The sequence below is a fragment of the Desulfobotulus sapovorans DSM 2055 genome (assembly GCF_059569355.1).
This window is the reverse complement of record NZ_JCANVJ010000002.1, coordinates 239,745-296,584: the sequence shown is the minus strand read 5'-3', so window position 1 is coordinate 296,584 and position 56,840 is coordinate 239,745. Positions and strand designations below refer to the sequence as shown.

Sequence of the window (56,840 nt, the reverse complement as noted above, 5' to 3'; positions counted from 1 at the left end):
GCTTCGGAAATTCATTCCCTTTCCCGCAGATCCCAGGGGCCCTTTATCCGGGTCAACTGCGGAGCCATTCCCGAATCCCTCATTGATTCCGAGCTGTTCGGCCATGAAAAGGGGGCCTTCACCGGTGCGCTGGAAACCATGGCCGGACGCTTTGAGCGGGCCGACGGCGGCACCCTTTTTCTTGATGAAATCGGGGAGCTGCCCCCCAACGCTCAGGTGAAAATGCTGCGGGTTTTGCAGAGTGGCGAGTTTGAACGGGTGGGCGGGGCATGTACCCGCAAGGCCAGTGTACGCATTCTGGCCGCCACCCACAGAAACCTGGAATCCCTCATGGCTTCCGGGGGGTTCCGGCGGGATCTCTGGTACCGGCTCAATGTTTTTCCCCTGCATATTCCTCCCCTGCGGGAAAGGCGGCAGGATATCCCCGCCATGGTGCATCACTTTATCCGGGTGAAGTGCGAGGAAATGAACCTTCCCTACAGGCCGGATATTGCCCCTGGGGGGCTGGAGGCCCTCATGGCCTATGGCTGGCCGGGGAATGTGCGGGAATTGCAGAATGTGGTGGAACGGGCACTGATTCTCTGTCAGGGGAGACCTCTGGCCTTTCCGGCCCTGCCGGAAAAAAACCGCGAAGGGGAGATGTCCGGAAGGTTTGAAGGACGTTCAGAAGGGCTGTCTCTCGATGCGGCCATGGCAAAACATATTGCCCTGGTTCTGGAAGAGACGGGAGGACGGATTGCGGGAAAAAATGGGGCGGCGGCCCTTCTGGGGCTGCATCCCAATACCCTGCGCAGCCGCATGAAAAAGCTGGGATTTTGCATGGGACGAAAGGGAAGCTGCGGAGGAGACCGACCCGGATATGGCCGGACACACTCCTGCACCTGAACGGATTTCGGAAGTTCTGGCCTGCGTGAAGCCTAGGCCGGATTTCTGTTCTCTGTCTGACGAATAGTGCGATTTTTGACGATATGCCTTGTTTGTTCGGTTTTGGGAGTTTTTTCCTTTTTTCATGCATTGTGGTGGGGTATGCTCTGTGCTATACAGTGTTTACTGTGCTTTTCCCTGTTCCACCTTTTTTCCGTTTTTCTGAATGGAGGTGTTTATGGAAAACCCGTCCCCCCCCCACGTTCGTCCTCCGGCTGTAGCATCCATGTTCTATCCCGGAGATCCCCGCAGACTGAAAGAGGAAGTGCTTTCCCTTCTCGACAGGGCAGCCCTTTTTGAAGGCCCCCCTCCAAAGGCGCTCATCGTTCCCCACGCGGGTTATCCCTATTCCGGCCTTCTGGCGGCCATGGCATATAAAACCCTCTTTCCGCTGCGGGAGCGTATCCGCAGGGTGCTGCTGCTTGGCCCTGCCCACAGGGTCTATGTGAAGGGACTCATCGTGCCGACAGCCACATGTTTTGCCACCCCTCTGGGAGACATCGCCCTGGAGACCCATACCCTCAGATCCCTGGTCAATGACTTTGCCTGGGTGCAGGCTCTGGATGCCGCCCATACTCTGGAGCACAGCCTGGAGGTGCATCTGCCCTTTCTGCAGGAAGTGCTGCATGAGGATTTCATTCTGCTTCCCATGGTGGTGGGGGAAACCCCGGCTCCTGAGGTGGCACGGGTTGTGGAACATCTCTGGGGAGGGGAGGAAACCCTCATCGTGGTGAGTTCGGACTTGAGCCATTACCATGATTACGAAACGGCACAGAGAATTGATGCGGAGACGGCAAGGGCCATTGAGGCAATGGATATCACAGCCATCATGCCCCGAACCGCCTGTGGTGTCTATCCTTTGCGCGGGCTTCTCTGTGCAGCGAAAAACCGGGGGCTTTCCGTCCACCGTCTGGGACTCTGCAATTCCGGAGATACGGCGGGGGACAGGGAGCGTGTGGTGGGCTATGGGGCCTGGGCACTTACGGAGAATTCGCCATGACACCCTCCTTTCTGACGTCCGAAGAAAAACAGATCCTTGTCCGCCTTGCCCATGAAACCCTCCAAAGGGGGGTGGCCGGGGAAAAGCCGGATCAGAAACATGCAGAAGCTGTGAGCGCCACACTTTCCCGAAAAGGGGCATCCTTTGTTACCCTGCTTCAGAGAACGCGGCTTCGGGGCTGCATCGGCTCTCTTCTTGCCCACCGGCCCCTGGCCCTTGATGTCATGGAAAACGCCTACAACGCAGCTTTTCTTGATTATCGTTTTCAGCCCGTACAGGCTTCGGATCTGCCCGGTCTCACGGTGAAGATTTCTGTCCTGACGCCTTCAGAACCCATGGACTTTGTATCCGAGGCGGATCTTCTGGCCCAGCTCCGGCCGGGAGTGGATGGTCTGATTCTCAGGGACGGGAGGCATCAGGCCACCTTCCTTCCCAGCGTATGGGAACAGCTTCCGGATCCGGTGCAGTTTCTGGCCCATCTGAAGGCCAAGGCGGGACTTTCCCCCACCGCTGTTTCTCAGAATCTGCATGTGGAACGCTATACCACAGAGGAGTTTTCCTGAAAGCCTTTCCCGGCAGACTTGCATCGCTTTAGATCAAGGAGGCAGCCTATGCAGGAGTTGATGGCTTATGCCCGCAGACTGGACGATGGCAGGATACAGTGCAGGGTGTGTCCCCATGGCTGTTGCCTCGGGGAAGGGCAGCGGGGGAGGTGTTTTGTGCGAAAGGCGGAAAAGGAGGGCATTGTCCTCACCACCCATGGACGCTCCAGTGGATTCTGCATTGATCCCATTGAAAAAAAGCCCCTGCACCATTTTTATCCGGGAAGCAGCGTGCTGTCCTTTGGAACGGCGGGGTGCAATTTAAGCTGCTCTTTCTGTCAGAACTGGGATATCTCCCGCTGCCGGAGCATGGACAGACTCATGGCGAAGGCCAGCCCCGAAGCCATCGCCAAGGCTGCCCGGATTCACGGCTGTCGCAGTGTGGCCTATACCTACAATGATCCGGTGATTTTTCTGGAATATGCCATGGATACGGCAAAGGCCTGTCGTGAGGCGGGGATTTTTTCCGTGGCCGTCACCGCAGGCTATATCCATGAAAGGGCCAGGGAAGATTTTTTCAGCCACATGGACGCGGCCAATGTGGATCTCAAGGCTTTTTCCGAAGAATTTTACCGGAAATACTGCGGTGCCTCCCTGGCTCCTGTGCTGGAGACCCTGATGTATCTCCGGCAGGAAACTTCCCTGTGGCTGGAACTGACCACCCTGCTGATTCCTGGTTGCAATGACGGGGACGCGGAAATCGAGGCCATGTGTGCCTGGATTGTGGAACATCTGGGGCCGGATGTCCCCCTTCATTTTTCCGCTTTTCATCCGGATTTTAAACTGACCCAGCTTGAACGAACCCCCCATGCCACCCTGATCCGGGCGAGGAAAAGGGCCTTGGATCAGGGCCTGCACCATGTGTTTCTGGGCAATGTCCATGATCCGGAGCGAAGTGCCACATTCTGTCCCCATTGCAAAACCCGGCTGATTGGCCGGGAAGGGTACCGCATCACGGACTGGGGGCTTGGGCCGCAGGGATGGTGCAGGCATTGTGGCAAGCCCTGTGCCGGGGTGTTTGATGAACAGCCAGGGAACTGGGGAGCGCGGTGTCAGCCCATTTCCATCTGAGCCGGGGGACAGACAGGTTTACAGGGAGGGAGGAAGCTGGCTTTGAAGGCGGGGAGGAATACAGCGTTCCGGATCACAGGAGAGTCCTGGTTCTCAGGGTTTCCTGTGATCCGGAAATCATTTTGGAGCTTATGGGTTTTTAAGGATTTTTTCCAGAAGCTGTCGTCGGGCCTTGTTGTCTTCCCCATTCCGGAAAGCCACAACCAGCTCTTTTTTCATGAGTACCTGAACGGGCTCCACATTGTGGATACCGTTTTTTTCCGCAAGAAACATCATGACGTTGGGATCCGTGATGGCAACGGGATGGCGTTTCTGGGAGAGCTTTTGCAGCAGGGAAACTTCATGGGGAGCCCTGTCCGCATTGGCGGGATATTTTTGGGCGGCATCCTCAATTTCCTTGGGATAGGTATAGGTTCCCACCAGCCCGACCTTGTAGTTCCTGAAAAGCTCATCCATGTTCTGGAAGGTGACAGTCTCTCCGGAGCGCTTCAGAAGACCGATCTCTGACCAGTCCACAGGGGAAGATCCCACAAAGCCTTCCCCAACTTCTTCGGGCCAGGCCGGAAAAAATCCCACATATTCCTTTGTTGCAGCAAGGTGCTGGGCCCTGGCCCAGGGGTAGAATTCCACCACAAGACGGATACCTTCCTTTTTCAGGACTTCCCGCAGTTTTTGAATGGAGTTCCCCTGGGAGGCCATCTCCGCTCCCGAATAGGGTTCCCAGTTGAGGGAGGTGATTTTCCAGACCTCCTCGGCATGGACGGGGGAGAAGGTGAACAGGACAAAGAGGCTGAGTGTGAAAAAAAGAGGGGGAATGCGCATGGGGGACTCCTTGGGATAGGGGGGGAAGGGAAAATCCGGGGGCGACTTGCCCCCGGAAAGTAAACCCAAATGATTCTGAGATGCTGAAATCCTCAAGGTGCAGGTGAAAAACGGGATTCCCTGTAAGGGAAACATGGCAGAGCGCAGGAGACAAAAAATCAGAAGCCCTGATCGCTCATGATCTTCTGGAGCCGACCGGATTCCTTAAGCTGTTTTAAGCCCTGGTTGAAGGCTTTGAGCCTTTTTTCCGCGTCTTTGGTTTTTTTGGGAAAACAGACATAAAGATCGTTGAGTCCAAGGGGCGGCTCCAGCACTTCCACTTCCTGGGCCCTGTCGGAGATCTGGCTGCGGAGGAGGTGCAGTCCCACATATTTATCCGCCACCACAAGGTCGATGCGGCCCGCCAGGAGTTTGAGAAAATTGTGCAGATCTTCCGTGACTTCTTCTTTGTTGAGGTAGTCTGCGCTATCAAATTCCGGCGTGTTTACATAGCCCCGTACCACGCCGATTTTATAGGATTTGAGATCCTGGAGTTTGGTGTAGGTAATATTGCTGCCCTTTTTCTGGAAAAAGACCAGGGGGCCTCCGGGAAAGGGATCGGAGACCAGAAAATCTTCCTTCAGCTCTTCCGCATAGTATTCGGGAAAATAAAAATCGAACTGTCCTGCCTTGGACATGGCCACCACCCTGGCCCAGGGCATGTACTGGAAGCTTGTGCTGTAGTTTCCTGCGGTAAAGGCCTCCTTGACCACCTCGGCCACATAGCCTTCTCTGGGCATCTCGGTTCCGATATAGGGTTCCCAGTTCAGGGTAGCCCCCTTGAGGCTTTCTCCGGATGCGGGGAGGGCAAGGCAGGCTATGGCCAGCAGGGCCACGAAAAGAAGGGACGTGTTCTTCATGGGATCTGTTCCTTTCTGACTTTTATTTTTCAGGTGATTACAGGACAAAACGGCCAATAAGCTCCTGGAGGTTTCCGGCCATGGCGGAAACTTCCTTTGCCTTGTCGTTCACTTCGCTGCTTGTGCGGTTCATTTCCTTGCTGATGGCATCCACACCTTCGATATCCTGCCGGATACTCCGGACAAAGCCGTTCATGGCGGCCATGTTTTCGTTTACTTCCTGAATGCCCTGGGCTGCCTGGAGAACGTTGCCGGAAATTTCCCGTGTGGCGGACGACTGCTGCTCCACCGCAGTGGCGATGACGCTGACAATGTCACTGGTGGCCTGTATGGCTTCACTGACTTCCCGAACCTCTCCTGTGGCTTCATGGATGATACTCTGGGCGGAACCGATGATGTTGCGGATGTTTTCCGTGGCGGTGGTGGTCTGGGTGGCAAGGGTTTTGATTTCAGCGGCCACAACGGCAAAGCCCTTGCCGGCTTCTCCGGCACGGGCGGCTTCGATGGTGGCGTTCAGGGCCAGAAGGTTGGTCTGGGCCGAAATTTCCGAAATGGATTCCGTCACCTTGCCGATCTCAACGGCAATTTTACCGAGTTCACTCATTTTCCCGGAAGCCCCGTCGGAGCGGTTGACGGCATTTTGTGTGGTACTGCGGGCTTTTTCCGTATTGTTGGAAATTTCATCGATGGTGGCTGTCATTTCTTCAGCAGCGGCAGCGACCATGGAGGTGTTGGTGGCCGCTTCTTCCATGGCAGAAGCCACGTTGTCCATGCTTCTGCTCATTTCACCCGTTGCATGGGCAACGGCTGTGGCCCGTTCGGCGGAATGCTGTGCATCCTTTGCCATTTTTTCTGAGATGCCGAGAAGGCTCGATGCCGAAGCGGTGAGGCTGTTGCCGTTTTGCCGTATACGTCCCATGATACCGTGGATCTGGGAGATGAAGAGGTTGATCCAGCGGGCGGCAAGGCTGAGTTCATCTCCTTTTTTCTCGGAAATACGGCGGGTGAGATCCCCTTCCCCTTCGGCCAGATCCCGGATGGCGTGGATCATCTGATCCAGGGGCTGAAAGACCATGAGCCTGAGGCTGAAGGCCATGAGAATGAGAAGAAGGACGTTGAGGGAGAGAATGGTCACAATGGTATTGATCAGAATCTGACGGAGACTTTCATGGAAGAATGCCGGATCCATGAGGATGGTGAGATTCCCCAGGGTGTCCTCTCCCCGTATAACGGGGGCCTGTCTCTGGAAACGGCGGGTTTCCGGGAGTTTGTCAATTTTTTCCACCTTCTGCGCACTGCCACGTCCCAGGAGGAGAATCTGTTTCTGGTTGGTGCCGTCGGAAAGGGCCAGAGCCAGCAGGCGAAGATCCTGCATTTCAGAGCGGAGGATGGACTCGGCCTGGGCCATGTCGAAGTTGTACAACGGTTCCTGAAGTGTCAGGGCCATGCGCTGTATGGCCAGATCCGCATCCACATTCAGGCCTTTTTCCAGATGTTTTTTTGCATCCCCATACTGCCAGACTCCCATGACCATGAGGATCAGAGTGGTCAGCACCAGAACCGTACTGACGATACGCACAAAAATACGTTTCTGGAGAGGGATGCGGATTTCTTTTGTTTTCATGGCAGACTCCCTGGTAACGGGTGTGGAAAAGGGTGGCAAGAACGGAATCCGTACATTTTTATCACCTTATGCAGACGGCAGCAGTCCTGTAGATAGATTCTGCACAAAGAATTCTGCCGGCGTGTGGTGGTAGTGCCAATACTTTTTTTGTTTGTTTCTGAGCGGTTATACGGGTTTTACATTTTTTGCTGCAAAGCGGGATCACAAAACTGGGGAGGAAAATACAGGGTTCTGGATGCATTGTTTTTCTGGGTGTCGGCAGCAGCCCCATCAGAAGGGGCTGCTGCCGATGATCCGGTATCATTCATAGCATCAGGCAATTATTCAGGCAATTATGATGATTCCTGATCCGATGTTTCCTGTTAATTGCCTTCAAGTATTTTTATAAAGGTGCCATCTTCCTTGATCCTGGTCAGGCCCTGGTTGAACACCGCAAGAATTTCCTGCGCTCTGGGATGTTTTTGGGACAGGATGAGATGGTAGTTTTTGCTTTTGATGGGTTTGGGATGAAAAGAGATACGATGCCTCAGGTTTTTCTCTCTGAGGATAGTCAGGCCCACCAGTACCTCATCCAGAGTCCCGTCCAGACGTCCCTCCCCAAGCTTTTCGTGGTTTGCCCCCGAGGACTGGCTGCGGATGAGGTGGTAGCCATCCTCTTCCCGGATGAAGCCGTAGTCGTATTTTTCCACACCGCCCAGACTCAGCCCTTTGAGGTCTTCAGGCTTTTCCCAGCGCACGGGCTTGTTGTGGTTATAAAAGACAACGGTATCCAGTTGCAGGACAGGATCACTGTAGAAGAATTTCTGCCCCCGTTCCTCGTTGTAGCTGTAAAGCATGGTGCCATCGGTTTTGACATTTTCCGTCATGGAAAGCCCTTTGGCCCAGGGGAGATAAACAAACTCCACCTGCCAGCCCTGGGTTTCAAATGCCGCCCGGACAATACGGCTCATGGAGCCACCACCGGGGAGGGCTTCTCCCTGATAGGGAACCCATTCTCCGTTGGCCAGCACCACCGTTTTGGCGTTCTTGTCCAAAGCCTTTGCCAGGTTGGGTTCGTGAGAACTGTAAAACCAGAAACCCGCAGCACCCGCGACAAGGGCAATACAGGAAAAGGTGATGAAAAGTAGCTTTAGAGACCGTTTTTGCATAAAAATTTTCCTTTGAACGTTTCCGGTAACCCTCATGAAGGGCTTTTGAGTTTTGCCAGTTCGATTCAGTCATCCTTCCCATGGTTCAGGGTGGAAACGATGGGAAGACCTGTTATCTCAAAAAAAGCCGTATCCCGTGATCAGTCCGCCTGTATACCATAGCTTTCCATGATTCTGGCATAGACGCCATTTTTTTTGATTTCTGCCAGCCCCTTATTAAAAGCAGCCACAATTTCTTTGTGCCGTGGATTTTTAAGGCCCACGGTAATGTGAAGGGTATTACGGGAAAGGGCGTTACGGGTAAAGGAAATTTCATTCAATAAGTCCGGATTTTCCTGGGCCAGCCGTACCCGTGCCACAATTTCATCTTCCAGGGTGAGATCAATGCGTTTGGCAATGAGTTTGCGGGTGTTGCTGATCAGATCACTGGTTTCTTCCCTTTTGAAATGGGGTGCTGTGAGAAAGGCATCTCCGTACCCATATCCCCGTATAGTGCCCACGGTTTTTCCATTTAAACTTTCCATTCCCGTAAACTCAAAGGGATCGTTTTTTCTTTTTATAAATTTGATTTCATTGACCGCATAGGGTTCACCGTAAAAGAGGTATTTCTGCCGTTCGGCTGTCAGCCATGTGGGAACAAGGATGTCATACGTGCCTTCCTTGACACCATGCTCGGCCCTGGCTCAGGGAACATATTCCATTTTGATGGTATAGCCCTGGGTCTGGAAGGCAGCCCGGATGATTTCAAGGCTGAGTCCCTCCTTGGGATGCTGGGGATCCACAAAGGGAGGCCAGGGATCTGAAGCTGCTGTCAGGGTTTTGTCCGCAAAGGCTGAGAAAGAAAACATAAGCATGAGGCCGGTGAGAAAAAGGGTGAAGAGGGGGAGGCGGGTTCTGGTTTTCATTTTTCGTCTCCTTGTGTAGGGGGGAGGGGGCAGGAAGCCTCTCCTATCCAGGCCCTGCCGGGAACTGCTGTTTTGGATATCTGAGTATAGTTAAGACGGTGTGTGGATGCAAGGCGTAAAATATGGCAGGAGGTGAACCACTTGCAGGAGGACAAGACAAGGGCAGAAGCTGTCCTGCAAGCCCCGGTTCCGGGGGGAAGCATGGGGATTGACACCCGGAAATCTGCTGCGTATGAATAGAAAAAATCCTGCTTTTTTCAGCTTCATCAGAAAATAGGGCGTGATGGATGGTCTGTTTCGGACACGGACAGGATGCAAGCTCCCGGAAAGCCTGTTTTTTCCTCCACTGCACTGATGGTTGAGACAGCGTGGCATCAGGCGGATGCAGCTTAACCCTTCACCTTATCTGGAGACTTTTTATGTTCAAGGAATATGCGGACTATGATGGCCTGGGGCTGGCGGCCCTGATGCAGAAGGGGGAGGTCTCCCCGGCTGAAGTACTGGAGGCAGCGCTGAAAAGGGCTGAGGGACTGAATCCTGAGCTCAACGCCCTTGTGCATACCTTTTCGGAACGGGCCAGAAAAATGGCGGCCTATCCCCTGGGCACCGGTCCCTTTGCCGGTGTGCCCTTTCTCCTGAAGGATCTGATGGATAATTTTGCGGGAGAACCCTTACGCATGGGAAGCCGGGCCGTGCATCTGGTGCCGGATGCCCACAGTGAGCTGGTACACCGCTACCTGAAAACCGGACTGATCCCCTTCGGAAAAACCAGTACGCCTGAATTCGGACTCACCATCACCACGGAACCCAAAGCCTTCGGGCCTGTGCACAACCCCTGGAAAAAAGGGCACAGCAGCGGCGGGTCTTCCGGAGGTTCTGCGGCGGCGGTGGCGGCCCGTATTGTGCCTCTGGCCTCGGCCAATGACGGGGGCGGCTCCATCCGTCTGCCTGCGGCCTCCTGCGGAGTTTTCGGGTTCAAGCCTTCCCGTGGCCTGACCCCCGTGGGGCCGGAGTTCGGTGAACCCTGGGAGGGGGCGGTGACGGGGCATGTCATCACCCGTTCCGTGCGTGACAGTGCCGCCATGCTGGATGCCGTGTCCGGGCCGGAAGTGGGAGCGGCCTACCGGGTTTCCCGCCTTGAAAACTCCTGCCTCAGGGCCAGCATGGAGGATCCTCAACCCCTGCGCATCGCCTTTTCCAGCCGTCCTCTGGTACCGGCCCCTGTGGATGCCGAAGCCCTGGAAGGCCTGGAAGCCACGGTACGTCTTTTGCAATCCCTGGGGCATCATGTGGAGGAGGCCTCCCCCGCCATTGACCGGAAAACCTTCTGGAAAGATTTTCTGGTTGTGGTCTGCGCCCATACGGCGGCTCTCTGTGAGAAGGTAAGGCAGAAGGGGGGGATGGCAGCAGTACGCAGACTGGAACCCGCCACCCGGAACATGGCCACCCTGGGCAGGAGTCTTTCCGCCCTGGATCTGGTGCTGGCCAAGGAAGGCTGGCACAGGGTACAGCTGGAAATGGGACGTTTTCTGGAAAAATGGGACGTATTGCTGACCCCGGCCCTCATCGGCCCGCCTGCGGCCCATGGGGTGATTCCGCCCTCGGCTCTGGAAGAAAAACTGCTGGTGGCAGGCTCCTTTCTTCCCGGAAGCCGGGTACTGCTGAAAAGCGGTCTGGCCCGTTTTTTTGCGGCTCCTACCCTGAACCGCATGGCCTTTACCATCTGCGGCAACATGACGGGCCTTCCCGGCATGTCCCTGCCCCTGCACTGGACAAAAGAAGGGCTTCCTTTAGGGATGCTTTTCACGGGAAGAATGTGCGAGGATGCCACCCTTTTTGCCCTGGCGGGTCAGGTGGAAAGGGCCAGACCCTGGGAGGGAAAAGTTCCGGATCTTGCCCGGATCTCATAGAAAAGGATTTTCATGCAGGGAATTCGTAGCCTCGTATATGCGCATTGTTACGGATCTCTTGTCTTTTTAAAATCTTAAAGCAAAGGAGTTTTCCATGGAATGGCTCATTGGAATCGGTGTGGCCCTGGCCCTTGTGGTTATCTATGTCATTGCCACCTACAACAGACTGGTCACCCTGAAAAATCGTTTTCAGAATGCCTTTGCCCAGATTGATGTCCAGCTTACCCGGCGCTATGACCTCATTCCCAACCTCGTTGAAACGGCCAAAGCCTATATGGCCCATGAGCGGGAAACCCTGGAAGCCGTGATTGCCGCCAGAAACCAGGCTTCCACCGGTCTGCGCAGGGCTGCGGCAGATCCCGGTAATCCAGCGGCTATGCAGGCCCTCGCTGTGGCGGAGCAGGGCCTTGGGGGTATGCTGGGACGTTTCATGGCCCTCTCCGAATCCTATCCCCAGCTTCAGGCCAGTGAGAACATGAAACAGCTTTCCGAGGAACTTAGCAGCACGGAAAACCGTGTGGCCTTTGCCCGTCAGGCCTACAATGACAGTGTCATGACCTATAATGTCAGCCGGGAACAATTTCCGGCCAATGTGGTGGCCTCCCGATTCGGATTTCTGGCGGCAGCCCTGCTTGAGATTGAAGAAAAAAGCATGCGCAAAGCTCCCAAAGTCTCTTTTTCCTGATTTTTTTCCTGGAGGCGCAGGATGAATTTTTTTGAAAACCAGGATCGTGCCCGCCGCAATACCCGAAAGCTCATTTTTCTTTTTCTGCTTGCGGTTGTGCTCATTGTGCTGGCCGTGAACCTTGCGGTGGCTTTCTGTGTTTTTACCTTTGTTGAAGCAGGGTTTAAGGAAGGGGCGGGATTGTCTTCTTCCCTGAAGGCCCACGGTATTGTCAGCCTCATCACCCTTCTGGTGATTGGCGGAGCCAGCTGGTACCGCATGTCCAAACTGCGCAGCGGTGGAGATATGGTGACCGTGGGCCTGGGCGGCACCTGGGTGGATCCGGACAGCAGTGATCCGACTCTGCGGCGCCTCTGCAATGTGGTGGAGGAAATGTCCATTGCCTCCGGTCTGCCCACGCCCCATGTCTATGTTCTGGAAGCGGAAAAGGGTATCAATGCCTTTGCCGCAGGCTATACGCCGGAGGATGCGGCGGTGGCGGTCAGCCGGGGAGCTCTCGAGCATCTGAACCGGGATGAACTTCAGGGCGTTATTGCCCATGAATTTACCCATATCCTGAACGGGGATATGCGGATGAATATCCGTATGATGGGGATTCTCTACGGCATTCTGGCCATCAGTGTCATCGGTCGGGGGCTTCTGCACGGTACGAGCAGCAGGCGCAGCCTTCTGAGCAACAAGAAGGAGGGAGGAGGGGGGCATCTCCTTGGGCTGGCCCTTATTCTTGTGGGGTATATCGGTGTCTTTTTTGGCCGTCTCATCAAAGCCGGTGTGTCACGCCAGCGGGAATTTCTTGCCGATGCCTCCGCCGTGCAGTTTACCCGGAATCCGGATGGTATTGCAGGTGCCCTGAAAAAAATTGGCGGTCTGGGTACGGGGTCCCATCTCCGTTCTGCGGAAAGGGAGGAGATCAGCCACATGCTCTTTGCCAGCGGCCAGAAATTCTGGATGTCCATGCTGGCCACCCATCCCCCTCTGGAAGAGCGGATCAGAGCCATTGATCCCCGGTTCACCCCGGAAGATCTGAAGGCGGGGCAGGGAGGGGGGCTTGCGGAGCAGCGGGATGCCAAAGGGGTAAGTGCCTTTGCCGATTCAGAGAATCCCTGGACTTTTTTGACGGGAAAACAGGAAAATTTGGCGGTATCCGCCTTTACCACCACCCTGATGCAGGATGTGGATGCACCGGCTCCGGAGCGTCTGAAGGAGGCGGAAAAGACCCTGTCCGTCATACCGGAGGCCCTGCTCCGTGTGGCCCGGAGTGCTTCCATGGTTCCTGCCCTTTTGCCTGCCCTTTTTCTGGCAAGGGAGAAGGATGCACGGGAAGCCCAGCTGGACAGAATTGCTGAGGATTTTGGGGAGAATTTTCGCAAAGGCGTGGAAAGGGTGCTGATGGAAGCGGACAAGCTGCATCCCCTCCTGACCCTGCCTCTGACGGATCTCGCTTTTCCGGCCCTGCGTCAGGTGGATCACAATATTTTAAAAAAGCTTTTTCATCTTCTGGAGAAGATGGTGGAAGCGGATGGCCGGGTGACGGTTTTTGAATACTGTCTGCTTCGTTTGGTCAAACGTCGGCTGGAGGAAGCCCGGGCACCCCGGATCCGGCCAGGGACAGGACAATGCAGGGGAGGGCAGTGCCGGGAGGCTCTGATCAAGGTGTTTTCCGTTCTGGCCTGGCAGGGACACGCTTCCGAAGCCCGTGCCCGCAGGGCGTTTCTTTCGGGGATCAGCCGTATGCTTCCCATGGATGTTCCCGACTATGAGGTGCCCCTTAACTGGGAGCGGGATATGGATACCGCCCTTGACGTGCTGGATGCCCTGGATTTTGCCATCAAGGGGGAGCTGGTTCAGGCACTGCTGGCAACGGCAGCATCCGACGGTATTCTTTCCCTGGAAGAGGCGGAGCTGCTCCGGATCATCTGTTCCTGGCTGCATATCCCTGTGCCCCCTGTCCTGCCGGGGATTGCCGCATGAACGATCTGGATCTTTACAGACGCCTTGCACGCCATCTGGACCGTCAGCCCGGTGGCTTTCCCGAAACCCCAACGGGGGTGGAAATCCGTATCCTGAAGCTGCTGTTCACCCCTGAGGAAGCGGCCATGGCCCTGCACCTCAACCTTGTGGAGGAAAGGTCGGAGGTACTGGGCCTTCGTGCGGGACTGGATCCTGGAGAGGCGGTTCGGCTTCTGGAAGGCATGGCGGAAAAAGGCCTGATTTTCAGGAGCAAAAAAGAGGGAAAAGCCCCCCGATACATGGCAGCCCAGTTTATTGTCGGGATCTGGGAACTCCAGGTGAACCGCCTGACCCCGGAACTGGTGGCAGCCATGGAGGCCTATGTCCCCTGGCTTGTGGATGCGGATACCTGGCGTAAAACACCCCAGATGCGGGTCATTCCCGTGCAGGAAAGTGTGGAATCGGATCTTCGGATCCTGACCTATGAGAAGGCCTTTTCCCTCATTGAGCACAAGACCTCCTTTGTGGTGGCTCCCTGTATCTGTCGGCTGGAAAGGGGAATGCAGGGAGAGGCCTGTGACAGGCCCCTTGAAACCTGCATCAATTTTGGTGAAGAAGAAGATTTTTACCGCTGGACAGGGGCGGGCCGCAAAGCCAGCCGTGAGGAGGTGCGGGAGATTCTGGCATCTGCCAGCAAAGCGGGTCTTGTGCTGCAACCGAGCAATGACAGGGATGTCAAATGGATCTGCTGCTGTTGCGGGTGCTGCTGTGGTCTTCTGCGTACGTTTCGTCAGCTGCCCAATCCCGGTGAAGTGGTTGCTTCACCCTTTTATGCCTTTCTGGACAAGGATCTCTGCACGGCCTGCGGCATCTGCATGAAGCGGTGTCCCATGGGGGCCTTTTCCAGAGAAGGGAAAAAGATGCTTTTCGATAAAAAACGCTGCATCGGCTGCGGTCTCTGTGTGGACACCTGCCCTGCTGCTGCCCTCCGTCTTCTCCGCAAGGACACCCCGCCCCCCGTACCGCAGAATATTGCCCTTACCCTGCTGCGTCTTGCCTGGAAACGCAGAAAGCTGGATGCAGGGGGTGTTGTGAAAATGCTGTTTTTTTCGTTCAGAGACCGGTTTTATGCCTGGATGCGTTCCTGAGGGCAGAAAAGGGTCTTACACTTTTTTCTCCAGCAGTGCGGGCAGAAGGTCAAGACTCCGGATATGGCAGGAGGCTCCCAGATCTGCGGGGCCGTAACCCACAAAATGGCAGCCCGCAGCGGCCGCAGCCTGGGCATCCAGGGGAGAGTCTCCGATGTAAAGCAGGTTTTCAGGCCGGATGGCGAAATGCCGTACAAGGGTATCCAGCATGTCGGGCCAGGGTTTGGGCCTCGCCACATCCAGTGAGGTGACGAGAAGATCGAAAAGAGGGGTGAGGCTGAAATAATCCAGGAGGGGTCTGAGAGTATTGGAACGGTTGGTGGCCACGGCGGTCTTGAATTCTGGTCTCAGATTTTGCAGCAGAAGCCGGAGGGAGGGTTCCTCCAGCATGAGGGGAAAAAGATCCGGATAGTGGAAGGCTTTCACCCGTTCCTTTACCGTTTCAAGAGGGATGTCCCGGCCCTGAAAAAGGTAACGGATAGCACCGTCCACGGTATGCATGTGCACATAGGCAAAGTCTTTTTCATCCATGGGCGGAAGGTTGAAGGCAGCCAGCAGACGGTTGTAGTAGCTTTTGTTGACTTCGGTGGAATCGAACATCACGCCGTCGCAGTCAAAGGCAATAACGGCAATATTCTGAAAGGGTCTGAAATTTTTCGGATTCACGGCTGATTGTCTCCTTCAGCACGGATATCTCCCAGAACATGGATGCGGATATGTTTCCGGACAGGACTGTCCGTTTCCACAACCAGGGTATCCAGATACCGTCCCGGTTCTCTGCGGGTATTTTCCGCAAAAATTCTGTAAGAGGCCCCATCCTCCGCCGCAGAGAAGGAAAAGCGGAAATTTTCGCCCTTATCCGCCCGTATGGCCTGGATGCTGAAGGGAAAGGCCGGATCCGGGGTGAGGGTCAGGCTTTGGGAGATGGCAGCGCCTGCCTGCCCCTGAAGGCTGAGTGTCGGTGGTACCATTCGGGCAAAGGCATTGACAAAACCCCGGATTTCAAGGCGAACCTCTCCCTGTTCCGGAGCATTGGTCTGAACGGGAATCACCTGCACCAGGGTACGGCCTGCATAGCCCTGGGTTTTTACCTGTACTTCGATATGTCCCTCGCCACCGGCGGGGATACGGCCTGTAAAGGAGGCCACGGAGCAGCCTCAGCCAGGGGTAACACGCAGAATACGCAATTCTTCGTCCCCGGTATTGTACACGGTGAACCTGTGGGCAATCCCCATGCCCTCGGGTACGGGATCAAAGGTATACAGTTTTTCCGGAATGTGCAGGACGGGGGCGGCAGACAGGGGCATTGCCAGAGAAAAGCTGAGGAGTAAAAAAAAGAAGTAGATGTGGCCTTGCAAATATCTTTTCATGGGGGAGGCATCCTTAGGGTTCACAGCAGGCCGTTTTCTGCGAAAAATCACGAAAGGGTCGCATCTGTCAGAGCGGATCTTAAAAATCATCATGGTCAAGCCGGGGGCATTTTAGTAAAAGGCTTTCCGGAATGTCAAGGCGTGAGACAAGTGCCCGGCGATGCCGGTCTTCCCGAGGAGACTTCCTGAGGATGGCGCCCGGCACTGGGTGCTGGCGCATGGGAGCGACAGCTGAAGCAGCATGGCAATCAGATCATATTTTGGAAGATATGAAAAACAGGATAGCGGATATGGGGACAGACAGAATTTTTACATCGGAAGAGGCTTGTGCCTCTCCTTTTTCTTTTAATGCCAGTGTGGCGGCGGTTTTTGACGATATGCTGCACCGCTCCGTGCCCCTGTATCAGGAGGCCCTGTCCCGTCAGATCCAGCTGACCCGTCGTTTTTATCAGCCCGGCACCCTGATTTATGATCTGGGTTCCTCCCATGGCAACTTTGGTGTGGGATTTCTTGAAGCCGCAGGGGATCTGGATTTTTCCATGGTGGCTGTGGACAGTTCCTCGCCCATGCTGGAAATCTATGAAAAACGGCTTTCCGTACGCAGGGGAAGGGAGCGTATCCGCCTCTGCTGTGAGGACATTGGCGTTTTTCCCCTGGAAAGGGCTTCTGTCGTGGTGATGAACCTTACCCTGCAATTCCTTCCCCTGCACCTGCGTGATGATCTGATCCGGAACATCTTCAAGGCCCTTGTACCGGGCGGAATTCTTCTGCTCACGGAAAAGGTGATTCACAGGGAAGCCTTTCTTTCTGCCCTACAGCAGGAAATCTACTATGGTTTCAAGGCGGCCAACGGGTATTCGGCTCTGGAAATCAGCCGGAAAAGGGAGGCTCTCGAGAATGTTCTGGTTCCGGAAACCCTGGAAGCCCATCTGAAACGTCTGGAAGCAGCAGGATTTTCCATGGTGGAGATGTACCTGAAGTGGTTTCACTTCACCAGTTTTCTGGCGGTAAAGGAGGGGGCTGTATGCGCAGGCTGATGCTGGAAGCAGAACGGGTGGGGCTTGGGGTCTATGGTACGGCTCTTTTATCTCTGGTGGCGGATCTGGAAACCCGGCTCGCAGCGTCGGATGCCCAGGCCCGTATGCTGCGGGAAGCCTTTGATTCCCTTCCCGACGTCAGTCCTTCGATTCTGGATCTGGATGGCGACTGTGTCCGTGTGGGCAAAAGAGAAGACATGGGAGAGCAGGAACATCTGGCCTTTTATACGGTTCTGAAGGCCCTGATTCCCTGGCGTAAGGGGCCTTTTTACCTTTTTGGTGTGGATGTGGATACGGAATGGCGATCCTTCATGAAGTGGCGGCGTGTACGGCCTTCCATGCCCTGTCTTGAAGGAAAGCGGATTCTCGATATTGGTGCCAGCAATGGATATTATCTCTTCCGTATGGCAGATCAGAACCCCGCCTTTGCTCTGGGAGTGGAACCGTTTCTGCCCTATTATTATCAGTTTCAGCTGATCCAGCGTTACGCGGCCCATCCCGATCTTTTCATGTTGCCCGCAGGTTTTGAGGAACTTCCGGACATGAGGGCTTTCTTTGATGTGATTTTCTGCATGGGAGTTCTGTATCACAGGAAATCTCCTGTCACCTTTTTGCAGGATGTGCGCCGCTACATGAAGACAGGCGCGGAGCTTGTACTGGAAACCCTTGTCATTGAAGGGGAGTTTCCCTTTTGTCTTACTCCGGCGGGCCGGTATGCCAAGATGCGGAATATCTATTTTCTGCCTACGGTGTCCTGCCTTTCCCGCTGGCTGGGACATGCGGGGTTCGGGGAGGTGCGCTGTGTGGATCTGGCCTTTACCACCACGGAGGAACAGCGCCGTACGGACTGGGCCTTTGATGAATCCCTTGCGGATTTTCTTGATCCGGCAGACAGCGGGAGAACCGTGGAAGGGGAGCCTGCCCCCCTGCGGGCGGTGCTGCTGGCAAGGGCCGTATGAGATTTTTCCGTTATACGGATGAAAAGGCGGGAAAGCATGCGGGCTGATGAAAGTCCGGACTTTTTCCTCCCATGGCATGGGCGCAGAGATAGCGACGTTTCTCCCCGGTACCGTGGATGGCAAAGGCATTGGCCCGGATACAGGACAGGGGCAGCCATTTCCGGAGAATCCGGGCCTCTCCCCACCAGCGTTTTTCATCTCTTTCCACCCTGAAGTCCATGGGCAGATGGGCTGTTTCCACGCAGCGCACATCTGAAAGTTTCAGCACCAGATAATGGCCGTAGGGCCCCATCTCAATCTCCAGGTAGTCTCCCCCCTCTCCAACGAGAAACAGTTCCACCACCTCATACTCCCAGAGCCTGTCCGTGCTGCCCGCCTGTTGCGGGGGAGGCGGATCTCCGTGAAAGGGGGCTTCAACGGAAAGTTTCAGGCTGTCGCCATGGATCAACAGCCGGATGCGGATCTGTTCTTCCGGAAGAAGGGCCTCTCCTTTCCAGGTATGGGCAATGATCCATTCCCTCATGGTGTTTCCTTTTTTTTCAGAGCAGACGGGGTGGCAGAGTGATGGGCTGCGATCCTTGAGGTCAGGACGCAGGGCACGGTGGCAGCCGCTTTTCAGCTTCCGGGGGGCCGGGACATGGGGAAGGCGCCCGCCACATGGCGGGAAATAGAGCATATTCCAGATGATGGGGCAAGGCCGGAAGAATTTTTCTTTCTTCTTTTCTCAAGGGTCTTTATACTTTTTTTCATATTTTTTTCCGCGTTCTACAGTCCGTTCGCATTGCAGGCGTGATCCAGGGAATTCAGGAGGCCATATGCACGACATCCCGGTATCCAGAAAGGTTTCCGATGGAGGAAAACGGACAGGAGACCCGTTGAGGGTCTTGATTCTGTGTCTTCTGTTTTTTCATGGGGGAGCCGGAATGGCGCTGTCCCAAAGCCTGGAGCTGAAGGTGGGCGTTTATGAGAATCCGCCCAAGGTTTTTATGGACAGCTCTGGAAAGGCTGCGGGGATTTTTATTGATATTCTTGAATACATTGCGAAAAATGAAGGCTGGCATCTGGTGTATGTCCCCGGAACCTGGGCCGAGGGGCTGCAGGGGCTGGAGTCGGGAGAAATTGACCTCATGCCTGACGTGGCCCTGACATCAGAACGGGAGACGCTCTTTACCTTCCATAAGGTGCCTGTCATGTCTTCCTGGTTTCAGATTTTTACGGCAAGGGGCAGTCCGATCAAAAGCCTTCCGGATCTTTCGGGAAAACGTATCGCGCTTCTGGAACGCTCCGTGCAGGAAAGGGCCTTCCGTCAGCTTGCCGATGGTGCAGATATCGAAATGGAGCTGGTATCCTTTCCCGATTATACGGGTATTTTCGAGGCCGTAGCAGCGGGCACTGCGGATGCGGCCATTGCCAACAATTTTTTAGTGCTGAGTGCGCGACAGCACGGGCTTCAGGATACCAGCATCCTTTTCAGTCCCTCCAACCTTTATTATGCGGCCTCTCCGGGAGATCGAAGGGGGCTTTTGCCCCTTATCGATACCCACCTTCTGCTTCTCAAGGAAAACCACCAGTCCGTTTATTATCAGAGTCTGAAACACTGGTCTTCGGAGCGTGTGAATTTTGTTTTTCCCGCCTGGGCCAGGGTGCTTGGATTTGTGACCGGACTGATTCTTGTGTTCAGCCTTGCAGGGGCGTTCATCCTGAAACGTCAGGTCAACGCCCGGACACGGGAACTTTTTTTCAGAAACCGGCAGCTCAACATCATGTACGAGGAGGTCAAGGGCCGGAAACTGGCTTTGCAGGAGATGAACGCCAGTCTGGAAACCCGGGTGAAGGAGCGCACGGAAGAGCTTCAGGTGGCCAAGGAAAGGGCCGAATCCGCAGACCGCTTGAAATCCGCCTTTCTGGCCAGCATGTCCCATGAGCTTCGAACCCCCCTCAACTCCATCATTGGTTTCACCGGTATTCTCTTGCAGGAACTTCCCGGCCCCCTGAACGAAGAACAGCAGAAACAGATGCGCATGGTACAGGTCAGCGCCCGCCATCTGCTGGCTCTCATCAATGATGTGCTGGATATCTCGAAAATTGAGGCCGGAGAACTGCGGCTGTCCCATTCGTTTTTTGACCTGCCCGCATCCCTTGAAAAGATGGTGCGTGTCATCTCTCCCCTTGCGGAAAAAAAGAACCTGGATCTGCGGGTGAAGATTGCAGAAGATGTGGGCGAGGTCGGTACGGATCAGCGTCGTATGGAGCAGATCCTTCTCAATCTGCTCAGCAATGCCGTGAAATTTACGGACAAGGGGTTTGTGGAGGTTGTTTGCAGAATGGATGGGCAGCACTGCGTCGTTTCTGTTCAGGATACGGGAATCGGCCTGAAGGAAGAGGACATTCCCCGGTTGTTTGCGCCCTTTTATCAGACGGATACGGGGCTTGCCCGCAAGCATGAAGGCACGGGACTTGGGCTTTTCATCTGCCGTAAACTGATGGACATGATGGGGGGGACGCTTTCCGTGGAAAGCTGTCCAGGCCAGGGCAGTACCTTTACAGTGCGGTTTCCGAAACGGACGGGAGGCATGCCATGAGTACCACCCTTCTCATTATCGAAGACAACGAACACAATTTTTACATGATGCGTTTTCTTCTGGAAAAAAGGGGATTCCGGGTCATCGGTGCGGAAAACGGACGCAAGGGCATCGCCGAGGCCCTCAGGCATCAGCCGGGAGCCATTCTTCTCGATATCCAGCTGCCGGAAATGGACGGATATGCCGTGGCCGAAGCCCTCAGAAAACATGAGAAGCTTGCGGATACGCCCATTATTTCCGTCACCTCCTATGCCATGGTGGGCGACCGGGAGCGTATTCTTGCTTCCGGTGCAACGGGGTATATCGAAAAGCCCATTGATCCGGAGACCTTTGTGGATGAAATTATAAGCTATCTGAACGGGGATCAGGGGCAGGGCGGGGAGGAAACATGAACATTCTTATTGTGGATGATTATCCGGACAATCTCTTTGTGCTTGCCACCCTGATGAAGGCCTATGGCCACAGAGTCCTTGAGGCGGGCAATGGTGCACAGGCCCTGGAAATTCTCGAAAAAGAGACGGTGGATCTCATTATCAGCGATATTCTCATGCCGGTGATGGATGGTTTTCAGCTCTGCCGGAAGGTAAAGGGGGATGAACGTCTGGCCGCCATTCCCTTTATTATTTATACGGCAACCTACACGGGGCCTGAAGACGAGGTTTTTGCCCTGAAAATCGGGGCGGATCGTTTTATTGAAAAGCCCTGCGAACCCCAGGAGATGATGGCGGCGGTGTGTGCCCTTACGGACGGGCAGGCTTCAGGCGAAAAGGCTTCAAAACCGGCCCCTGCCGAGGAAGGAGAGGTTTTCAGGCTGTACAGCGAACGTCTGGTAAAAAAACTGGAGCAGAAAATGCTTCAGCTGGAAAAGGAGCTGGCTTTGCGTGAGGCCACGGAAAGGGCCCTTCGGGAGAGTGAACAGCGCCTCATGATGGCCCAGCGTATTGCAAAAATGGGGGATCTTGTCTGGGATATGGAAACGGGAGGACTTGTCTGGTCTGAGCCCCTGTACGAACTTTTAGGCCATGAAAAAACCGATGCTTTTGACTGTGACAGAATGTTTGGGGAGGTGGTGCATCCGGAGGATACGATGGAAGTCCGGGGCTGGGTGGAGAAAGGGCTGGCTCTGGATCAGGAACATCTTCCGGCCCATGTCCACCGTGTGCTGAAAAAAGACGGAAGTTTTCTCCATGTCCGCAGCATGGGGAAGGTACAGCACCGGGAGGGAAAGGCCCCCCTGTTTTTTGCCACCTTGCAGGATATCAGTGAAGAAAAAAGGTCTGAGACCGAAAGGGAAAAGCTTCAGGCCCAGCTCCTTCAGGCCCAGAAAATGGAATCCATCGGACGCCTTGCCGGAGGGGTTGCCCATGATTTCAACAATATGCTGGGGATTATCATGGGATATACGGATCTGGCCCTGATCTCCCTGGAGCCGGGAAATCCCCTGGTTCAGAAGCTGGAGGAAATCCAGAATGCAGCCATGCGCTCCGCAGACCTTACCCGTCAGCTTCTGGCCTTTGCCCGCAAACAGACGGTCTCGCCCAGAGTGATTCACATCAACACGGTGATCAGCTCCATGCTCAAGATGATGCGCCGTCTTCTCGGAGAAGATATCATTCTGGACTGGTTTCCCGGAGACAATCTGTGGCCTGTCATGCTGGATCCTTCCCAGATGGATCAGATTCTTGCCAATCTTTGCGTGAATGCACGGGACGCCATTGCGGGTACGGGCAGAATTGTGATCGAGACCTGCAATCTGAACCGCGATCAGGGGGATAGGGGGGCTTCTTCCCTGCTGCCTGCCGGAGACTTTGTACTGCTCAGGGTGAGGGACAATGGATGTGGCATGGATGCAGAAACACTGGGAAAAATTTTTGATCCCTTTTTTACGACCAAAGCGCCACATAAGGGAACGGGACTGGGGCTGGCAACGGTGTACGGGATTGTGAAGCAGAATAAAGGGTTCATTCAGGTGGAAAGCAGACCGGACGAGGGGGCGGATTTTCACATCTGGCTTCCCCGCCATACGGGAGGGACGGATCTCCATGAAAAGGTCTTAAACCGGCAGGATGAGGCCAGGGCCAGGGGCATGATTCTTCTGGTGGAAGATGAGAAGTCTTTTCTCGAGATTACCCGATCCATGCTGAAAAACCAGGGTTACACGGTGCTGGCCGCCAGCAGTCCGGAAGAGGCCCTTACCCTGGCGCGGGAGAATGCGGTGGATCTGCTGGTTACGGATGTCATCATGCCGGAGATGGGGGGGGAGGATCTGGCAGAGCGTGTCTCTGTCCTTCATCCTGGCATGAAATGTCTTTTCATGTCCGGGTTTACACGGGACATCCTGAGCCGGCAGCCGTCCGGTGAAAGGGAGCCGTTTTTTATTCAGAAACCCTTTTCCATGCAGGAGCTGATGGGGAAGATCCGTTTTCTTCTGGCTGATGAGGAGACGGCTGTCTGTCCAGGGCCGCAAGATCCAGAAGGTCGTTGAGCAGGTTCATGAGGGTGCTTCCGGCCAGATACACTTTTTTCAGATAGTCCTCCTGCTCGGTGCTGAGTTCTGTTGTAAGGCAGAGTTCGGTGAAGCCCAGGACAGTGTTCATGGGTGTACGGATTTCATGGTGCATGTTGGCAAGAAAGGTGCTTTTGGCAAGGCTGGCGGCTTCCGCCTTCTGTGCCAGAAGATTGGTCTGGACAATGGCTTTTTGCAGCAGGGCATTGCTGCTCCGGAGTTCCGCCTCTGCGGTTTTAAGGGCCGTGATATCGGCAAGGCTGATCAGAACATGCTCCCTTTCATCCAGAAAAAGGGGGGCGGCACTGATGTTGAAAAAGAAGGTTTCTTCCTTCCCCTGCACCAGAAGACGATGTCTGGCTTCCACATCCCGGATTTCCTTTTTCCCTTCCAGCACACATTCAAAAACGGCACGGATGCGGCATTGGGAACAGTGGACTGTATCTGCATATCCGCAGCCTTTTTCTGTTTCCAGGGCATGAATGCAGTGCAGGACGTCTCCGGGCTGCATGAAAAGGAAGGGGGAAAGATCCTTTTGCAGCATTTTTCCGATCACAGGATTGGTGCGGCAAACTTCTCCCCTTTCATTTAGCAGCACCATGCCCGTGGGCATGGTTTCAAAGATGGCCTGAAGATTGGCCCGCCTTTTTTCCAGGGTAAGATACTCCTGCCATCTTTTTTCAGCCGCATGTTTTCGGGCTTTCTGGGTCAGGAAGAAGAGGAAAATGCCCAGGGCAGTCCCCAGGAAAGTGGAGAGCAGTGCACTGCCATGCAGGATACGGGTAATATTCCGGTTTTTTTGTGTCATGGCTGATGTGTTGGCGATGTTGTTGTCTGTCAGGGCGTCAAAGATAAGGGTGACGGCATTGGAAAGGGGAAGGGCCTCACGGATGAGGGCCGTATACCGGGCATGGAGCTTTTCGTTCTGATCCCTGTCTCTGGTGTGAACCAGTTCCCTGACGACCTGATCCATTTTTCTGTGAATCTCGCGCCAGGCACCGTAGGCCACCACCGTCTCTTCCATCAGCTCTTTTCCCCTCTGTGACTGTCTGGGGATGGCGAGCAGGTCTGTCCATGCCGCGTCAATCTGTTTCCAGGATTCCTGCTGATGCTGCCGGATGGCATCATAGGCTTCCGGGGATGCGTTCTGATGCTGGAGGAGGGCAATGGCAAAGACGTCTCCCCGGATGGCCATGCGCTGCTGATTCAGGGTGGAGAGGGCACGCAGATCCGGGATACGTTTTTCTCCCAGATTTTGCAGTTCGGCCTGAAGGATTTGTACGGCAAGATATCCGCCGATACTCACAAGGAATACGATCCCGATCATGGTCATGAAAGCTGCGGTGGTTTTTTTCCCCGTAGTCCACAGACCATGCCTTTTGTGAGCAGGATCTCTTGTCATGGTTCCGCACTCCTTTTGTGCTGAATTGTTGAAGCCCTCAGGAACGGTATAACCATGGGGCTGGCAGGTGGCTGAGCATGGTTCTCTTATACCACAATGGAAAACAATCCGGTAAGTTGTTTTCAGGATAGGGATCTGCCAGTTCCTCCTGTTTCATGGGAAAAAAATCATATTGGTAAAGCCTTCAGTTTTTTGGCGGATCCAGCCATTTTCTGAGACGGGAGAAAAGATCTTTCGGGTTGATGGGCTTCACAATGTAATCGCTCATTCCTGAAGCGAGGGCGAGTTCCCGGTCGTCCAGCATGGCATTGGCCGTGAGGGCAAAGATTGGCAGCCTGGTAAAATCAGGATGCTGCCGGATAATCCGTGTCGCCTCATACCCATCAAGAACAGGCATCTGAATATCCATGAGAACACAGGCGTAGTAGTCTGGCGGATGCTGAAAAATCATCTCAATGGCCTCCTGACCATCCTGGACTGTCTCCACAAGAGCACCCGCCTGATGCAGAAGCTCGTTTGCGACAAACTGGTTGATCTCATTGTCTTCGGCAAGGAGGATTCTTGCTCCTTTCAAGGAGATGAAATCTTTGGGGATGAGATCCATCCTGCGGCGGGAGAGAAAACGTTCATTTTCAGGAAAACCCATTGTTTCCATAATAATGTCAAAAAGATACGAAGATGTAACGGGTTTTGAGATAAAGGCTGAGATCCCCACTGCATGGCCCTGAAGAAGAACTTCATGCCCCACGAAAGCCGAGGTGAGGAGCAGTTTGGGGAGGGGATGAAGGGCCGGATTCTCCTGGATTTTTTTTACAGTTTCGAGACCGTTCAGTCCGGGCATTCTGTAATCGAGTATCACAAGATCAAAGGGAGGATCCGTTCTTGTCAGTGCTTCAAGGGCCGCTTCACCCGAAGAAACGGTTGTCACATGGAAGCTCAGGGCCTCAAGATACTGCTGGAAGATTTTTCGGGCTGTGGGGTTGTCGTCTGCCACAAGAATCCGGAAGCCCTGAAGATGGGAGGGCGGCAGGAGGAACCCCTCTTCTTTTGCCTGCTGTTTTGGAAATTCACAGTGAATCATGAAGGTGCTGCCCTGTTCGGGCTGACTTTCCACACGGATCTCTCCGCCCATGAGCTGGATCAGCTGTCGGGTGATGCTGAGGCCAAGTCCGGTTCCGCCGAATCTGCGGCTGATCGTGGTATCCGCCTGGGAAAAGGCTTCAAAAATACGTTCCTTTTGCTCCGGACTCATTCCAATCCCCGTGTCCTTCACAACAATGAAGAGGGATGCGGATTCATGGGTCTGCCAGAGACATTCGATGCGTACCAGGATCTCGCCGGAGGGGGTAAATTTGATGGCATTGTGGATGAGATTGGTGAGAATCTGTCCAAGACGCAGGGGATCTCCCATCAGATGGCAGGGGGTGTCCACATGGCGCCAGAACAGCAGCTCGACCCCTTTTTTCTTTGCGGTTTCAGAAAAGAGGGAACGCAGCCGTTCGAGGACATCATCCAGATGGAAAGGAACGGTTTCCAGCACCATTTCTCCGGCCTCGATTTTTGAGATGTCCAGAATATCGTTGAGAATCCCCAGGAGGGATCTGGCTGAACTGTGGATTTTTTCAAGATAGTCCTGCTGGAGGGGGGGAAGATCCGTTCTGAGACAGAGTTCGGAAAGACCGATGATACCGTTCATGGGGGTACGGATTTCATGGCTCATATTGGCGAGGAAGGTGCTTTTGGCAATGTTGGCTGTTTCAGCCCTGGCGGCAAGGAGATGGCTGTGGGCAATGCTTTTTTCCAGCATGGTGTTGCTGCTTCTCAGTTCCGCCTCTGCGGCCTTGTGTGCCGTGATATCGAAAAGGCTCAGAAGAACATGATCCCTGTCGTCCAGAAAAAGAGGTGCGGCACTGACCTGGAAAAAAAAGGTTTTCGGCTCTTCGTTGACAAGAAGGATATGACGGCTTTCCACGTCATGGACTTCTTTTCGGGTCTGAAGGACACATTCGAGAACCGCACGGATACGGCACTCCGAACAGATGGAACCCTCCCCATTGCCGCATCCCTTTTTTCCATGCACGGCATACATGCAGTGAAGCAGGTCTCCCGTCTGCTGATGGAGAAAGCCGGAAAGGGTCTTCTTCACCATATCTTCAATGATGGCGTTGAACCTTCTCACCTCTCCCCTGTCGTCGAGAAGGATCATGCCCACGGGTATGGTGTCAAAGATGGCCTGAAGATTGGCGCGTCTTCTTTCCAGAATCTGGTGTTCCCGCCAGCGCCTTCGGGCAGCTTCCTGCCGAATCCTGTGATTAAAAAAGAAAAGGGAAATGGCAAGAACGGCTCCCATGAAAAGGGAAAGAAGGGCGCCCCTGTGGAGCAGATGGGCAATCCAGAGAGTCTTTTCTGTCATGGCCGATGTATTGGCGATATTGTTGTCCGTCAGGGCATCCAGTGTGAAGGCCATGCTTCTGGAAACGGGCAGGGCCTCATCCAGAAGGGCCGCATACTGCGCATGCCGTATTCTGCGCTGTTCGGGATCCGGCTCCCCGGCGAGTTGCTTCAGGATGGCATCCATGCGGTGGTGAATTTGTCGCCAGGCTCCATAGCGGATTTCCGCTTCCTCCATGAGGATCTTTCCCCGGTCAGACTGCCGGGGAGTGGCCAGCAATGCCTCCCAGGCCTTGTCAATGCGTCGCCATGCCTCCTGCTGTTCTTCACGGATTGCCGCATAGACCTCGGGGACGGTGTCATGGTGACGCTGGAGGGCAATGGCAAGGCTGTTTCCACGGATGGTCATACGCTGCTGGTTCAGCACGGCAAGGGCTTTCAGATCCGGAATACGGTTTTTTCCGAGATTCTGGAGTTCTGTCTGGAGTGTGGAGACGGCAAGGTATCCTGTGACACCCACCGTAAGAACAATTCCCACCATGGCTGCAAAGGAGACGGTTGTTTTTTTCCCCGTGTTCCACAACGCTGGCATTTTTACGATGGAAAGACGCATGTTTCATTTCCTTATGTTCAGGTTTTCCATGAATCCGGTGCTGTATTCTGGCAGGGATTCAGGGGGAGGCCTGGAGCCAGGATTCCCTGACATCACAGCAGAGTACAATGCTGTATCCCGCTTTCAGGGTACGGATCTGCTGGGAGAGGGTGACACAGAGTCCGTCCTGAAGAAAGGAGCGGTAAGGCCGGGTGCGGCAGATGACACCGGGATGGTTCAGGGCATTTTTGAGAAAGGGTTTATGGACATTGTCCCTTCCTTTTCCCGGGGTAAAAGGCAGAAAATAGGGGTCTGTGATGTCAGGAGTGAAGGGCGAAAAAAGCGGAGGCTCCAGAAGATGCCCTTCGGAGGTGAGACAGAAGCAGCGCAGGACATCCGGGTGGGCCATCAGTTCATCGCTTGCCTGGGGCAGGGGCAGTCCCTTTGAAATTTTTGTGCCTGCTTTCTGAAAGGCCTCTCCCAGCAGACTGTATTTTTCCCTGGCTTCTTTTTCTTTACGGATCAGGTTTTTATGATGGTTTCTGTAAAGATCACTCCAGCTGGCAAACTGGAGACCCGGCTGCGCTGAGGGGCGGCCAAAATAATAGCCCTGAACCAGATCGGCCTGGGCTTCCAGGGCAATGATGGCTTCCTCTTCATTTTCGACCCCCTCCACCAGCACCAGGGTTCCACTTTCCTGTAACAGGGAAACAATGCCGCAGAAGGTATGACGGATGCGGGGATTCTCCGAAGCGTTGTGGATGAGATTTCTGTCCAGTTTTACAATATGGGGGGAAAGACGCCATACCCGGTCAAAGTGGGATTGGCCTGTACCAAAATCATCAATGGCGATACCACAGCCGATTTCCCGGTAAAAGGCGATGGCATTTTCCAGAAGCAGGGGATCTTCTACGGGATGCTCCATCACCTCCAGCAGAATCCGGCTGGGGTCAAGTCCCATATCCGTGATGACTTTTTGAAAGAAGACCCCATAACTGCGACCATAAATGGCCACCTCATGGGCAAGATTCAGGGACAGCCAGAGATCCTTTCTTTTCAGGAGTAAAAAATTTCTGGCATGGAGCAGGCGGCAGATGCGGTCTGCCAGTACGATGCGCTGCCTGTCTTTTCCCGAGAAAAGCTGGGGTGGGGGCAGAAAGTTTCCCTGGCTGTCCTGAACCCGCACCAGGGCCTCAACCCCCACACACTGCTGATGGGCAGGGCTGTAGATGGGTTGAAAGACCGAGGAAAGGCGGAGTCCTTCAAAAAGGGCGAACCAGCGGCCCTGAAGTTCGAAGAGATGGTGCTGGATGTCTGTGGTTTCAAGGGTGTCCGGTGAGGGATCGGGGGTATCCAGTCTGACGATGCTGTTCATTGCAGGCGCCTCCCCTCAGATGCGGTTTTAAAACGTCCGACCATGGTTCTCACCGCCACAGCCAGAAGGGAAAGCCCTTCCGCTTCTTCCCGAACCTTGCGGCTGGTGCTTTCCATACGACTGACGGCTTCATCCACCTCATGCATGTCCCGGCTGACCCCATTGACCTGCCGGGCTGCGGAGGCGAGACGCCCATTCACTTCGCCAATACCCGAAGCGGCCTCTCCGATGTTGGAGGCCACTTCGCGCATGGACAGGGTCTGTTCTTCAACGGCTGCGGCGATGCTGCCTACTATTTCTTCAATGGCAGTAATCACTTCCGTGATTCCCATGATTTCCTGACCGGAATCCTCGCTGTTCTTCTGAATTTCTTCGATGCGCATCTTGATTTCCTGGGTGGATTCGCCGGTCTGACGGGCCAGCTCCTTGATTTCATTGGCCACAACGGCAAAGCCCCGACCGGCTTCCCCGGCCCTTGCCGCTTCAATGGTGGCATTCAGGGCCAGAAGATTGATCTGGGCGGAAATGGCTTCAATGGCTTCCGTCACCTTGTCGATGCTGCGGGCGGACAGGCCGAGATTTTCCATGCGCTGGGAGGCGGAAGCGCCCCTCCGGGCAGCCTGCTCCGCAATGATTCTTGCCTGGGATGCGTTCTTGGAAATTTCTGAAATGCTGGCGGTCATTTCGTCACTGGCTGCGGCCACCGCATCGAGATTGCCCGAAGCCTGGGCCATGGCCGCAGCAATGGCCTGCATATCCATGCTGGTCTCGCTTACCGCTTTGCCTGTATTTCGGGAAAGGATATGGGTTCTGCGGCTTTCTTCATCCATGGATATGGAAAGGGCGGTCAGGCCACGGGCTGACGTATTCAGGGTTTCCGCCTTCAGGGCGATCTGGGCAATGATCTGGCGGATATTTTCGGCAAAACGATTGAACCAGCCCGCCATTTCGCCCATTTCATCCCGGGAGTGTACGACAAGTCTCCGGGTAAGATCGCCCTCACCTTCGGCGATATTCTGTAGCAGAAGAGAGGTCTGGCGGATGGGCGATGTGATGATTCTGATGGTGAAAAAGCTGAGAAAGACAGCCAGCAGAATGCCACCTGTGGCCAGTCTGAGGAGGGTTTTCAAGGTGTTTTCCACAAGGCTGCGGGTTTTTCTTCCTCCATCCATGGCCTCAAGACGGGCCTGAGACGCAATCTGGGTCACCATGGTCTCCAGCTCCCTGTAGGCCAGATCCTGAGTGTGGCTGGCTTCCGCAGCCTGCTCCCGTGCCGTGACAAGTGCCTGAATGGCTTTGACGTTGGCTTCCATGGAGGCCATGGCACTGCGGAGCTGCTTCAGATTCTGGGGCTGGCGTGTGACATCAAGGAGGGCCCCTGTTTTCTGATGGAGGGTCTGAGTATCCTGGAGAAGACGGGTGAGGGTGGCTGTATCCCGTATGCTTTCGGCTTCCCAGAGGGCCTGATAAATGGCCCTGCCTTCCGAAAGAATATCACTGCCGGCCTGGATCCGTTCATGGCGTATCTGAAGTTCTTCTTCCGAGGCCAGGTTGAGTCCTGAGCCCAGCATGGCTTTTCCCTCAAAAGCCGCCCGGAGCTGCCGGGTCATGGCCTCTTTCTGCATCCTGTTATAGGCTGTGATGCTTTCTATAAAAAGAGAGGCAGCCTTTTTGACGACCTTATGGTTTTCAAGAATGTGATCACCGGCATTGCGGGATTCGTGGAGGATTTTCAGATACTGGGACAGGATGGTTTCCATCCGTTTCAATTGTTGTGCAAATTCAGCCATGCCTTCCTGATCGGCCATTTTTTTTCCCTGCTGAATTTTTTCCATGCAGCGTTCAGCAGATGTCAGGGCCTTCTCCCAGAAAAGGGACTCGAGGTTCTGGGCATAGGCGGCCATAAAGTAGCCTGTTTCGCCTGCGTCCTGATAGATGGCATTGGCAAAGGCCCACTGGGGAAGATTCTGTCCTACCAGCTCTTCTGCATTGCCGCGGATGTGTCTGAGATGCAGATAGGCGGCGCTGCCCATCATGAGAACAATGGCCGTCAGGAGGCCGAATCCCGCAAGCAGTCTTGTACGCAAGGTCATTCTGTTCCACATGGCTTTTTCCTCCAGGTGCGTTTCATCCGATGATTGCTGCCCCCGAAGGATCCCTTAGCAATAAATGTTCCATCTTTTATAAGGCCGGAATATGAGGGAAGCATACAGAACTGTATGCTTCCGGGTGTCCGTTTTCTTTTCAGGGTGTCCGTTTTGTACTGTGCGGGTCAGACAGTCTGTCAGGTGGTCTGCGGATGCGTCTTCCTGCTGAAGAGAGCGATGAGCAGGAGGGCTATGCCCATACCGATACCGCCAAGGAAGAGGGGGATTTTTGCGGCATGGTCAACAATGCTGCGGGTGGCTTTGCCTCCTGCCATGGCCTGATCGTGGGCTTCGGAGGAAAGGGCTTCGGCATGGGCAAGGAGGCGTGTATAGGCATGCTGACGTGTTCTGGTGGCATTTTCAGCAATCTGACGGGTACGAACCAGGCCTTCCACAGCGGAAATATTGGATTCCAGCGCCACCATGGCACTGCGCAGCTGCTTGAGATTCTGGGGCTGCCGCGTGACACCAAGAAGGTGGGCCATGCTTTGCCGGAGATCCTGAATTCTGGGAAGAAGGGCGTTGAGGGCGGCCTCATCCGTGTTGGCCTCAGCCTCCCAGAGTTCCGCGTACAGTCCGTTACCGTTGGCGAGAATGCGGCTGCCTGCCTGAATCCGCTCATGGCGGATGGTCAGTTCTTCCGGGCTTCCCAGGTTGAGCCCGAACCGTACCATGCTCTGCTCTCTGCTGAAAGCCGCTTCCAGCTGCCTTTCCATTTCATGCTGCTGCATGGTGTTGTAGGCCTCGATATTTTCAATGAAAAGATCGGCAGAGCGTCTGACGGCCCTGCGGTGTTCGGCAATCCCTTCTACCGCAAGCCGGGATTTCTGCATGATGGCCTGATAGTGGGAAAGGGTCGTCTCCATTTCCTGAAGCTGCTGGCCAAGGGAGACCCTGTTTTTTTGTGTCGCCATGTTCCGGGCTTTGCGGATAGTGTCCATGCAGTGTTCCGATGCGGTTCTGGCCCCATCCCAGAATTTCTGATCCGGCCTTTTCTCGTAGCTTGCCATGAGATAGCCCATTTCTCCCACGGCCCTGTGGATGCTGTCCGCCAGGATCCACTGGGGAAGACTCTCATTTATCAGGTTTTCCGCATGGGTTCGGATCTGCCGGATTCCGAGAAAATTTCCGATAGCCATGGCAAGGAGAAGAAGGGCCAGAATATAAAGGCCGGTGCTGTTCTTTTGCTGTAGTTTCACGGGGTCTGTCATCCTGGCGTCTCCCTTGCGATGTAAACGTCCTGAAAAGTCCTGGAAGATGCTGCTTGAAAAAGAGTATAGCAAAAAATGTTCCATTCCTTATGAAACCCGTCATTCCAACGCCTGGGTGAGGGAACGCTTAAGGCTGAACGGGCAGATTTTTTTCTCTCTTCAGGGGGGCAATGCGGGAGGGCTGTCTTGCTCCCCGATCCGGCAGACCCGGTTTCTGCCTGATGTTTTGGCGATGTACAGCCCCTTGTCTGCGGTACGGATCAGGGCTTCCGCTGTGCTGGCATCCTGGGGAGAGACCGCAAGCCCGATGGAAATCGTGATGGGGACAGGGGTGCCATCTGCAAGGCGGGTCGGGGAATTGCAGGTTTCCTCCCGTAGCCGCTCCGCACGGAGGCAGGCACTTTCGAGGCAGAGTCCCGGCATGACAATGAGAAACTCTTCTCCGCCAATACGACAGACCACATCCTCGCTTCTCACATGCTGTTTCATCAGCTTGCCAAGGTGAATCAGCACAGCATCCCCCGCATCATGACCATGGGTATCATTGACCTTTTTGAAATGATCGGCATCAAGCAGCAGGACAGAAAGGCATCGGCCTTCCCGCGAACACCGGGAAAATTCCCGGCGCAGGGTTTCTTCCATATATCTGCGGTTGTAAAGGCCCGTCAGGGCATCGGTGATGGATTCCTTTTTCAGTCTCTGCATGAGGGAAAGGGTCGTCAGACCGGCACTGAGATGCTCTGCCACGTTTCGGGCCAGCGCCTTTCGAACGGCCATTTTCTGGCCCATGAGCAGGCCGGAGTAACCAGGACGTATGAGGAGCAGGGCCTGATGTCCTTCGGGGGGCTGGATGGGGATGCAGAGATCCCCTTTCACCTCTTTGCAAAAGGGATAGAGGCTGTCCGGTTCCGGCGGTTTTTTCCCCCATCCCCCTCTGCCGAGGAGTTCTTTTTTTTCATCAAACAGCACAAGGGAACCTGAGTCCGATGGGAAGAGCTGGCCGCAGACTCCCAGCACCCCATGCATGGCTTCGTGGGTGCTGCCTGCATTTTTCAGCCCTTCGGCAAGAAGACTGAGCTGGGTGATCTTCAGGGTCTGACGTTCCAGTGTATCAATCTGGGTGTGGAGGATAATGAGAATCAGGATACCTGCCAGAGCCATGGGGATGATCAGTTTTGTAAAATTTTCTGCAATGACGCGGGTTCGATTGCCCCCGTAGAGCGCCTTTTCATGGGCGCGATCTGAAATTTCGCTGGAAAGGAACAAGAGTTTTTCGTAGGCCGCATTGTGTGCAAGGTACACTTTTTCTGCGGAGTCCATCGCCATGACAAGTCTCTGGATATCGCTGGCATTGTTTTTCAGGGCCGCCATGGCCGCCTGAAGCTGGCGGAGATTGGCGGGCTGTCGCGTTTCCTTCAGGAGATCCTGTAGGGCATTGCGGGTAATTTCAATATCCATCAGAAGATCCGGAACATGGGTGATTTTTCTCTGAATATCCGTCTGTATGAGATTTTCATAAATCTGACGTCCCCTGTTCAGGATCCGGGTACCGGACTGGAGTCTGTGCTGGCGTATTTTCAGTTCTTCTTCCGTGGCGAGGTTCAGGCCACTGCGGATCAGGGGAGGGCCGTGAAAAGCGGCGGTGATCTGCAACATCATATCCTCCTGCTGCATCTCCATATACGCCTGCATGTTTTCCATAAAAATTCTGGAAGCTTCCTGAACGGAACGGCGGTTTTCAAGGATGGCTTCCGATGTCTTCCGGGAGGCCATCAGGGCGTCATGATAATTTTCAAGGTGGGCCTTCATTTCAAGCAGTTCCTGCTGAAAGGCAGGCAGGGTCCTTTCCGCAGCCAGCCTGTTGCCTGTTTCGATGGTGTGGGCACAGCTTTCCATGGAAAGACGGGCCTTTTCCCACCAGAGGATGTCCAGATTAAAGCCATAACCCAGCATGAAATACCCCATCCGGGCCACTTCCTGATGGAGTTCATGGGCAAGGGCCCATTCCGGGAGACTCTGGTGGATGAGGCTTTCCGCATGGTTTTTGATGGTGAAAAAATTGAAAAGGGCCACCCCGCCCACCGTGAAGGCAATCAGACTGAAGGCGACAAGGGCTGTGAGGATGTTTCGTGTGCGTAGGGAAAAGGGGGACATGGGTGGCTCCTTCCGGGAAGACATCCGAAGGTTCCGTCAGGAAAATCCTGACCGGACGTATGGGAAGAAACCAAGCAAAAAATATTCCATAACAAACGTTCAATTATCTGATTAGCATCTTGTTTCAGTTATCGTTTCCATGCGTCATTTTGGGGACGATGGGCTTTACGCTGTAAAGGTAATTTTTCACTTTTCATGGGATGGGCATGAAGGAAAGGCAACCAGCTGAGAGGGCGTGGTTGAGTCAGGGAAATGATCAGATTCAATTGTGTACGATAAAAAACTTGCTGTAGAAATTTTTGTATGCTAAGGGATGCATACTGTTTTGTTATGTTCGAATGGGAAAAGATAATTTCTTCTCGCTATATTATATTGTGCGGGGGGAGATTTTTTTATTATTCAGCTGGATGTTTTTTTGTGTGAGCTATCAGACATTATAAAAATTATTTATCATATAAGATATTTATGCTTTTTATTTTTCAATTTTAAAGCAGTTTTTTAAGATTGTTTTTTTTGTTTTCTGATTGCCGAAATGACTCAGCTATGCAGTCGCAGATTTTGTCCATGCAGCATTAAACCCATCGTTCCCGCGCTGGAATATGGGATCGATAGCTGAACCAAGATGGTAATCAGTTTTTGTTTTATCCGGAGTTGGTGTTTTCCATGTATTTTTTTACTTTGCCTGAGACAATTGTTCGCATGGTAAATATTTAAAATACATAAAAGTACGCATTGTATACAATTGAAACAAGGGTCTTATTTGTGAGCTTTTGTCATTTGTGAGTACAGAAGTGCATATTTGCGTTATCGAGCCTCTTTGCAAAAGAGGATTCTTTCATTGGCTGTTTTTTAAAAAAGGGACTGTACGGTCATATGGTTCAGGAACAAACAGCCCCAGTAACAGAAAGGAATTTTTTCATGCAACAGTCGTTCAGACAATTTTTTATTCTACTTTCCATCGCCTTGCTGTTTTCATCCCTGTTCGGGTGCAACGGAGGCAGTTCAGGAGGCAGCTCCGGTACGAATCCTCCTGCATCCGGTCAGCAGATGCTTTCAGGGACGGCAGCTTCCGGAGCTGCCATCATCGGCACCGTTACCATCAAGGACAGCTCCGTTCCGCCTCAGGTGAAAACCGAGAAGATCAAGGCAGATGGTGCCTATCAGATTGATGTTACGGGGATGACACCTCCCTTTCTTCTGAAAGCTGACGGAACTGTGGGGGGACGGGGTGCCCGCTATCATTCTGCAGCCACGGCAGGCGATATCAACGGCACCATCAATATCACCCCCTTTACAGATCTCATCCTCAGCAATGTGGCCCGGCAGCTGGCGGAAAATCTGTTTGATAATTATAACCCTGAAAAAGACAAAACAGAGATTTCAAAGGACAATCTTAATGCACAGATTGCCCAGCTTCAGCACAAACTGCGGCCTATTCTGGAAAGTGCCGGGCTGGATGCTTCCATCGACCTGCTCCGGGGGTCGTTTACGCCCAACCATAAAGGGCTGGATGCGGTGCTGGATGCCATTGAGGTGGTTCCTCCCGGACAGGGGCAGAAGATTTTTACGCTGATCAACCGCATGACCAAGGAGAAAATTCAGGATGATATCGGCGGAGAGGAGCCTTCCAGCACTATTTTTCCTCCTCCCCCTCCAGGCCAGGGGCCGAATGCGGCTGGAGAAATTCTTCTGGGTGCCCGGCAGCTTCTGGATTCCCTTAACAAAATTTTTAAAAACGGGCTTCCTAAGGAGGATGATCCTGCGCTTCTGGCGCTTCTTGGCGATGACCTCATGGATGACGGCAGGGACAAAGAAAAATTTGCCAGTGACTGGGCCCAGCAGCCTATGCTCATTGGCATGAAAGCGTCTTCGTCAAGGCTTGTGAAATGGAATCCCGAGACAAAAATCGCAACCATCATGATGGACGTAACACTTACAAATGGAATGATCTTTACTTTTGATAACCGGATCAAAAAATCCGGCACCATATGGCAGAACCTGGGCAACGGACGCATTCTTGAAGTTGAAATTGAAACCAAGGCGGTGTGGGATCAGGTCAGTAACCGCTCTGAATCCGGTCTTGATCTCGGTTTCTGGGATAGAGAAGGTGTGGCCCGTGACCGTAAGCTTGCGTATATTCTCTTTACAGGCCCCGGTATTCCGGAACTCAGACTGGAACGCTGTACCCAGGATCAGATGGGATTCTGCGTTGTCGGTATGCCCGCTGCTTTTTATCAGAACCGTATGGACAGTTTTATTTTCCGGGAAGTGGATGGGCTGGACATTACAGAAATGGAAAAGCATGCTGTTCTGCGCTATACGGCAAAGCTTTATACAGAAAATGCTGTCCTCATGGATACCTATGAAATGGGTGTTTCCAAGGCACCGGTGCGTCTTGCGGATATCCAGAAAAATGCAGAAAAATATTTTGCAAAGATCACCAAACCTTCCCTTGGGGATCTTGAAAACTATACCGGCGGCAATACCGAGGTTAGCTGGACAAAGCCGGAAGCTCCGACAAACCGTTTTACGGTTGATCTGTGCTGGTATTACACTGGTGGGAATGACAGTATCGATGCGGATGTCAGCGGAGAAAAAACATCGGCTGTCCTGCCGGTAGAGGAGAATCCGAATATCAGCAGGGTTTGGATTGAAGTTGAGTACATGGATGCATTTTTCCGGGAATTTGAAACCAGGCTGGATACCCAGCGCTAAATTGGAAGACCTGGGGCAGAGTATTCAGAGTATTTTTAAATGTCCATCGCTGGAGCCACGGGATCGATTTCCATGGTTTCCTTCGAAAATAGGTTGTGTGTTCTGAGGTTGCGGGGCAGGGTCAGGGTTCAAAATCCTGACCCTGTCTGCGCAGCCTTTTTTTATTGTGCTTCCAGGAGTCTTTTTTGTTTTTTGCGTATCTGGACGCTGCCTTTTCCTCTTCACTGCGCAATAAAAAGCTGCCGGGTGTAAAGGCTTGCTTTTCCAGTGGTGCCGGAGTTTTGGGGCGGGCTTTGGGTTTTTTCTCTTCTTTGGGAAGGGGAGGGCCCATGACAAGGGAAGGCGGCAGTTCTGAAACGGAAAAGAGCTGTTCTCCATGGCACAGGAAGACAATCCCGGCTTCATGGGCCTTTTCCGTGTGGATCTTGAGGAGGACGGGTTTGGGATCTTTCCGTTTGCCCATGCGCAGGGCAAGATCCGCATCCTGGGTCAGAAGAAGGGGCTGTTCCGGTGAAGATTTGAGTCCCTTTTCATGAACATGGGGCCAGGCCCTGCTGCGGATACAGATATGGAGTATTTTGGGAAGCCTGGAGCCAGACGCCTGCACAGAAGAGAGAAAACGCTCCCGTGCCCGGATCTGATCCTTTTCCATTTCAAGGGGAGAGGTATCCCTGTTGCAGCAGATGTCCACAAGATCCGCCTCCCGTACTCCCCTGTACTCCGGCATTTCGGCCAGAGCCTGAAGCAGGGTTTTCATCCGGATCCAGCCTTCGGCATCGGGCAGCAGTCCCTGACTGTCCGGATTGCGTCCCAGAAGGGTGGCAAGCATTCTGCCAAGGGGTTTCAGTTTTTTATCCCGCTGCATGGTGGCTTTCCCGGGGCGGCTGTCCCGATGCATCCGGTGTTTCTGCGTAGCGCAGGCAGAGCATGGTGATATCATCGGAAGGTTCCGCTTCCCCCACATGGAGGGCCACATCTTCTTGGACGGCTTTCAGAATGGCCCTGGGGTCTTGTCCATTGAGGGAACGGAGGGTTTCCAGAAGGCGGGGATCGGAGTAAAGCATCTGCTCCGTGTTCATGGCTTCTGTCACGCCGTCGGTGTAGAGAAACAGGGTATCGCCGGGTTCAAGGCGGGTTTCAAGGAGGGTGTAGGGCATATCCTCCATGGCGCCCACAAGGGGGCCGCTGCGGCCTGTCATGAAAAGGGGGGGCTTTCCGGAAGCCATGAGTACGGGGGGGTTGTGTCCACCGTTGGCATAGAAAAGCATACCGGTTTTGAGGTCAAGAACACCGATAAAGAGGGTGACAAACATGGAGTTGGGATTGCTGGAGGCCAGATCATTGTTCATGGAGGCCATGATCTCTGCGGGATTGCTTTCCCGGACAGCAGCGGCCCGGAGCAGGGTGCGGCTGACAGCCATGAAAAGAGAGGCCGGAACCCCCTTGCCGGAAACATCCCCTATGGCAAAACAGAAGTGGCTGTCATCCATGAAAAAGAAATCATAGAGATCGCCTCCCACTTCCCGTGCAGGTTCGAGGCTGGCATAAAGGTCAAACTCGTCATGATGGGGAAAGGGGGGGAAGGTTTTGGGCAGAAGGCCAAGCTGGATTTCCCGGGCAACACTGAGTTCGCCTTCCATTCTTTCATTTGTGGCTGTAGTTTCAATGAGGGAGCGGATATTGTCCCGCAACGATCCTTCCATGAAGATGAGGGCTTTTGCCAGTCGGCCCACCTCATCGTTATAGCGGGCTGGCAGATGCCGTATGCTGTCGCAGCTTTCCCCGGTGGAGGTAAAGTCGGTTTCCGGAAGGGCCTGGGCATAGGACGCCAGGGTATTGAGGGGACGGGTCATGCGGATGGAGAGCCAGAGTCCCAGTGCGAGACTGATGAGAAAGAGGGTGGCGATGATGAGGCTCAGGCGTTGGACAAGATTTTTTGCCGGAGCATGGATTTCGTCCACATAGGCGATGGCTGCCACATACCAGCCCATGGTTTTGAAATAGGTGCATAAAATTTCACGTTCCCGCACTGTGCCTGTGGGGTCGGGGAGCATGAGGGTGATGGCTTCCCGGCTGCGGGATGCGGCGAGGATCTGGAGTTCCTCAAGGAGGCTTCTGCCGGTTTCAGGATGACGGGTGTGCAGCAGATCCAGATTTTCGTGTTCCGGGTGGATGAGCATCCTGCCCTGAGTGTCAAAGAGCAGCATGTATCCGGATCGGGCAATGCGGATTTTGTCAAAATTGGCCTTGAGGGTGTGGAGGAGTTCCTCTTTTTTACGGTTTCCTTCCAGCTCCAGGGCTTCAATATCCGCAGTGGCTCCGATGATCCAGTCCATGGCAGGATAATGCACAAACCATCCAAATTTTTTCAGGGGCTGGCCATCGGGAGTGAGAGTCCAGAAAAAGGTGGTACTGGCCCTGCCCAGACGCCTGGCCTCTTCCCGTACCGTATCGGCCAGAGGCAGTCCTTTGATATCCTGAAGGAGGTTGAGGTTTTTCCCCCGGATACGGGCATCGGGATGGGCCAGAAGAACCCCCTGTGCATCAAAAACCAGAAATTCCGTTCCTTCCACGGAAGCCAGGCCGCTGATCCACTGGAGGGTGCGTTTGCGGGTCTTTTCCTGATCTGGAAGGGAAGACGGGGATGCGGCAAAGAGGGCATCCAGCCCTTTTCCTGCAACCAGTACCATGCCTTCCAGGATGCGGCGATGGGCCATCACCGCATCCACACGGCTGTAAAGAAGGTGGCTGTATCCGCTCCGGATGTTCAGCTCCGCAAGTTCCAGGACGTTGCGGGCACTGCGCTGTTCCGCAGCGGACATGGCCATGGAGACATCTTTATGGGTGAAGTAGAGAACAAGGCCCGCCACAAGAGCCAGCATGAGACTGATGAGAAGACAGATTCTGGTTTTTAATGAATTGAGCATGAGCACAGACTTACCCCGTCAGTCCGGATTCTGGAAAGAAGTCCTGCGAAAGCCCATGCGCAGGACATTTTTGCCTTCTTCCCTGTGGTAATGAACCGTATCCGTAAATTTACGGATAAAATGAATGCCCAGTCCTCCGATATCCCTCTCTTCGATACCAAGGCTGGTGTCGGGTTCCGGGAGGGAGAGGACATTAAAGGCAGCCCCTGCATCGGAAAGGGCAACAACAAAGAGATCCGTTTCCGTACCAAAGGCCACTTCGGCAAAGCCGGAGCCTCCCGGATAGGCATAGGAGCAGATGTTGACAAAGGCTTCTTCCAGAACAAGGGCAAGTTTTGTGCACTTACCGGGGTCAAGGCCAGCGGCTTCGGCCCCTTCTTCCGTAAAGCGCAGGACGGTTTCAAGCATATCCAGACGGGCTTCTACCTGGAGTTTTTTCATGGCAACCGCCTTACTTAAGGCCTGAAAGCGCGGCCTCAATGGAATCAAACATGCTGAAAATAGCCCCGAATCCGGAAATATCAAAGACTTCCCGGACCGTGCCGGTGACATTGGCCATCACCATCCGTCCCCCTTTGCCTTTCAGGGTCTTGGCCGTCGCCAGAATGACCCGGAGTCCTGCACTGCTGATGTATTCAAGGCTTTGAAAATCGAGAACAAAGAGAGATTCCTGTTCAAGAAGGGCTTTCATGCTGTTTTCGTAGGCCGGAGCGGTAACGGCGTCGATTCTTCCCTGTACGGAGACAACAATGGCCGCATTTTCTTTTCTGCTTGTGATTTCCATGTCAAGATTTCCTCATGAAGTCTGAAGTCGGGTAGGGTGAGCAGGGGTTTCCGTAAGGGTCAGAGTATGTCATGTCAACGGAGAGCCTGCCAGTTTTTTTTTTGCCTTTAGTCCTGTAGTACCGTGATGGGGGTAGCCGCTGTTCCGGCATAAAAAACGATGATGTGGGCCGGGCTGTCTCCCACGGTCTCTCCCCAGTGCCAGGTGTTAACCACTTCGACAATGGCTTCTCCGGCATGGAGATCCAGCACCTTTCCGTCTTTCGTGTGTACCCTGAGCTGGCCTGTGAGCAGAACCCCCGCATTGATGACCGGATGTTCATGGACAGCCAGTTTCTGGCCTGCGGGAATGGTGATGCTGAGGATGCGGACTTCCGGTTGCCCTTCGGGGTAGGAAGGCAGGATCGCTCCATCCCAGCTTTTTTCGGTTCTGGCCAGTTCCTTGACCAGAACACCCGCTTCCTTGGCGGAGACGGTGCTGCTGAGGCTGAGAAGAAGGAAGCCTGCAAGAAGCAGGGACGTAAAACGTGTTTTCATGGCGAGGATATCCTTTTCAGAGTTTAAGGGGAAACAATGCGTCGGACAATGTCCGTGGGATGCGCAAGGCAAATCATAAGGAGGGCAGTCTATGAAAGAGCAGGTGTTAACGACAACGGAAGCCAGGGCCTTTTACACGGAAGAGCGTTGCTGGATCGAGGAACTTTCCAACAGCCCTGCGGATCCGGCCCTTTCCATTGCCAGAGTACGGGTCGAAGCGGGTATCGCCACCCAGAAACACAGACTGAAAAATACGGCGGAGCGGTATCTTATCCTTTCAGGCCGTGGCCGGATGGAAGTGGGCGCGCTGGCACCGCAGAACGTGGGGCCGGGAGATGTGGTGCTCATCCCGCCGGACTGTCCCCAGCGTATTGTCAATGAGGGGCGGGAAGATCTGGTATTTCTGGTTTTCTGCACGCCCCGTTTTCTGCCTGAAGTCTATGAAAATCTGGAATCCTGAGTTTCATGGAAATCGGGTCTTCCTTATCCCTACTTCACGACAAAGTCAAAATAGGTATCGGGAAAGGGCTCGTTTTTCAGGGTGAAATGCCACCATTCCTTGTCGTAATGGCGGAATCCATGTTTTTCCATAAGGGTTTTCAGCAGCAGGCGGTAGGCCCTCTGCGGCTCTGAAAGGGCCGGATTTTCGGGATGGGAAAGCGTGTGGAAGCAGTCAAAGCCCGTTCCCATATCAAGGCCGTTGTCCCTGAAGCGTTCTGTTGCCGGAAGAAAGCAGGCTTTCTGCTCCGTTTTTCCTAGGATAAAGGCTGGCTGGGGTCTGGGGGGCAGGGCCACAATGGTGAGATCCACGGTGCTGCCCCGGCTGTGGCCCGAACGGCTGGCGATGTAGCCGTCCCGGAAAAGGTGGCGTTTGTCCACGGTGGGGTAGAATTCCGTCCGGGTTTGGGTGGCATTCAGATCTTCGGCCCAGCGCACAAAATGATTCACTGCCCGCTGGGGCCGGTAACAGTCATAAATTTTAAGCCCGAATCCAAAGGGTTTGAGATCGGCCTCAACTCCGGAAAGGGCATGGGCCGCCTCCCGGGTGAGATAGCACTTTGCCGCTTCATAGCCCTCCACCTTTGCACCCACAAAATTGTGCTCCGTGGCATAGCGGATGTCCATGAGCGCATCGGGGATCACTTCCCGGATTTCCACAAAGGACTCCGGAATGTCCGAGGCAGGGGCTGTGGCGGCAGCGAGCAGCAGAAGAAGGGTGAGAAGGCCTTTCATGGAGACTCTCCTTATCGTTGGGGGCGCTGGTTTCAGTTTTCCCTGGAAAAGTCCAGCCATAGATAGTTCACGCCATTGGATGACCAGCGTCTGCCTTCCGTCACCGTGATTTTGGTGCTGTTGGTGGTGAAGAAGAAGACTTGACCGCTTGACAGATGTACGCCGTATTCGTTGGGGGTATCACTGTAAAGATAGGTGGTCGCGAGAAAATTGTAGGGAATGCACCGGGACTCTCCCGGTTGCACCCATTCCCGGATGCTGTTGAAAGACAGAAAACTGATATCAACCCGGATGGTAGCCTTGGAGTGGTTGACGATGCAACGGGCCTGGGCGGAACCGACAAAGAAGAGAAGAAAAAGAAGGAGGACAAGGCGTTTCATGGAAGCTCTCCTTATCGTTACGGGACAGGGTCTCAGTAAGAGGGTTCAGTTTTCTCTGGCAAAGGCCAGCTCCACAAAGGTCACGCCATTGGATGACCAGCGCCTGCCATCCGTCACCGTGATTTTGGTGTTGTTGGTGGTGAGAAAGAAGTTGGCGGTTCCGGAGACGGCCACGCCGTATTCTTTGGTATCCACGGCATCAAGCCGGGTGTATGCAAGAAAATTGTAGGGAATGCACCGGGACTCTCCCGCGTTCACCCATTCCTGGATGCGCTGGATCATCATAAAACTGATATCCACCTTCACCCTGACACTCGATTGGTTGACGATGCAGCGGGCCTGGGCCGGGGCCAGCATGAAGGGAAGGACGAGAAGAAAAAGAAGCCTTTTTTTCATGGGTTCCTCCTGAAAGGATGGTGTGACACATCATTCATGGGGTTTCTTCTGAAGGAAATCCCCCGCAAGGCGGTAGAACCTTTCGCAGGCTTCCGGAACCAGATTTTCAAGATTTAAAAAACCATGGATCATGTCCCCGAATTCTTCGTGTATGGCAGAAACTCCCGCCTGTTTCAGCTTTTCGGCATAGGCTTTTCCCTCATCCTTTAAAGGGCAGAAGCCTGCGGTGACCACAAGGGTTTCCGGAAAAGGGCGCGTCACCTCCATAAAAAGGGGGGACACGGCTTTCCGGTTCTCTTTTTTTTGAAAATAGTGGTCAAGGTACCAGAGGATTTTTTCCCTTTCCAGAAGATAGCCCTTTGCCAGTTCTTCCACCGAGGGCATGGACAGGGTGTAATCCAGACTGGGGTAGATGAGCACCTGTTTTTCGATGGAAAACCCCGTATCCGCCCTGTGGCTGAGGCTTGCCGTAAGGGCGCCGCCGCCGCTGTCTCCCGCAATGGCAAGCCGTTTTTCATGGCCTATTCCCAGATTCTCCAGCAGAGCAAAAGTGCCCTTTGCTGCCTGGGTGACATCCTCAAGACCTGAGGGATAGGGGCAGTCCGGAGACCTGCGGTATTCCACGGAAAGGGTGATGCGGGAAGAGGCCTGCGTCAGCCTGCGGGCAATGCCGTCATAAACAGCAATGCTTCCCGCCATATGCCCTCCGCCGTGGATAAAAAGAAGAACGGCGGGGTGCTGTTCCGGGGCGGGATGATAGATGCGCACGGGCACATCCCGCTCCGGGCCGGGGATGAGGGTGTCCACCACCCTTGCCACGGGAAGAGGCCTTGTGACAAAGGTGCGGGTGAGGGTGGCAAGGCCCTCCCTGGCATTGGCGAAGGTGGGCTGGCTGCCGCTTTGCCGGAAGGCTTCCGCAGCTTTCCGGATCTGTTCCAGAAAGGGCAAGAGTGCTGGATGAAGTGCTGGCATGGAGACTCTCCTCCCGCTGAAATTGTGGAAATGAGGGGAATCGGTTTTATTCGACGCCCTTGCATACGTTCAGGGACAGGGAACCGCAGGTCTGTCCGTTCACCCAGATGGCCCGGGTAAAGTTGGCATTGGTTCTTGTGGCGCCAAGAATATTGGCGCCCGAAAAATTGGCTTTATAAAAATTGCCAAGGGTCAGATGGGCTCCCTGAAGGTTGGCATTGATGAAAAGAGCGCCACTGGCCTGGACTTCGCTGAGGTTCGCTCCGCTGAGATTGGCATTGCTGAGATTGGCTCCGTCCAGACGGGTTCTGGAAAGATCTGCATTGACTAGATTGGCTCCTCTCAGATCCCTGCCTTCAAGGTTCTGGTTGTGGAGATCGCATCCCGGGCATGTGTAAGGTGTAGGGGCCGAGGGTTTTCCCGCAGCATGGAGAAGGCAGGGGAAAGCAAGGGCCAGTATGGCGGCAAAGAGAATGGGGCGAAATAAAGGGCGCTGTTCTTTCACGTAAGGCTCTCCTTGGATTTTTCGGGAAAATGGGTGCCTGGACATGGTGAATCTTTCTGTGTCTGAATCAAAGCATGAATCATGCCATATTTTTCAAACGATGCCGGAAGTGGAGAAGGCCATGGATTCCATGATGAGGATGGACGTCTCCATGATGGCCTGATTCACTTCCCGTCCGATCAGTTCCAGCCGGGCCAGATTCTCGATACGGGGCTGAAGGATCTGGAGTTCTTCTTCCGTAAAAAGATCCTCAAAAAGCTGACAGGCATTCACAAGGCCGACGAGTACGGCATCGCGTGGATCGGGGATGGCGTCGCTGGTAATCAGTTCCTGAAGCCGTGAACGTACTTCCCGGACTTCCCTCCCATCGATCATGGGGTAGCGGCGTGTGGTAAAAACCCAGAGAATTTTACGGTTTTCAATTTTAAGTACCCCCTTTTCCACCAGCAGATCCAGTACACGTTCCTCAAGATCCTGAAAACGGGTGGCAATTTTTTTCAGCCAGTGGGACACGTCCTGTGGAGTTTCTTCTTCCCGCAGGCAGGTCAGGGCTTCGTCAAGCAGGGGAGTTCCCGTTGGTTCCGTCCGGATGATCTTGAGGGTCTGCGGATCCGTGTCAATGCGACCGCTAAGGGCCAGTTCCAGGAGCAGGGCGCCGGACAGGGCAAATTTCAGGGCCTGTACTGGCAGGGGTTTGAGGGTGCCTTTTTGATCGTCCAGGGCCAGAAGCAGAATTTCTTCGGCAAAGGTCAGCATGGTTTTCTCCTTCAAGATGGAACCGGGAAATGGGGTCTTAAGAATTTTGCGGATTCTGGCGGTTTCAGTACAGCATTCCCACCACAGATCCTGTCATCAGTGTGGTCAGAACCCCGGCCAGAATGGAGCGGGGAGCCAGGGAAACGATTTCATCCAGCCTGCCCGGTGCAATGCTGGAAAGTCCACCGATGAGAATTCCCAGGCTTCCGATGTTGGCAAAGCCACAGAGGGAATAGGTCATGATGAGGGTACTTCGCGGAGAAAGGCTTCCCTTCGGAAGGGCTGCCATATCGAGGTAGGCGAGCAGCTCATTGAGAATCACCTTGGTACCCATGAGGCTTCCTGCCACATGGGATTCACTCCAGGGGATTCCGGTCAGCCAGACGAGGGGCCGCATGAGGGTTCCCAGGATGTTCTGGAGGGTGAGGGGGCTGCCCCCCGGAGCCGACAGCATGGCCAGTATCAGATTGACCATGCTGACAAGGGCGACAAGAACCACCAGCAGGGCCACAATCTGGATATACATCTGGAGACCGAGGGTCGTCCCCTTGACCACGGCATCCATGCTGCTGCGGCTCTCCACAGGAGGTGTGATGTCTCCCAGGGTGGGGGGAGCGGATTCCGGGATCATGATGCCTGAAATGAGAATGGAGGCTGGTGCGCTGATCAGGGAGGCGGCAAGAATGTGGCCAAGGGCGTCGGGAAGAATGCTGGCAAGCATGCTCGCATACAAGACAAGAACCGTGCCTGCGATGGTGGCCATACCGCAGGTCATGAGGGTGAAGAGTTCGCTTCGGGTCATGGAAGCAACATAGGGACGGATGAAGAGGGGAGATTCCACCATTCCCGCAAAAATATTGGCGGCACAGCCCACGCCCAGGGCACCCCCAACCCCCATCGCCCGTTGCAGGACGGTGGAAAAGCCCTTGACCAGTACGGGAATGATTTTCCAGTGATAGAGAAGGGTGCTGAGTGCACCGGTGACGATGATAACGGGAAGTCCCCGGAGGGCGAAGATATATGCTGCTCCGGAGTAAGGTTCTTCAAAGGGAAGGGTTCCGCCGCCAAGGTATCCGAAGGCAAAGGTGGTGCCTGCGCGGGTACCTGCTTCCAGGGCTTCAACGGCCTTGTTGAGAAAAAGAAAAAGCTGGGTGAAGGCGGGGACTTTCAGGAATATCAGGGCAATGAGCACTTGAAGCAGGATACCCGAAATCACCAGTCTGGGACTTACGGCTCTGCGGTTTTCCGACAGCGCCCAGGCGATCAGCATAAAGGCCAGCAGCCCGAAGGCGCTTTGCAGCATAGAAAGGAACATCAATCGTTTCTCCGTAAGGGTCAGGATGGAAGGACAGTTTTGCTGTGCATCCTTTTTGCCATTACTTTTCAGGTTTGTACAACCAGGATTTTGATGGGAGAGATGGAGGTTGAAGACTGGAGGTGGCGGGTATGCTGAAAAGCCGCAGGTGTTGACGATCACCTGCGGTATGTTTTTTTGAATTTTGTTCTGAGATTGCAGACAGAGCCGCTTTGCGGGGGATCAGGAGGCTTGCCGGAGTCCCATCGGTTTTGCCTGTGGCAGTGTCGGATCCAGATCCACAAACTGAAGGGCGGGTGCGGCATCAATGAAGCCCATCTTTTCCATGCATGAAAAATAAAAGGTCAGCCCTTCCTGATGGGAAGGGGGCAGGCTGTATTGCAGGGTTTCAAAATAGGCCTTTGCCGTTTCCGGGGGAAGTCCTTTTTCCTGAACCGCCCGAAGACGGATGCTGTCCATGGCCTGCTCTCCCTGCTCTCTGGACAGGAGAAGATGCTGAAGGGCCTTTTTCAGGGCTTCGGGTTTTTCTTTAAGGGCTGCCCGTCTCAGGGCCCAGAGTCCAAAGACAAAGGGATGATGCGTCCTTTCCTTCCAGAGACTGGCCAGGTCATAGACAAAGGGAAAATTTAAGGCCCATGTGGGGGAAAGGGCTGCATCCCCAATGACAAGTCCCCCCGCCATGCTGTCAAGATCTTCAGGATGCCGCACGGATTTTTCCATAAAGGCGCAGTTTACGCCTGCATCCTTCAGGAGAAAGCGGAGCAGGTGGGCGGCGGATGCGGATTCGAGACTTAAAGCCAGGGGTTTACCGCCTAAGGCCTCAAAGGGAAAACGGCTGACAAGCAGTACGCTCATCACCCGTCCGTCACATCCGATCCCGAGATCCGGAACGAGGAGCCAGTCCCTGTGATGCCTCGCATAGGCGAAGGCGGAGATGGCGGAAATATCCAGCCGTCCTTCCGCCAGCATCCCGTTGAGGGTGGCGGGAGGGGCGGAGTGCAGGCAGAGTCCTTCGGGAATGCCTTTTGTATCGAAACCGTAATAGACAGGCCAGACGTTGAGATAATCAATGCGGCCCATGCTTACAAGCGCTGTCATGCGGTCTTCCTTTTTGCATAAAAACAGTCCCGTTCCACAGGTGTGAAGCCTGCTTCCCGGATGAGGTGCCTCAGGGTTTCCATGGGAAGGCGGTAGGAGACACCGGCAGCGGCCACCACGTTTTCCTCAATCATGGTGCTGCCCATGTCGTTGGCTCCGAAAAAGAGGGCGGTCTGGGCGATCTTGTCGCCCTGGGTGACCCAGGAAGCCTGAATATTATCGAAATTGTCCAGGTAGATGCGGGAAAGGGCCAGCATTCTGAGGTATTCCACCGCTGTGGCGGGATTGACCCTGAGGCGGGTGTTTTCCGGCTGGAAGGTCCAGGGGATAAAGGCGGTGAAGCCCTGTGTACGATCCTGAAGTTCCCGGAGACGATCCAGGTGGGTGAGGCAATCCGCCAGACTTTCCACATGGCCGAACATCATGGTGGCTGTGCTGCGCAGTCCCAGCTCATGGGCTGTCTGCATTACTGAAAGCCAGCGATCCGAGAGGCATTTTCCCGGAGAGATTTCTCTGCGTACCGTATCGGCAAGAATTTCTGCCCCGCCTCCGGGGATGGAATCCAGACCTGCGGCCACAAGACGGGAAATGCACTCTCGGTCTGAAAGCCCTGCCTTGTCCGCAAAAAAGGCGATTTCCGGGGGGGAGTAGCCGTGGATATGGAGATCCGGGAAACGGTTTTTGAGTCTTCGTAAAAGGGACTCGTGCCAGTCCAGACGAAGATCCGGATGCATCCCCCCCTGAAGAAGGATCTGTTTGCCGCCCAGGGCGAAGGTCTCTTCAATTTTGAGGAAAAAGGCTTCATCGTCCAGGACATAGGCCCCGTTTTCCGCCCTGTCCTTATAAAAAGCGCAGAAGCGGCAGCCGGAAACGCAGACATTGGTATAATTGATGTTGCGATCCACCACATAGGTGACTTCCTGGGGGTGACGGGCAGAGCGCAGGGCATGGGCCACAGCTCCCAGATCCAGGAGTTCCGCATGTCCCAGGAGGTAAAGACCTTCTTCCCGGCTGATCCGTTTTCCCGAAAGTGCCTGATCCAGTATGGTATTGCAGTCCATCATGCCTCCTCTTTCAAGGGAATTTCCTGGTAAAAACTGTCCCTTTCCACGGGCAGCATACCGACCTTTTCAATCAGATGCTCCAGCCCTTCCCGTGTCAGGCCCTTGGGGGATGTGGCCCCTGCCGTATGGGTGATGCGTTCTTCCACAATGGTGCCGTCCATGTCATCGGCCCCGAAGAAAAGGGCCGTCTGGGCCAGTTTTTCACCCAGCATGACCCAGTAGGCCTTGATATGGTCAAAATTGTCCAGCACCAGGCGGGACACGGCGATGGTACGGAGATCATCCACAGCCGATGTGGGAGGCAGGTGGGACAGGGCCGTGTTGGCGGAGTGGAAGGCCAGGGGAATGAAGGCGGAAAATCCGCCGGTTCTGTCCTGAAGATCCCGGAGCAGGAGGAGGTGGCGAACCCGTTCTTCCAGGGTTTCGATATGGCCGTAGAGCAGGGTGGCGTTGCTGGGAATTCCCTGACCATGCACCTTTTCCATGATTTCAAGCCAGCGGTCCTTGTTGATTTTTTTGGGAAAAAGGGCCTGATGGATGCGGTCATTCAAAACTTCCGCCCCACCTCCGGGCATCATGGCAAGGCCTGCCTGTTTGAGTCTCTCCAGCACCTTTTCGATGGAAAGCCCTGTGATGCTGGAAAGATAATCAATCTCAACGGCGGTGAAGGCCTTGACCGTCACTTCGGGCCGTATTTCCCGGATGAGGTGGAGCAGGTTTTCAAAATAGGCAAAATCGAGGGAAGGATTCAGACCGCCCACCATGTGGATTTCCCGGATATTTTCGGAACTCCGGGAAAGGAGCTGGGTGCGGACATCCTCCAGACTGAAGGTGTAGGCACCGGTGTCCTGTGCGTTTTTGGCGTAGGCACAGAAAACACAGCGGTTGCGGCAGACATTGGAATAGTTGAGATGCTGGTTTCTGATGAAAAAAGCCTTGCGGCCATGACGGCGCAGCCGTTCCGCATGGGCGATCTGGCCCAGACCGTGGAGATCCGGGGACTGGTACAGGGTCATGGCGTCTTCAAAATCCAGACGCTGACCGGTAAGACGTTTTTCGGCAATGGCGTGTAAGCTGGGATCCTGTATGCGCATGGGGCCTCCGGAAGATTATGACCTTGTGGTCATGAATAAGGGACGTCATACGCCACTTGAAGAAGAGGGGCAAGGAAAAGGCGGCTGTAACATGAAAAAAAACAGGGGATTTCCCGTCGGGATCACAGGCAGGGATGAAGCCTGGATTGACAATTGATCCCCATTTCTTTTTCTGTTAGCCTTGCTGAACGTGGGTTGACGCTGACCTTTTCATGTTCTTTTTGTGGATACCCTGCGCTGAAAAAACAATGGGAGACTGGGATGATAGATCTTGAAAAAATGAGCATTCTCATTGTGGATGATATGGACAACATGTGTCGGTCCATCCGCAGTATGCTGAAGATTCTCAATTACGGCAGCAGTTTCCGTCTGGCTGGAAACGGCAGGGAAGCCTTGCAGATTCTGCGCCAGTTTTCTGTGGATATTGCCATCATCGACTGGAACATGCCGGTCATGACAGGGATTGAACTTCTCGATAATATCCGGGAAGACAGAGAGCTTCGGGACATGCCCGTCATCATGATCACGGCGGAAGCCAACAGTGAAATCGTGGCCGAAGCCGCAGAGTCGGACATTGATGCCTATCTGCTCAAGCCCATCACGGTGAAAACCCTGGGCGCCAAGCTGGAAAAGGTGGTGGAAAGGGCCAACACTCCCCCTGAATCCGTGCGCCTTTTAAAGGAAGTCCGGAATCTTCTTGAAAAAGAGGCCTTTGAGGAAGCTTCCGTTCTCTGTAAGACCGCCATTGAAGCGGACAGAAGTTCTTCACGGCCCATCCGCACCATGGGAGAAATTTTTTTCAGAAAAGGGGATATTGATACTGCGGAGCGCTGGTTTGTCAAGGCCGCCCAGATGAACCATCTGGATGTTTTCTCGTTTCATCACCTCGGTGACATCTACCTGAAACGCAATGATTTCGACAAGGCTTTCCGTTTCTATGAAAAGGCCATGAAAATCAGTCCGCGCCATGTGGACAGGGCCATCAATTTTGGCAAGGTGCTTTTACAGAAAGGCAAGATCGACAAGGCAACTTCCGTGTTTGAAAACGGTATCCGTCTTTCGGGCAATCCCGTGGAGTTGCGGGAAGATGTGGCCCGATCCTGCATGGCTGCTGGGGCCTATGATGCGGCCCTCACCCAGCTCCAGAATCTTCACCGTCAGTTCCCCAAACGTCTGGATCTTCTCCGGATGCTGGGCATCGCCCATGAAAATCTGGGACAGCCTGCTGAAGCACTGAATTTTTTTCTCAAGGTGCTTGACAAGGAACCCAATGACTTTGATCTGAATCTGCGCATAGCGCGGATGTATGTGCAGATGAAACAGACCTTCCGGGCTGAGGATATCCTCAAAAAACTGGCCAAGCAGGATCCGGAAAACAAGGATGTCCGGGAACTCATTGCCAAAAACATCTGAATTCTGGAGTGCCTCCATGCAAAAAGAGCATACGATTCTGGAAACCCTTTCCAGCATTACGTCTATTTCAAGGGATGCTGAGCTGGAGGATACGGAAAAACTCCAGCGTCTTCTGGAAACCCTCTGCCAGCTGATCCGGGCCGAAAAAGCTTCCATCATGTTTAAGCGGGGGAATCGCTTTCTGGAAGTTGTGGCGTCAACGCGCAAGGAAATTGTGGGACTCCGGCAGCCCCTGAGCTGTGACAGTCCGTCCTGCTGGGTGATCCGTAACAAAAAAGCCCTGTATATCGATAAAGATATGGACAATCCGGGGATTGCCTGCAAGGGCGGGTACAAAACCGATGCCTTTTTTCTGGCTCCCATTTTCAATATCAACGGGGTGATGGGCGTCCTTTCCATGACGGACAAGGAAGGGGATGGAAATTTTTCCATCAAGGAGAGGGAAACCATCCTGCAACTGGCGGGGATCATCATCAGCGCCATTGAAAATAACAGACTGAATACCCGGCTGAAGGCCCAGCGCAGGCAGCTGGAAAAGAAGAACAAACAGCTTCGGGAATATGAAAAAATCCGTGAGGAATTTTTCAGTCTTCTCGTGCATGATCTCAAGGCCCCCATTGCGGAAGTGGTGGCCAACCTGGATATCCTTTCCTATACGGCAACGGAAGACAATCTTCCCTTTGTGGAAGGTGCCCAGACCAGTTGTGAGACCATGTTCCGCATGGTGTCCAATCTTCTGGATATCACCAGACTTGAAAACAGGATGCTGAAGCTTATCCCCGAACGGCTGGAAGCTCTGGATCTGCTGAAGGAAGCCCTTTCCATGGTGTACGGTCAGGCCAGGATCAAAAACCTGCGGATCGAGAACCTCATGGAAGCCGATACGAATCCGCCCCTTTTCATTGGTGACAGGGGGCTTCTTCTCCGGGTTTTTCAGAACCTCTTATCCAACGCCATCACCCATTCTCCTGAACGGTCTGTGATTCAGGCGGGATATGAGGTAAAGGGATCCACGGTTCTTTTCTTTATCAATGATGAAGGGCCGGGAGTTGTCCCGGAAGACCGGGAAAGAATTTTTGACCGTTATGTACAGGTGGGAGACCGGAAGAGTGCTTACCAGCGGCATTCCATCGGGCTGGGTCTCACATTTTGCAGACTTGCCCTGGAAGCCCATAAGGGACGTATTTTTATGGAGAGCCATGAACCCAGGGGAAGCAGTTTCCGGTTTGTACTGCCAAAACTTTCAAGCCAGATGGAATAGGAGTTTTCTGTTCCTCTTTTTTTTGAACCAAGCCCTTCCGGATTTTTGATGCCGGAAGGGTTGCTTTATTGCTGTGTATGTGTTTTGGGTATCTGCTTTTTCTTCGTAGCCCTGTCTTTTGAAAAAACAGACTGAAAGGAAGGTTTTATTGACAATGAATATTCAGACCCATCAGAGCATGGACACCCGTCTTTGCGGTGTTCCGGAACGTATTGAAAACGGTATTGCCGTGCTTTCCATGGCAACCCAGGAGTGTATGGTGGCGGATGCCAGCGGACTTATCCATGGGGGGTTTCTTTTTGGTCTTGCCGATCATGCTGCCATGCTGGCTGTAAACCATCCCAACGTGGTTCTGGGAGAGAGTTCCTGCCGGTTTCTCAAACCCGTTGTTCTCGGAGACATGCTCATGGCGGAAGCCAAGGTCATCCACAGCAAAGGGAAAAAATATGAGGTTGGGGTTTCCCTCCGTGTGGCTTCCAAGGTGGTCTTTTCAGGAACCTTCATCTGCTTCACGCCGGAAAGGCATGTTCTTGCCAATGGTGCTGCCCTTTGATCAGACCTTGCGCTTGACCCTCCGGACAACTTTACGTTTTTTGGTTTTTTTGCGCTGAAAATCTTCGGGATTGATGCGCTCATCCTGGCTGTAATCGCAGGTGGCTCTGGGGCATTTCAGCCCCTCCTTTCCTTCCTTTGTCATGAAAGCAACCAGAAAGGGGTTGGCACATGTGGGGCAGGGATAATGGAAGGGCTGAGACCAGCTGATAAAATGACAGGTGGCCTGTGAGCAGTCATAGAAGACCTTTCCTTTCTCTGTCTGGTTCACCTGAAGTTTTCCCGTTTTACAAAGGGGGCAGGTGAGTGCCAGAGTCTGTTCAAAGGCGGCAATGCGGGCTTCAATGTCGGCGTCGTCCGCAGGATCGTCTTCTTCCTCTTCCTCTTCCGGTTCGATCTTTTCAGGTTCCGGAACCGCTTGTGCAAGGGGCAGTTCCTGAGGTTCAGGCGGAGGCTCAGGAACGGGCGCTGCCTGAGGTTCAGGCTGAGGCTCAGGAACGGGCGCTGCCTGAGGTTCAGGCGGAGGCTCAGGAACGGGCGCTGCCTGAGGTTCAGGCTGAGGCTCAGGAACGGGCGCTGCCTGAGGTTCAGGCGGAGGCTCAGGAACAGGCGCTGCCTGAGGTTCGGGAAGAAGTTCAGAAACGGGCGTTGTTTCAGATCCGCTTTCCGGAGGGGGAGAACTTCCACGGAATATTTCTTTGACCTGAAGATCATCAGAGCGAAACCCGCCCTTTTCGCTGCGGAGACGGCTCAGCTTTTCGAGAACACTGCGGTTCCATTCCGGAGACACATTTTTTTTAGCTTTGGGAACAAAGGTACCCTTTCTGGAGGGATCGTCCCGATCCTTGAAAAGTTCCGAGAACTGACCTGCCAGAGAATGGGTTTTCAGGGTCTGGACAAAAAAGTTTTTGGCATCGTGGAGATCCTTACGCCCGGAGGCGACTTCTTCAATGGTCTGAACCATGTAAGCCACAAGATTCATCCCCTGCATCCCCGGGAAAAGGGTGTTGACCACCTGAAGCATTTTCAAGGATACAATTTCGGCTTTGAGTTCGCCGTTTTCTTGCAGAGTGACAAGGCCGGATCGGATAAGAGGCTCCAGACCGGACATGATACCAGTGTCACTGCCAAGACCGATATCGCGGATATCCTTCATAAAAGTTTCCCGCGTGTACCGTTTTGGCGGGGCTTCCGTGAACTGACGGATTTCCTCTTCCCTTTCCTCTATCATGACAAGGGAGGTAATGGTGGCAATGTCCAGGGTCAGGCCTGATGGAAAGGCATCCATATCTAAAATGATGCGGATATGATCTGCAAGAACCTCATCAAAATGGGCCCGTACAACGGTAAGAGAATCGGTCAGGTCAGACATAAGCAGGCCTCTTCTTCAAAAAAATTCTTCCAAAAAAGCACTAAACATCCATTGCGGAGTCCCGCATGATGTGCGCATCACCATTAATTTCTTCCACCATATCCGCAAGATCCGAAGCCATTTCCGTAACACGGGAAGGCGGCACTGCTGTCTCATCGGGCATGGTGCTGTCTTCGTTTTCTTCTTCACTCCCTGATGCAGAAAGATAAATACAGTCTCCCTTGCGGTCAAAGAGAATATCCAGGGTAATTTTGACGTCAAAGGAAAGTTTGTAGGCTACCTTGCCCTCATGCACCACAAGATCCCCTTCCCGGAAACTCACATCATCCTGAAGGCCTATTCTGTGCTTTTTCCGGAGCATTTTTTCAATGGCCGCCCAGTCCAGCTCGGCGATGATGGCGTCCATGAGTTCCCGCTCGCTGCTTTGAATGACACTGGTATCACTGACTTTCATGGGTCAACTCCCTTCTGGTCACAAGAATTAACATTCCCTTCATCACACACGCTTTGTACGGTATGGAGCCGTTTTTCTTCGATCCACTGGTACAGCAGATGAAAGGCCAGAGCTGCCGGAGCAAGGAGATCCTGACAGAAAACAGGCCTGTTGGCGGCTTCGGCCCGATGCAGGCAGGAATCTTTCGGGATGGGCGTTGCAGCCATTCTGGACCGGAAAAGTCCAAGGGCCGGGCCGGAAAAAATCTGGGAAAGATGCGCCTTTTCCTGAACACATACGGGAATCAGGGCCAGAAGGGGCAGAGGAGAGTTCTTTTTTCTGCGCATCCACTCCAGTAAGCCAAGGCTGGGGCCAAGGCGGTCAAAGGAAGAAGCATCCATGGGGAAAGGGATGAACACACCATGGGCAAAATCCAGGGCAGCACGGGTGTGGGGAGACAGGGCAGAAGGTGTATCCCAGAAAAAGAGGGTATCCGCTGGCAGCCGGTCGGAGGCTTCTGCAATCTGCGCCTTGAGAGACTCCGGTGAACTTCCCCTCTGGTCTCCATGGATTATGCTGTAAAAAAGTCCCGGTATTTCCCTGTCTTCATAGAGATTCGTATTTTCTATGGGAGAGAGCCAGACCGGGGAGGGCAGGGCGGATTCCGATATCAGCAGCAGGGTGGGTTTTCCCCCTAAGGCTCTTGCTGCGGCAAGGTTCCTTATCGTTGCTGTTTTTCCCGTATGTCTGTTATGGTTGAGGAAACAAAGAATTCGATGCATGGGCGACATTACCATAAAATCTGATTTTGTAAAAACAGCAAAATGCATGGCAAGGCTCCCTTCAGTGGAGCTGTCCATTTGACCTTTTTTCCCCATTTCCTGCGAGGCTGCCATGAAACTGACCTTGTCGCTGAAGGGTATTGACCAGGCCCTGGAAAATCTGCCCTACCGCAATCCCAATACTCCCAAATACAGGCTGATGCTGGCCATACGCAAGCATTTTACTTCTGATGCTGAACTTGCTGATATCCCTGAAATACCCATGGATGCGCTGATCCCGGAAATCTGGGAAACAGAAATGGATGTCCAGGCCATCCGGGCGCGTCGGAAGAATTTTGCCAGCCTGCGTACGGCGCTGAACACGGATCTCAAGGAAATGATGGATCAGGGGCTGAATCCCGAAGGGGTCATTATCGGAAAAAACAATACCTTTGAAATGGCCGATACCATGCGGGAAAAACTTTTGCAGACCGTATCCGGCATGGTGTCCGGAGATGGTGATCAAATAAATATTTCAAGGCTTTATGAGCTTCTTGGTCTTGTTAAAGCCTTTCTGGATCGCAGGGAAAAGGGCCTGGAGGATTCCGATGGGAAAGAGCTTGAAGAATTAAAAAGGCTTCTCGAAGGTGTTCCCGGTCTCCCGGGAGGGGAAGGTTCGAAGGACAGCGGGGACAGTACCGTGGAGGAAAAAGACAGGGAGGCGTCGGGCGAAAGGGGCGGACTTGGGATCGACAGCATAGAGGATTTTTCAGGGGCTGGGGAAGCGTCTGTCGAAGCCCTTGAACCCGGAGACGACGAAGAGCTGATCGAGGTGGAGGAAGGCGAAGCCTCTGAACCC

The 56,840-nt window shown here is 53.9% G+C and carries 53 protein-coding genes and 1 pseudogene (1 of these 54 only partly in view); 19 read left to right on the top strand and 35 right to left on the bottom strand.

The genetic code is table 11. The features are described from left to right. The 4 genes from BR04_RS04005 to amrS form a co-directional block, all read left to right on the top strand. Positions 1-885, top strand: the 3' portion of a protein-coding gene (locus BR04_RS04005; RefSeq protein WP_496354702.1) for a sigma-54 interaction domain-containing protein. The gene continues 714 nt to the left of window position 1, outside the view; the window shows 885 of its 1,599 coding nt (coding positions 715-1,599); its start codon lies beyond the left edge, outside the window; its stop codon occupies positions 883-885. A gap of 217 nt (positions 886-1,102) precedes the next feature. Continuing rightward, positions 1,103-1,924 (top strand): AmmeMemoRadiSam system protein B, encoded by an 822-nt coding sequence (amrB, locus tag BR04_RS04000; RefSeq protein ID WP_496354701.1) that lies wholly within the window; start codon positions 1,103-1,105, stop codon positions 1,922-1,924. Next, on the top strand, positions 1,921-2,487 hold the full coding sequence (amrA, locus tag BR04_RS03995) for an AmmeMemoRadiSam system protein A (RefSeq protein WP_496354700.1): 567 nt from the start codon (positions 1,921-1,923) through the stop codon (positions 2,485-2,487). The genes amrB and amrA overlap by 4 nt, the downstream gene beginning before the upstream one ends. 48 nt (positions 2,488-2,535) lie before the next feature. After that, positions 2,536-3,597: an AmmeMemoRadiSam system radical SAM enzyme gene (gene amrS / locus BR04_RS03990; RefSeq protein ID WP_496354699.1), complete on the top strand. Its 1,062-nt coding sequence runs from the start codon at positions 2,536-2,538 to the stop codon at positions 3,595-3,597. 129 nt (positions 3,598-3,726) lie between these two features. On the opposite strand, the gene BR04_RS03985 is transcribed toward amrS, so the two are convergent. From BR04_RS03985 to BR04_RS03955, 7 genes and pseudogenes are all read right to left on the bottom strand, one after another. After that, positions 3,727-4,419 (bottom strand): substrate-binding periplasmic protein, encoded by a 693-nt coding sequence (locus BR04_RS03985; RefSeq protein ID WP_496354698.1) that lies wholly within the window; start codon positions 4,417-4,419, stop codon positions 3,727-3,729. A gap of 158 nt (positions 4,420-4,577) precedes the next feature. Further along, entirely contained in the window at positions 4,578-5,318 is a 741-nt protein-coding gene (locus BR04_RS03980) for a substrate-binding periplasmic protein (RefSeq protein WP_496354697.1), read from the bottom strand. A gap of 37 nt (positions 5,319-5,355) precedes the next feature. After that, complete coding sequence (locus tag BR04_RS03975) at positions 5,356-6,942, bottom strand: methyl-accepting chemotaxis protein (protein WP_496354696.1); 1,587 nt, start codon at positions 6,940-6,942, stop codon at positions 5,356-5,358. 362 nt (positions 6,943-7,304) lie between these two features. Continuing rightward, positions 7,305-8,090, bottom strand: coding sequence for a substrate-binding periplasmic protein (locus BR04_RS03970; RefSeq protein WP_496354695.1), 786 nt, complete (start codon positions 8,088-8,090; stop codon positions 7,305-7,307). A gap of 140 nt (positions 8,091-8,230) precedes the next feature. Beyond that, positions 8,231-8,590, bottom strand: coding sequence for a substrate-binding periplasmic protein (locus BR04_RS03965; RefSeq protein ID WP_496354694.1), 360 nt, complete (start codon positions 8,588-8,590; stop codon positions 8,231-8,233). 66 nt (positions 8,591-8,656) lie between these two features. Next, positions 8,657-8,749 (bottom strand): annotated as a pseudogene (locus tag BR04_RS03960) (hypothetical protein); the annotation flags it as partial. Positions 8,750-8,773: 24 nt separating this feature from the next. Continuing rightward, positions 8,774-8,995 carry a hypothetical protein gene (locus tag BR04_RS03955; protein ID WP_496354693.1) on the bottom strand — a complete coding sequence of 74 codons (222 nt, stop codon included), beginning with the start codon at positions 8,993-8,995 and terminating at the stop codon, positions 8,774-8,776. A 419-nt stretch (positions 8,996-9,414) separates the two neighbouring features. Between BR04_RS03955 and BR04_RS03950 the strand changes: the two genes are divergently transcribed. The 4 genes from BR04_RS03950 to BR04_RS03935 all read left to right on the top strand — a co-directional run bounded on the left by BR04_RS03950 (position 9,415) and on the right by BR04_RS03935 (position 14,688). Beyond that, a complete protein-coding gene (locus BR04_RS03950; RefSeq protein ID WP_496354692.1) occupies positions 9,415-10,905 on the top strand; it encodes an amidase in 1,491 nt (496 codons plus the stop codon). 94 nt (positions 10,906-10,999) lie between these two features. Further along, a complete protein-coding gene (locus tag BR04_RS03945) occupies positions 11,000-11,590 on the top strand; it encodes a LemA family protein (RefSeq protein WP_496354691.1) in 591 nt (196 codons plus the stop codon). 21 nt (positions 11,591-11,611) lie between these two features. Next, the gene (locus tag BR04_RS03940) at positions 11,612-13,561 is read left to right on the top strand and encodes a M48 family metallopeptidase (RefSeq protein ID WP_496354690.1); all 1,950 of its coding nucleotides are present in this window, start codon (positions 11,612-11,614) and stop codon (positions 13,559-13,561) included. Then, positions 13,558-14,688, top strand: a complete 1,131-nt coding sequence (locus BR04_RS03935) for a 4Fe-4S binding protein (protein ID WP_496354689.1) — start codon at positions 13,558-13,560, stop codon at positions 14,686-14,688. The genes BR04_RS03940 and BR04_RS03935 overlap by 4 nt, the downstream gene beginning before the upstream one ends. Before the next feature lie 15 nt (positions 14,689-14,703). Here the strand turns inward: BR04_RS03935 and BR04_RS03930 are convergent, their stop codons facing one another. From BR04_RS03930 to BR04_RS03920, 3 genes are read right to left on the bottom strand one after another with little or no spacing between them, the layout of a single operon-like run. Beyond that, positions 14,704-15,354 (bottom strand): HAD family hydrolase, encoded by a 651-nt coding sequence (locus tag BR04_RS03930; protein WP_496354688.1) that lies wholly within the window; start codon positions 15,352-15,354, stop codon positions 14,704-14,706. Continuing rightward, positions 15,351-15,836, bottom strand: a complete 486-nt coding sequence (locus BR04_RS03925) for a hypothetical protein (RefSeq protein WP_496354687.1) — start codon at positions 15,834-15,836, stop codon at positions 15,351-15,353. Before BR04_RS03925 ends, BR04_RS03930 begins: the two co-directional genes overlap by 4 nt. A gap of 9 nt (positions 15,837-15,845) precedes the next feature. Beyond that, the gene (locus tag BR04_RS03920) at positions 15,846-16,058 is read right to left on the bottom strand and encodes a hypothetical protein (RefSeq protein ID WP_496354686.1); all 213 of its coding nucleotides are present in this window, start codon (positions 16,056-16,058) and stop codon (positions 15,846-15,848) included. A 290-nt stretch (positions 16,059-16,348) separates the two neighbouring features. On the opposite strand from BR04_RS03920, the gene cmoA reads away from it, so the two are divergent. Next, complete coding sequence (gene cmoA / locus BR04_RS03915) at positions 16,349-17,095, top strand: carboxy-S-adenosyl-L-methionine synthase CmoA (protein WP_496354685.1); 747 nt, start codon at positions 16,349-16,351, stop codon at positions 17,093-17,095. Then, complete coding sequence (gene cmoB, locus BR04_RS03910; RefSeq protein WP_496354684.1) at positions 17,083-18,054, top strand: tRNA 5-methoxyuridine(34)/uridine 5-oxyacetic acid(34) synthase CmoB; 972 nt, start codon at positions 17,083-17,085, stop codon at positions 18,052-18,054. Before cmoA ends, cmoB begins: the two co-directional genes overlap by 13 nt. A 10-nt stretch (positions 18,055-18,064) precedes the next feature. Here the strand turns inward: cmoB and BR04_RS03905 are convergent, their stop codons facing one another. Next, positions 18,065-18,577, bottom strand: a complete 513-nt coding sequence (locus BR04_RS03905; protein ID WP_496354683.1) for a DOMON domain-containing protein — start codon at positions 18,575-18,577, stop codon at positions 18,065-18,067. A 292-nt stretch (positions 18,578-18,869) separates the two neighbouring features. Between BR04_RS03905 and BR04_RS03900 the strand changes: the two genes are divergently transcribed. Genes BR04_RS03900 through BR04_RS03890 form a run of 3 tightly spaced genes read left to right on the top strand, consistent with a single transcriptional unit; the run spans position 18,870 to position 23,121 of the window. Beyond that, positions 18,870-20,636, top strand: coding sequence for an ATP-binding protein (locus tag BR04_RS03900; protein ID WP_496354682.1), 1,767 nt, complete (start codon positions 18,870-18,872; stop codon positions 20,634-20,636). Next, on the top strand, positions 20,633-21,028 hold the full coding sequence (locus BR04_RS03895; protein WP_496354681.1) for a response regulator: 396 nt from the start codon (positions 20,633-20,635) through the stop codon (positions 21,026-21,028). Before BR04_RS03900 ends, BR04_RS03895 begins: the two co-directional genes overlap by 4 nt. Further along, entirely contained in the window at positions 21,025-23,121 is a 2,097-nt protein-coding gene (locus BR04_RS03890) for a response regulator (protein ID WP_496354680.1), read from the top strand. Before BR04_RS03895 ends, BR04_RS03890 begins: the two co-directional genes overlap by 4 nt. Here BR04_RS03890 and BR04_RS03885 read toward each other — a convergent pair. The 6 genes from BR04_RS03885 to BR04_RS03860 form a co-directional block, all read right to left on the bottom strand. Further along, a complete protein-coding gene (locus BR04_RS03885; protein WP_496354679.1) occupies positions 23,012-24,544 on the bottom strand; it encodes a histidine kinase dimerization/phospho-acceptor domain-containing protein in 1,533 nt (510 codons plus the stop codon). The genes BR04_RS03890 and BR04_RS03885 overlap by 110 nt on opposite strands. A gap of 184 nt (positions 24,545-24,728) precedes the next feature. Continuing rightward, positions 24,729-27,548, bottom strand: a complete 2,820-nt coding sequence (locus tag BR04_RS03880; RefSeq protein WP_496354678.1) for a response regulator — start codon at positions 27,546-27,548, stop codon at positions 24,729-24,731. A 58-nt stretch (positions 27,549-27,606) separates the two neighbouring features. Beyond that, positions 27,607-28,902 carry an EAL domain-containing protein gene (locus BR04_RS03875; RefSeq protein ID WP_496354677.1) on the bottom strand — a complete coding sequence of 432 codons (1,296 nt, stop codon included), beginning with the start codon at positions 28,900-28,902 and terminating at the stop codon, positions 27,607-27,609. Then, on the bottom strand, positions 28,899-31,007 hold the full coding sequence (locus BR04_RS03870) for a methyl-accepting chemotaxis protein (protein ID WP_496354676.1): 2,109 nt from the start codon (positions 31,005-31,007) through the stop codon (positions 28,899-28,901). The genes BR04_RS03875 and BR04_RS03870 overlap by 4 nt, the downstream gene beginning before the upstream one ends. A gap of 179 nt (positions 31,008-31,186) precedes the next feature. Then, entirely contained in the window at positions 31,187-32,260 is a 1,074-nt protein-coding gene (locus tag BR04_RS03865; RefSeq protein ID WP_496354675.1) for a hypothetical protein, read from the bottom strand. A gap of 159 nt (positions 32,261-32,419) precedes the next feature. After that, a complete protein-coding gene (locus BR04_RS03860; protein ID WP_496354674.1) occupies positions 32,420-34,414 on the bottom strand; it encodes a GGDEF domain-containing protein in 1,995 nt (664 codons plus the stop codon). 918 nt (positions 34,415-35,332) lie between these two features. Here BR04_RS03860 and BR04_RS03855 point away from each other — a divergent pair. Further along, a complete protein-coding gene (locus tag BR04_RS03855) occupies positions 35,333-37,129 on the top strand; it encodes a hypothetical protein (RefSeq protein WP_496354673.1) in 1,797 nt (598 codons plus the stop codon). Between the two features lie 121 nt (positions 37,130-37,250). On the opposite strand, the gene BR04_RS03850 is transcribed toward BR04_RS03855, so the two are convergent. From BR04_RS03850 to BR04_RS03830, 5 genes are all read right to left on the bottom strand, one after another. Then, a complete protein-coding gene (locus tag BR04_RS03850; protein ID WP_496354672.1) occupies positions 37,251-37,994 on the bottom strand; it encodes an RNA 2'-phosphotransferase in 744 nt (247 codons plus the stop codon). Then, positions 37,981-40,056: a SpoIIE family protein phosphatase gene (locus tag BR04_RS03845; protein ID WP_496354671.1), complete on the bottom strand. Its 2,076-nt coding sequence runs from the start codon at positions 40,054-40,056 to the stop codon at positions 37,981-37,983. Before BR04_RS03845 ends, BR04_RS03850 begins: the two co-directional genes overlap by 14 nt. 18 nt (positions 40,057-40,074) lie before the next feature. After that, entirely contained in the window at positions 40,075-40,497 is a 423-nt protein-coding gene (locus BR04_RS03840; RefSeq protein WP_496354670.1) for an ATP-binding protein, read from the bottom strand. A 10-nt stretch (positions 40,498-40,507) separates the two neighbouring features. Then, entirely contained in the window at positions 40,508-40,840 is a 333-nt protein-coding gene (locus tag BR04_RS03835) for an STAS domain-containing protein (RefSeq protein WP_496354669.1), read from the bottom strand. 107 nt (positions 40,841-40,947) lie between these two features. After that, a complete protein-coding gene (locus BR04_RS03830; protein ID WP_496354668.1) occupies positions 40,948-41,376 on the bottom strand; it encodes a cupin domain-containing protein in 429 nt (142 codons plus the stop codon). A gap of 91 nt (positions 41,377-41,467) precedes the next feature. Here BR04_RS03830 and BR04_RS03825 point away from each other — a divergent pair, with 91 nt between their 5' ends. Further along, on the top strand, positions 41,468-41,836 hold the full coding sequence (locus tag BR04_RS03825) for a cupin domain-containing protein (protein ID WP_496354667.1): 369 nt from the start codon (positions 41,468-41,470) through the stop codon (positions 41,834-41,836). A gap of 29 nt (positions 41,837-41,865) precedes the next feature. On the opposite strand, the gene BR04_RS03820 is transcribed toward BR04_RS03825, so the two are convergent. From BR04_RS03820 to mqnE, 10 genes are all read right to left on the bottom strand, one after another. Continuing rightward, the gene (locus BR04_RS03820; protein WP_496354666.1) at positions 41,866-42,609 is read right to left on the bottom strand and encodes a M15 family metallopeptidase; all 744 of its coding nucleotides are present in this window, start codon (positions 42,607-42,609) and stop codon (positions 41,866-41,868) included. Between the two features lie 32 nt (positions 42,610-42,641). Beyond that, complete coding sequence (locus BR04_RS03815) at positions 42,642-42,989, bottom strand: hypothetical protein (RefSeq protein ID WP_496354665.1); 348 nt, start codon at positions 42,987-42,989, stop codon at positions 42,642-42,644. A 45-nt stretch (positions 42,990-43,034) separates the two neighbouring features. Further along, positions 43,035-43,385: a hypothetical protein gene (locus BR04_RS03810; protein ID WP_496354664.1), complete on the bottom strand. Its 351-nt coding sequence runs from the start codon at positions 43,383-43,385 to the stop codon at positions 43,035-43,037. A 30-nt stretch (positions 43,386-43,415) separates the two neighbouring features. After that, on the bottom strand, positions 43,416-44,357 hold the full coding sequence (locus tag BR04_RS03805) for an alpha/beta hydrolase (RefSeq protein WP_496354663.1): 942 nt from the start codon (positions 44,355-44,357) through the stop codon (positions 43,416-43,418). A 46-nt stretch (positions 44,358-44,403) separates the two neighbouring features. Then, on the bottom strand, positions 44,404-44,862 hold the full coding sequence (locus BR04_RS03800) for a pentapeptide repeat-containing protein (RefSeq protein ID WP_496354662.1): 459 nt from the start codon (positions 44,860-44,862) through the stop codon (positions 44,404-44,406). A 93-nt stretch (positions 44,863-44,955) separates the two neighbouring features. After that, positions 44,956-45,618, bottom strand: coding sequence for a GOLPH3/VPS74 family protein (locus BR04_RS03795; protein WP_496354661.1), 663 nt, complete (start codon positions 45,616-45,618; stop codon positions 44,956-44,958). A gap of 64 nt (positions 45,619-45,682) precedes the next feature. Beyond that, entirely contained in the window at positions 45,683-46,933 is a 1,251-nt protein-coding gene (locus BR04_RS03790) for a NupC/NupG family nucleoside CNT transporter (RefSeq protein ID WP_496354660.1), read from the bottom strand. A 222-nt stretch (positions 46,934-47,155) separates the two neighbouring features. Further along, the gene (locus tag BR04_RS03785) at positions 47,156-48,031 is read right to left on the bottom strand and encodes a menaquinone biosynthetic enzyme MqnA/MqnD family protein (RefSeq protein ID WP_496354659.1); all 876 of its coding nucleotides are present in this window, start codon (positions 48,029-48,031) and stop codon (positions 47,156-47,158) included. After that, complete coding sequence (mqnC, locus tag BR04_RS03780; RefSeq protein ID WP_496354658.1) at positions 48,028-49,095, bottom strand: cyclic dehypoxanthinyl futalosine synthase; 1,068 nt, start codon at positions 49,093-49,095, stop codon at positions 48,028-48,030. The genes BR04_RS03785 and mqnC overlap by 4 nt, the downstream gene beginning before the upstream one ends. Continuing rightward, positions 49,092-50,189 carry an aminofutalosine synthase MqnE gene (gene mqnE, locus BR04_RS03775; RefSeq protein ID WP_496354657.1) on the bottom strand — a complete coding sequence of 366 codons (1,098 nt, stop codon included), beginning with the start codon at positions 50,187-50,189 and terminating at the stop codon, positions 49,092-49,094. Before mqnE ends, mqnC begins: the two co-directional genes overlap by 4 nt. A gap of 261 nt (positions 50,190-50,450) precedes the next feature. Between mqnE and BR04_RS03770 the strand changes: the two genes are divergently transcribed. From BR04_RS03770 to BR04_RS03760, 3 genes are all read left to right on the top strand, one after another. After that, positions 50,451-51,602, top strand: a complete 1,152-nt coding sequence (locus BR04_RS03770) for a tetratricopeptide repeat protein (RefSeq protein WP_496354656.1) — start codon at positions 50,451-50,453, stop codon at positions 51,600-51,602. 16 nt (positions 51,603-51,618) lie between these two features. After that, a complete protein-coding gene (locus BR04_RS03765) occupies positions 51,619-52,863 on the top strand; it encodes a GAF domain-containing sensor histidine kinase (RefSeq protein WP_496354655.1) in 1,245 nt (414 codons plus the stop codon). Between the two features lie 154 nt (positions 52,864-53,017). Then, positions 53,018-53,416, top strand: a complete 399-nt coding sequence (locus BR04_RS03760) for a hotdog domain-containing protein (RefSeq protein WP_496354711.1) — start codon at positions 53,018-53,020, stop codon at positions 53,414-53,416. Here the strand turns inward: BR04_RS03760 and BR04_RS03755 are convergent, their stop codons facing one another. The 3 genes from BR04_RS03755 to BR04_RS03745 are packed head-to-tail and all read right to left on the bottom strand — an operon-like array spanning position 53,417 to position 56,002. Next, the gene (locus BR04_RS03755; RefSeq protein ID WP_496354654.1) at positions 53,417-54,787 is read right to left on the bottom strand and encodes a hypothetical protein; all 1,371 of its coding nucleotides are present in this window, start codon (positions 54,785-54,787) and stop codon (positions 53,417-53,419) included. A gap of 40 nt (positions 54,788-54,827) precedes the next feature. Next, on the bottom strand, positions 54,828-55,241 hold the full coding sequence (locus BR04_RS03750) for a hypothetical protein (protein WP_496354653.1): 414 nt from the start codon (positions 55,239-55,241) through the stop codon (positions 54,828-54,830). Next, a complete protein-coding gene (locus BR04_RS03745) occupies positions 55,238-56,002 on the bottom strand; it encodes a ParA family protein (protein ID WP_496354652.1) in 765 nt (254 codons plus the stop codon). The genes BR04_RS03750 and BR04_RS03745 overlap by 4 nt, the downstream gene beginning before the upstream one ends. Positions 56,003-56,114: 112 nt before the next feature. On the opposite strand from BR04_RS03745, the gene BR04_RS03740 reads away from it, so the two are divergent. After that, positions 56,115-56,840 (top strand): hypothetical protein (locus BR04_RS03740; RefSeq protein ID WP_496354651.1); only part of this gene is annotated, 726 nt, incomplete at its 3' end.

What these genes read in the sequence shown, in the direction of transcription:
- cmoA (WP_496354685.1), top strand. Translation starts at nt 16,349, where the DNA reads ATGGGGACAGACAGAATTTTTACATCGGAAGAGGCTTGTGCCTCTCCT.
- BR04_RS03805 (WP_496354663.1), bottom strand. Translation starts at nt 44,357, where the DNA reads ATGCCAGCACTTCATCCAGCACTCTTGCCCTTTCTGGAACAGATCCGG.
- BR04_RS03830 (WP_496354668.1), bottom strand. Translation starts at nt 41,376, where the DNA reads ATGAAAACACGTTTTACGTCCCTGCTTCTTGCAGGCTTCCTTCTTCTC.
- BR04_RS03815 (WP_496354665.1), bottom strand. Translation starts at nt 42,989, where the DNA reads ATGAAACGCCTTGTCCTCCTTCTTTTTCTTCTCTTCTTTGTCGGTTCC.
- BR04_RS03765 (WP_496354655.1), top strand. Translation starts at nt 51,619, where the DNA reads ATGCAAAAAGAGCATACGATTCTGGAAACCCTTTCCAGCATTACGTCT.
- BR04_RS03975 (WP_496354696.1), bottom strand. Translation starts at nt 6,942, where the DNA reads ATGAAAACAAAAGAAATCCGCATCCCTCTCCAGAAACGTATTTTTGTG.
- BR04_RS03850 (WP_496354672.1), bottom strand. Translation starts at nt 37,994, where the DNA reads ATGCAGCGGGATAAAAAACTGAAACCCCTTGGCAGAATGCTTGCCACC.
- cmoB (WP_496354684.1), top strand. Translation starts at nt 17,083, where the DNA reads ATGCGCAGGCTGATGCTGGAAGCAGAACGGGTGGGGCTTGGGGTCTAT.
- BR04_RS03970 (WP_496354695.1), bottom strand. Translation starts at nt 8,090, where the DNA reads ATGCAAAAACGGTCTCTAAAGCTACTTTTCATCACCTTTTCCTGTATT.
- BR04_RS03895 (WP_496354681.1), top strand. Translation starts at nt 20,633, where the DNA reads ATGAGTACCACCCTTCTCATTATCGAAGACAACGAACACAATTTTTAC.
- BR04_RS03875 (WP_496354677.1), bottom strand. Translation starts at nt 28,902, where the DNA reads ATGAACAGCATCGTCAGACTGGATACCCCCGATCCCTCACCGGACACC.
- BR04_RS03750 (WP_496354653.1), bottom strand. Translation starts at nt 55,241, where the DNA reads ATGAAAGTCAGTGATACCAGTGTCATTCAAAGCAGCGAGCGGGAACTC.
- BR04_RS03760 (WP_496354711.1), top strand. Translation starts at nt 53,018, where the DNA reads ATGAATATTCAGACCCATCAGAGCATGGACACCCGTCTTTGCGGTGTT.
- BR04_RS03835 (WP_496354669.1), bottom strand. Translation starts at nt 40,840, where the DNA reads ATGGAAATCACAAGCAGAAAAGAAAATGCGGCCATTGTTGTCTCCGTA.
- mqnE (WP_496354657.1), bottom strand. Translation starts at nt 50,189, where the DNA reads ATGCGCATACAGGATCCCAGCTTACACGCCATTGCCGAAAAACGTCTT.
- BR04_RS03950 (WP_496354692.1), top strand. Translation starts at nt 9,415, where the DNA reads ATGTTCAAGGAATATGCGGACTATGATGGCCTGGGGCTGGCGGCCCTG.
- amrB (WP_496354701.1), top strand. Translation starts at nt 1,103, where the DNA reads ATGGAAAACCCGTCCCCCCCCCACGTTCGTCCTCCGGCTGTAGCATCC.
- BR04_RS03855 (WP_496354673.1), top strand. Translation starts at nt 35,333, where the DNA reads ATGCAACAGTCGTTCAGACAATTTTTTATTCTACTTTCCATCGCCTTG.
- mqnC (WP_496354658.1), bottom strand. Translation starts at nt 49,095, where the DNA reads ATGATGGACTGCAATACCATACTGGATCAGGCACTTTCGGGAAAACGG.
- BR04_RS03810 (WP_496354664.1), bottom strand. Translation starts at nt 43,385, where the DNA reads ATGAAAAAAAGGCTTCTTTTTCTTCTCGTCCTTCCCTTCATGCTGGCC.
- BR04_RS03840 (WP_496354670.1), bottom strand. Translation starts at nt 40,497, where the DNA reads ATGAAAAAACTCCAGGTAGAAGCCCGTCTGGATATGCTTGAAACCGTC.
- BR04_RS03785 (WP_496354659.1), bottom strand. Translation starts at nt 48,031, where the DNA reads ATGACAGCGCTTGTAAGCATGGGCCGCATTGATTATCTCAACGTCTGG.
- BR04_RS03770 (WP_496354656.1), top strand. Translation starts at nt 50,451, where the DNA reads ATGATAGATCTTGAAAAAATGAGCATTCTCATTGTGGATGATATGGAC.
- BR04_RS03890 (WP_496354680.1), top strand. Translation starts at nt 21,025, where the DNA reads ATGAACATTCTTATTGTGGATGATTATCCGGACAATCTCTTTGTGCTT.
- BR04_RS03865 (WP_496354675.1), bottom strand. Translation starts at nt 32,260, where the DNA reads ATGACAGACCCCGTGAAACTACAGCAAAAGAACAGCACCGGCCTTTAT.
- BR04_RS03905 (WP_496354683.1), bottom strand. Translation starts at nt 18,577, where the DNA reads ATGAGGGAATGGATCATTGCCCATACCTGGAAAGGAGAGGCCCTTCTT.
- BR04_RS03790 (WP_496354660.1), bottom strand. Translation starts at nt 46,933, where the DNA reads ATGTTCCTTTCTATGCTGCAAAGCGCCTTCGGGCTGCTGGCCTTTATG.
- BR04_RS03795 (WP_496354661.1), bottom strand. Translation starts at nt 45,618, where the DNA reads ATGCTGACCTTTGCCGAAGAAATTCTGCTTCTGGCCCTGGACGATCAA.
- BR04_RS03955 (WP_496354693.1), bottom strand. Translation starts at nt 8,995, where the DNA reads ATGAAAACCAGAACCCGCCTCCCCCTCTTCACCCTTTTTCTCACCGGC.
- BR04_RS03825 (WP_496354667.1), top strand. Translation starts at nt 41,468, where the DNA reads ATGAAAGAGCAGGTGTTAACGACAACGGAAGCCAGGGCCTTTTACACG.
- BR04_RS03900 (WP_496354682.1), top strand. Translation starts at nt 18,870, where the DNA reads ATGCACGACATCCCGGTATCCAGAAAGGTTTCCGATGGAGGAAAACGG.
- BR04_RS03940 (WP_496354690.1), top strand. Translation starts at nt 11,612, where the DNA reads ATGAATTTTTTTGAAAACCAGGATCGTGCCCGCCGCAATACCCGAAAG.
- BR04_RS03980 (WP_496354697.1), bottom strand. Translation starts at nt 5,318, where the DNA reads ATGAAGAACACGTCCCTTCTTTTCGTGGCCCTGCTGGCCATAGCCTGC.
- BR04_RS03845 (WP_496354671.1), bottom strand. Translation starts at nt 40,056, where the DNA reads ATGCTCAATTCATTAAAAACCAGAATCTGTCTTCTCATCAGTCTCATG.
- BR04_RS03870 (WP_496354676.1), bottom strand. Translation starts at nt 31,007, where the DNA reads ATGTGGAACAGAATGACCTTGCGTACAAGACTGCTTGCGGGATTCGGC.
- BR04_RS03860 (WP_496354674.1), bottom strand. Translation starts at nt 34,414, where the DNA reads ATGTCCCCCTTTTCCCTACGCACACGAAACATCCTCACAGCCCTTGTC.
- BR04_RS03755 (WP_496354654.1), bottom strand. Translation starts at nt 54,787, where the DNA reads ATGTCTGACCTGACCGATTCTCTTACCGTTGTACGGGCCCATTTTGAT.
- BR04_RS03885 (WP_496354679.1), bottom strand. Translation starts at nt 24,544, where the DNA reads ATGACAAGAGATCCTGCTCACAAAAGGCATGGTCTGTGGACTACGGGG.
- amrS (WP_496354699.1), top strand. Translation starts at nt 2,536, where the DNA reads ATGCAGGAGTTGATGGCTTATGCCCGCAGACTGGACGATGGCAGGATA.
- BR04_RS03935 (WP_496354689.1), top strand. Translation starts at nt 13,558, where the DNA reads ATGAACGATCTGGATCTTTACAGACGCCTTGCACGCCATCTGGACCGT.
- BR04_RS03880 (WP_496354678.1), bottom strand. Translation starts at nt 27,548, where the DNA reads ATGCGTCTTTCCATCGTAAAAATGCCAGCGTTGTGGAACACGGGGAAA.
- BR04_RS03820 (WP_496354666.1), bottom strand. Translation starts at nt 42,609, where the DNA reads ATGAAAGGCCTTCTCACCCTTCTTCTGCTGCTCGCTGCCGCCACAGCC.
- BR04_RS03985 (WP_496354698.1), bottom strand. Translation starts at nt 4,419, where the DNA reads ATGCGCATTCCCCCTCTTTTTTTCACACTCAGCCTCTTTGTCCTGTTC.
- BR04_RS03745 (WP_496354652.1), bottom strand. Translation starts at nt 56,002, where the DNA reads ATGCATCGAATTCTTTGTTTCCTCAACCATAACAGACATACGGGAAAA.
- BR04_RS03945 (WP_496354691.1), top strand. Translation starts at nt 11,000, where the DNA reads ATGGAATGGCTCATTGGAATCGGTGTGGCCCTGGCCCTTGTGGTTATC.
- amrA (WP_496354700.1), top strand. Translation starts at nt 1,921, where the DNA reads ATGACACCCTCCTTTCTGACGTCCGAAGAAAAACAGATCCTTGTCCGC.
- BR04_RS03920 (WP_496354686.1), bottom strand. Translation starts at nt 16,058, where the DNA reads ATGAAAAGATATTTGCAAGGCCACATCTACTTCTTTTTTTTACTCCTC.